The organism is Acinetobacter sp. YH12235, assembly GCF_013417705.1.
GTDB lineage: Bacteria > Pseudomonadota > Gammaproteobacteria > Pseudomonadales > Moraxellaceae > Acinetobacter.
Genome location: NZ_VPDL01000001.1, coordinates 115344 through 173014, shown reverse-complemented (window position 1 = coordinate 173014; position 57671 = coordinate 115344). Strand labels below are relative to the sequence as shown.

54 protein-coding genes (1 of these 54 only partly in view) are annotated in these 57671 nt (G+C 42.4%); 26 read left to right on the top strand and 28 right to left on the bottom strand.

What is annotated here, in order from left to right:
* Window positions 1–194: 194 nt before the first annotated feature.
* The gene (tolB, locus tag FTV13_RS00860) at window positions 195–1478 is read left to right on the top strand and encodes a Tol-Pal system beta propeller repeat protein TolB (RefSeq protein ID WP_175968221.1); all 1284 of its coding nucleotides are present in this window, start codon (window positions 195–197) and stop codon (window positions 1476–1478) included.
* A gap of 55 nt (window positions 1479–1533) precedes the next feature.
* A complete protein-coding gene (pal, locus tag FTV13_RS00855) occupies window positions 1534–2106 on the top strand; it encodes a peptidoglycan-associated lipoprotein Pal (RefSeq protein ID WP_159124033.1) in 573 nt (190 codons plus the stop codon).
* 90 nt (window positions 2107–2196) lie between these two features.
* Here the strand turns inward: pal and FTV13_RS00850 are convergent, their stop codons facing one another.
* Window positions 2197–2382 (bottom strand): NF038105 family protein, encoded by a 186-nt coding sequence (locus FTV13_RS00850; RefSeq protein WP_159124034.1) that lies wholly within the window; start codon window positions 2380–2382, stop codon window positions 2197–2199.
* 183 nt (window positions 2383–2565) lie between these two features.
* Here FTV13_RS00850 and FTV13_RS00845 point away from each other — a divergent pair, with 183 nt between their 5' ends.
* The 5 genes from FTV13_RS00845 to FTV13_RS00825 all read left to right on the top strand — a co-directional run bounded on the left by FTV13_RS00845 (window position 2566) and on the right by FTV13_RS00825 (window position 5859).
* On the top strand, window positions 2566–3540 hold the full coding sequence (locus tag FTV13_RS00845) for a class 1 fructose-bisphosphatase (protein WP_159124035.1): 975 nt from the start codon (window positions 2566–2568) through the stop codon (window positions 3538–3540).
* A gap of 49 nt (window positions 3541–3589) precedes the next feature.
* Window positions 3590–4366 carry an RNA methyltransferase gene (locus FTV13_RS00840; protein WP_159124036.1) on the top strand — a complete coding sequence of 259 codons (777 nt, stop codon included), beginning with the start codon at window positions 3590–3592 and terminating at the stop codon, window positions 4364–4366.
* Window positions 4367–4533: 167 nt separating this feature from the next.
* The gene (locus FTV13_RS00835; protein ID WP_159124054.1) at window positions 4534–5148 is read left to right on the top strand and encodes an RNA polymerase sigma factor; all 615 of its coding nucleotides are present in this window, start codon (window positions 4534–4536) and stop codon (window positions 5146–5148) included.
* The gene (locus FTV13_RS00830) at window positions 5145–5462 is read left to right on the top strand and encodes a hypothetical protein (RefSeq protein ID WP_004784617.1); all 318 of its coding nucleotides are present in this window, start codon (window positions 5145–5147) and stop codon (window positions 5460–5462) included. Before FTV13_RS00835 ends, FTV13_RS00830 begins: the two co-directional genes overlap by 4 nt.
* Entirely contained in the window at window positions 5452–5859 is a 408-nt protein-coding gene (locus FTV13_RS00825; protein WP_159124038.1) for a DUF3106 domain-containing protein, read from the top strand. The genes FTV13_RS00830 and FTV13_RS00825 overlap by 11 nt, the downstream gene beginning before the upstream one ends.
* A 48-nt stretch (window positions 5860–5907) precedes the next feature.
* On the opposite strand, the gene FTV13_RS00820 is transcribed toward FTV13_RS00825, so the two are convergent.
* From FTV13_RS00820 to cxpE, 4 genes are all read right to left on the bottom strand, one after another.
* Window positions 5908–8319 carry a CSLREA domain-containing protein gene (locus FTV13_RS00820; protein WP_180010674.1) on the bottom strand — a complete coding sequence of 804 codons (2412 nt, stop codon included), beginning with the start codon at window positions 8317–8319 and terminating at the stop codon, window positions 5908–5910.
* A gap of 9 nt (window positions 8320–8328) precedes the next feature.
* A complete protein-coding gene (gene rbtA, locus FTV13_RS00815; protein WP_159124041.1) occupies window positions 8329–10128 on the bottom strand; it encodes a rhombotarget A in 1800 nt (599 codons plus the stop codon).
* A 121-nt stretch (window positions 10129–10249) separates the two neighbouring features.
* Window positions 10250–10954: a DnaA regulatory inactivator Hda gene (gene hda / locus FTV13_RS00810; RefSeq protein ID WP_159124042.1), complete on the bottom strand. Its 705-nt coding sequence runs from the start codon at window positions 10952–10954 to the stop codon at window positions 10250–10252.
* A gap of 15 nt (window positions 10955–10969) precedes the next feature.
* Window positions 10970–12190 carry a chloramphenicol efflux transporter CxpE gene (cxpE, locus tag FTV13_RS00805; RefSeq protein WP_180010672.1) on the bottom strand — a complete coding sequence of 407 codons (1221 nt, stop codon included), beginning with the start codon at window positions 12188–12190 and terminating at the stop codon, window positions 10970–10972.
* Window positions 12191–12325: 135 nt separating this feature from the next.
* Between cxpE and purM the strand changes: the two genes are divergently transcribed.
* Both purM and purN read left to right on the top strand, forming a co-directional pair.
* Window positions 12326–13396: a phosphoribosylformylglycinamidine cyclo-ligase gene (purM, locus tag FTV13_RS00800; protein ID WP_159124044.1), complete on the top strand. Its 1071-nt coding sequence runs from the start codon at window positions 12326–12328 to the stop codon at window positions 13394–13396.
* Between the two features lie 5 nt (window positions 13397–13401).
* Window positions 13402–14031, top strand: coding sequence for a phosphoribosylglycinamide formyltransferase (gene purN / locus FTV13_RS00795; protein ID WP_179992669.1), 630 nt, complete (start codon window positions 13402–13404; stop codon window positions 14029–14031).
* Window positions 14032–14094: 63 nt separating this feature from the next.
* Here the strand turns inward: purN and FTV13_RS00790 are convergent, their stop codons facing one another.
* The gene (locus FTV13_RS00790; RefSeq protein ID WP_179992668.1) at window positions 14095–14898 is read right to left on the bottom strand and encodes an alpha/beta fold hydrolase; all 804 of its coding nucleotides are present in this window, start codon (window positions 14896–14898) and stop codon (window positions 14095–14097) included.
* Entirely contained in the window at window positions 14895–15917 is a 1023-nt protein-coding gene (gene sppA / locus FTV13_RS00785; RefSeq protein WP_180010670.1) for a signal peptide peptidase SppA, read from the bottom strand. The genes FTV13_RS00790 and sppA overlap by 4 nt, the downstream gene beginning before the upstream one ends.
* A 127-nt stretch (window positions 15918–16044) precedes the next feature.
* On the opposite strand from sppA, the gene FTV13_RS00780 reads away from it, so the two are divergent.
* Window positions 16045–17019: a lysophospholipid acyltransferase family protein gene (locus FTV13_RS00780; RefSeq protein WP_179992666.1), complete on the top strand. Its 975-nt coding sequence runs from the start codon at window positions 16045–16047 to the stop codon at window positions 17017–17019.
* Here FTV13_RS00780 and FTV13_RS00775 read toward each other — a convergent pair.
* The 3 genes from FTV13_RS00775 to FTV13_RS00765 form a co-directional block, all read right to left on the bottom strand.
* Entirely contained in the window at window positions 17008–19467 is a 2460-nt protein-coding gene (locus FTV13_RS00775) for a DNA internalization-related competence protein ComEC/Rec2 (protein WP_159124048.1), read from the bottom strand. The two genes, FTV13_RS00780 and FTV13_RS00775, sit on opposite strands and share 12 nt — an antisense overlap.
* A gap of 84 nt (window positions 19468–19551) precedes the next feature.
* Window positions 19552–20235, bottom strand: coding sequence for a lipoprotein-releasing ABC transporter ATP-binding protein LolD (lolD, locus tag FTV13_RS00770; RefSeq protein ID WP_159124049.1), 684 nt, complete (start codon window positions 20233–20235; stop codon window positions 19552–19554).
* Window positions 20228–21463: a lipoprotein-releasing ABC transporter permease subunit gene (locus FTV13_RS00765; RefSeq protein WP_179992665.1), complete on the bottom strand. Its 1236-nt coding sequence runs from the start codon at window positions 21461–21463 to the stop codon at window positions 20228–20230. Before FTV13_RS00765 ends, lolD begins: the two co-directional genes overlap by 8 nt.
* 26 nt (window positions 21464–21489) lie before the next feature.
* Here FTV13_RS00765 and FTV13_RS00760 point away from each other — a divergent pair, with 26 nt between their 5' ends.
* Complete coding sequence (locus tag FTV13_RS00760) at window positions 21490–22053, top strand: PilZ domain-containing protein (RefSeq protein ID WP_159124050.1); 564 nt, start codon at window positions 21490–21492, stop codon at window positions 22051–22053.
* Window positions 22054–22073: 20 nt separating this feature from the next.
* Here the strand turns inward: FTV13_RS00760 and FTV13_RS00755 are convergent, their stop codons facing one another.
* Together FTV13_RS00755 and FTV13_RS00750 are read right to left on the bottom strand one after the other, a co-directional pair.
* On the bottom strand, window positions 22074–22967 hold the full coding sequence (locus tag FTV13_RS00755; protein WP_159124051.1) for a DMT family transporter: 894 nt from the start codon (window positions 22965–22967) through the stop codon (window positions 22074–22076).
* 15 nt (window positions 22968–22982) lie between these two features.
* Window positions 22983–23468 (bottom strand): YaiI/YqxD family protein, encoded by a 486-nt coding sequence (locus FTV13_RS00750; protein WP_159124052.1) that lies wholly within the window; start codon window positions 23466–23468, stop codon window positions 22983–22985.
* A 249-nt stretch (window positions 23469–23717) separates the two neighbouring features.
* Between FTV13_RS00750 and FTV13_RS00745 the strand changes: the two genes are divergently transcribed.
* Window positions 23718–24650 (top strand): hypothetical protein, encoded by a 933-nt coding sequence (locus tag FTV13_RS00745; protein WP_159124053.1) that lies wholly within the window; start codon window positions 23718–23720, stop codon window positions 24648–24650.
* 598 nt (window positions 24651–25248) lie between these two features.
* Here the strand turns inward: FTV13_RS00745 and serC are convergent.
* Window positions 25249–26331: a 3-phosphoserine/phosphohydroxythreonine transaminase gene (serC, locus tag FTV13_RS00740; protein WP_166137710.1), complete on the bottom strand. Its 1083-nt coding sequence runs from the start codon at window positions 26329–26331 to the stop codon at window positions 25249–25251.
* Window positions 26332–26767: 436 nt separating this feature from the next.
* Here serC and FTV13_RS00735 point away from each other — a divergent pair, with 436 nt between their 5' ends.
* From FTV13_RS00735 to FTV13_RS00720, 4 genes are read left to right on the top strand one after another with little or no spacing between them, the layout of a single operon-like run.
* Window positions 26768–28249, top strand: a complete 1482-nt coding sequence (locus tag FTV13_RS00735) for a TolC family protein (protein ID WP_180010668.1) — start codon at window positions 26768–26770, stop codon at window positions 28247–28249.
* 11 nt (window positions 28250–28260) lie between these two features.
* On the top strand, window positions 28261–29340 hold the full coding sequence (locus FTV13_RS00730; protein WP_179992663.1) for an HlyD family secretion protein: 1080 nt from the start codon (window positions 28261–28263) through the stop codon (window positions 29338–29340).
* The gene (locus tag FTV13_RS00725) at window positions 29341–30483 is read left to right on the top strand and encodes an ABC transporter permease (protein ID WP_125278445.1); all 1143 of its coding nucleotides are present in this window, start codon (window positions 29341–29343) and stop codon (window positions 30481–30483) included. It abuts the gene before it with no gap.
* On the top strand, window positions 30480–31571 hold the full coding sequence (locus FTV13_RS00720; protein ID WP_180010666.1) for an ABC transporter permease: 1092 nt from the start codon (window positions 30480–30482) through the stop codon (window positions 31569–31571). The genes FTV13_RS00725 and FTV13_RS00720 overlap by 4 nt, the downstream gene beginning before the upstream one ends.
* A gap of 33 nt (window positions 31572–31604) precedes the next feature.
* Here the strand turns inward: FTV13_RS00720 and FTV13_RS00715 are convergent, their stop codons facing one another.
* The 7 genes from FTV13_RS00715 to FTV13_RS00685 all read right to left on the bottom strand — a co-directional run bounded on the left by FTV13_RS00715 (window position 31605) and on the right by FTV13_RS00685 (window position 39643).
* Window positions 31605–32024, bottom strand: a complete 420-nt coding sequence (locus FTV13_RS00715; RefSeq protein ID WP_125278447.1) for a DUF3887 domain-containing protein — start codon at window positions 32022–32024, stop codon at window positions 31605–31607.
* 69 nt (window positions 32025–32093) lie between these two features.
* Window positions 32094–35066, bottom strand: coding sequence for a DNA gyrase subunit A (gene gyrA, locus FTV13_RS00710; protein WP_179992661.1), 2973 nt, complete (start codon window positions 35064–35066; stop codon window positions 32094–32096).
* Between the two features lie 294 nt (window positions 35067–35360).
* Window positions 35361–35978: a hypothetical protein gene (locus FTV13_RS00705; RefSeq protein ID WP_180010664.1), complete on the bottom strand. Its 618-nt coding sequence runs from the start codon at window positions 35976–35978 to the stop codon at window positions 35361–35363.
* 308 nt (window positions 35979–36286) lie between these two features.
* A complete protein-coding gene (locus FTV13_RS00700) occupies window positions 36287–36478 on the bottom strand; it encodes a hypothetical protein (RefSeq protein WP_180010661.1) in 192 nt (63 codons plus the stop codon).
* Between the two features lie 342 nt (window positions 36479–36820).
* A complete protein-coding gene (locus tag FTV13_RS00695) occupies window positions 36821–37753 on the bottom strand; it encodes an electron transfer flavoprotein subunit alpha/FixB family protein (RefSeq protein ID WP_125278450.1) in 933 nt (310 codons plus the stop codon).
* 18 nt (window positions 37754–37771) lie between these two features.
* Window positions 37772–38524, bottom strand: a complete 753-nt coding sequence (locus FTV13_RS00690; RefSeq protein WP_159124425.1) for an electron transfer flavoprotein subunit beta/FixA family protein — start codon at window positions 38522–38524, stop codon at window positions 37772–37774.
* A gap of 513 nt (window positions 38525–39037) precedes the next feature.
* Window positions 39038–39643, bottom strand: a complete 606-nt coding sequence (locus FTV13_RS00685) for a LysE family translocator (protein ID WP_180010659.1) — start codon at window positions 39641–39643, stop codon at window positions 39038–39040.
* Between the two features lie 112 nt (window positions 39644–39755).
* Between FTV13_RS00685 and FTV13_RS00680 the strand changes: the two genes are divergently transcribed.
* Together FTV13_RS00680 and FTV13_RS00675 are read left to right on the top strand one after the other, a co-directional pair.
* Complete coding sequence (locus FTV13_RS00680) at window positions 39756–40250, top strand: Lrp/AsnC family transcriptional regulator (RefSeq protein ID WP_180010657.1); 495 nt, start codon at window positions 39756–39758, stop codon at window positions 40248–40250.
* 54 nt (window positions 40251–40304) lie between these two features.
* Window positions 40305–41527, top strand: a protein-coding gene (locus tag FTV13_RS00675) for an IS3 family transposase (protein ID WP_159124595.1) whose coding sequence is annotated in 2 segments (ribosomal slippage) — window positions 40305–40641 and window positions 40641–41527 — 1224 coding nt in all. Because the reading frame shifts where the segments join, the coding sequence is not laid out codon by codon here.
* An 85-nt stretch (window positions 41528–41612) separates the two neighbouring features.
* On the opposite strand, the gene FTV13_RS00670 is transcribed toward FTV13_RS00675, so the two are convergent.
* The 7 genes from FTV13_RS00670 to FTV13_RS00640 form a co-directional block, all read right to left on the bottom strand.
* Window positions 41613–41987, bottom strand: a complete 375-nt coding sequence (locus tag FTV13_RS00670) for a hypothetical protein (protein WP_180010655.1) — start codon at window positions 41985–41987, stop codon at window positions 41613–41615.
* A 207-nt stretch (window positions 41988–42194) separates the two neighbouring features.
* A complete protein-coding gene (gene xerA, locus FTV13_RS00665) occupies window positions 42195–43085 on the bottom strand; it encodes a site-specific tyrosine recombinase/integron integrase (protein WP_180010732.1) in 891 nt (296 codons plus the stop codon).
* A gap of 38 nt (window positions 43086–43123) precedes the next feature.
* Window positions 43124–43729, bottom strand: coding sequence for an alpha/beta fold hydrolase (locus FTV13_RS00660; RefSeq protein WP_180010653.1), 606 nt, complete (start codon window positions 43727–43729; stop codon window positions 43124–43126).
* Between the two features lie 95 nt (window positions 43730–43824).
* Window positions 43825–44670, bottom strand: a complete 846-nt coding sequence (dapF, locus tag FTV13_RS00655; protein WP_004784684.1) for a diaminopimelate epimerase — start codon at window positions 44668–44670, stop codon at window positions 43825–43827.
* 12 nt (window positions 44671–44682) lie between these two features.
* Entirely contained in the window at window positions 44683–45927 is a 1245-nt protein-coding gene (gene lysA, locus FTV13_RS00650) for a diaminopimelate decarboxylase (protein WP_180010650.1), read from the bottom strand.
* 24 nt (window positions 45928–45951) lie between these two features.
* Window positions 45952–46185, bottom strand: a complete 234-nt coding sequence (locus FTV13_RS00645; RefSeq protein ID WP_005236736.1) for a lipoprotein — start codon at window positions 46183–46185, stop codon at window positions 45952–45954.
* Between the two features lie 131 nt (window positions 46186–46316).
* The gene (locus FTV13_RS00640; RefSeq protein WP_180010648.1) at window positions 46317–47720 is read right to left on the bottom strand and encodes an amino acid permease; all 1404 of its coding nucleotides are present in this window, start codon (window positions 47718–47720) and stop codon (window positions 46317–46319) included.
* 321 nt (window positions 47721–48041) lie between these two features.
* On the opposite strand from FTV13_RS00640, the gene FTV13_RS00635 reads away from it, so the two are divergent.
* Window positions 48042–49388, top strand: coding sequence for a sodium:alanine symporter family protein (locus FTV13_RS00635; protein WP_034170962.1), 1347 nt, complete (start codon window positions 48042–48044; stop codon window positions 49386–49388).
* 72 nt (window positions 49389–49460) lie between these two features.
* Here the strand turns inward: FTV13_RS00635 and FTV13_RS00630 are convergent, their stop codons facing one another.
* The gene (locus FTV13_RS00630) at window positions 49461–49892 is read right to left on the bottom strand and encodes a hypothetical protein (RefSeq protein WP_180010646.1); all 432 of its coding nucleotides are present in this window, start codon (window positions 49890–49892) and stop codon (window positions 49461–49463) included.
* 188 nt (window positions 49893–50080) lie between these two features.
* On the opposite strand from FTV13_RS00630, the gene radA reads away from it, so the two are divergent.
* From radA to FTV13_RS00595, 7 genes are all read left to right on the top strand, one after another.
* Window positions 50081–51469 (top strand): DNA repair protein RadA, encoded by a 1389-nt coding sequence (radA, locus tag FTV13_RS00625; protein ID WP_180010644.1) that lies wholly within the window; start codon window positions 50081–50083, stop codon window positions 51467–51469.
* 117 nt (window positions 51470–51586) lie between these two features.
* On the top strand, window positions 51587–52591 hold the full coding sequence (locus tag FTV13_RS00620) for a Tim44 domain-containing protein (protein ID WP_180010642.1): 1005 nt from the start codon (window positions 51587–51589) through the stop codon (window positions 52589–52591).
* 250 nt (window positions 52592–52841) lie between these two features.
* Window positions 52842–53366: a tetratricopeptide repeat protein gene (locus FTV13_RS00615; RefSeq protein WP_180010640.1), complete on the top strand. Its 525-nt coding sequence runs from the start codon at window positions 52842–52844 to the stop codon at window positions 53364–53366.
* 305 nt (window positions 53367–53671) lie between these two features.
* The gene (gene ahcY, locus FTV13_RS00610; RefSeq protein ID WP_180010638.1) at window positions 53672–55054 is read left to right on the top strand and encodes an adenosylhomocysteinase; all 1383 of its coding nucleotides are present in this window, start codon (window positions 53672–53674) and stop codon (window positions 55052–55054) included.
* 184 nt (window positions 55055–55238) lie between these two features.
* Window positions 55239–56075: a methylenetetrahydrofolate reductase [NAD(P)H] gene (gene metF / locus FTV13_RS00605; protein ID WP_180010636.1), complete on the top strand. Its 837-nt coding sequence runs from the start codon at window positions 55239–55241 to the stop codon at window positions 56073–56075.
* Between the two features lie 31 nt (window positions 56076–56106).
* Window positions 56107–56817, top strand: a complete 711-nt coding sequence (locus tag FTV13_RS00600) for a 16S rRNA (uracil(1498)-N(3))-methyltransferase (protein WP_180010634.1) — start codon at window positions 56107–56109, stop codon at window positions 56815–56817.
* A 177-nt stretch (window positions 56818–56994) separates the two neighbouring features.
* Window positions 56995–57671 carry the beginning of a bifunctional diguanylate cyclase/phosphodiesterase gene (locus FTV13_RS00595; RefSeq protein WP_180010632.1) on the top strand. Its footprint extends 2200 nt past the window's final position, so only the first 677 of its 2877 coding nucleotides appear in the window; it begins with the start codon at window positions 56995–56997; its stop codon lies beyond the right edge, outside the window.

Genomic DNA, 57671 nt, shown 5'->3' with positions numbered 1-57671 from the left:
AGCCATAATAAAGAAAAAGTGTTATGGCTGTTTTTTTGAGTTAAACTTCAATTGAAACAGATTAAATAATAATCACTCCCCATAGTGATATAACAGTTTGATGATAAATTCGTGGTCTATTTCGCATAAATCCATGCGATGATGTAGCCCAATCACTTATAAATAACTCCGTTGATTTGAGTAAATAACGAATGATGGAAAAGACACGCAAACACCTACTCTGCCTTGCAATCATGACCACTTTGGGTGCGGTCACTGCGACCCAGTCTCAGGCCCAACTGCATCTGGAAATTACCAAAGCTCCTGAAGCTGCTCCTAAAATTGCCATTGTGCCTTTTAGCCAGGATCAGAGTATTTATCCGGTGGTGGAAAATGACCTGAATCGTTCTGGTAAATTTGCCAGTGCCTCGAAGAATTTACCTGCTACAGCACAACTAAATTCGCCAAATGCTGAAGCTTGGGCAGCTGCAGGCGTACCTTATGTGGTGACTGGTTCATCCAAGACCAATCCTGATGGTTCTTATAGCATTCAGTATCAATTGTATGATGTCGAAAAACGTCAATACTTACTGAATGAGTTGCTGACTGTTCCTGCTTCACGTACCCGTCAGGCAGCCCATATGATCAGTGATGCCATCTATCAGGCATTAACCGGTATTCCGGGAGACTTCACCGGCCGTATTGCTTATGTGTTACGTAATCCGGCAACGCCTGATCAGCGTTATACCTTACAGATTGCCGATACGGATGGTGAACAGCCAAAGACCATTTTGACTTCGCGTGATCCAATCCTGTCACCTGCCTGGACACCGGACGCGAAAAAAATTGCATATGTATCTTTTGAAACCAAACGTCCGGCCATTTATGTACAGGATCTGGCGACTGGTCAACGTGAAAAGCTGGCCAGCTTCCGTGGATTAAACGGTGCACCAAGCTTCTCTCCAGATGGCAAGAGCATGCTGTTCACTGCGTCTATGCACGGTAACCCGGAAATCTATCAGATGAATCTGGAAACACGTCAGTTAAAACGCATGACCAACGATAGCGCAATTGATACAGAAGCACGTTATGCACCAGATGGAAAATCATTTATCTTTACTTCAGATCGTGGTGGTTCTCCGCAGATTTACCGCTATGATTTCAATAATGAAAGTACTAAACGTCTGACTTTCCGTGGCGCATTTAATGCCCGCGCGACCTTAAGTGCAGATGGTAAGAAACTTGCATTGGTTCATCGTCCAAGTGGCAGTAACTATAAAGTGGCTGTACAAGATATTAGCTCAGGTGTGACCAATATCCTGACGCCAACCAGCCTGGATGAATCACCTAGCTTCTCGCCAAATGGTCAGATGGTGGTCTATGCCACTCGCGAAGGTAACCGTGGATTGTTATCCATTATGTCTCTCGATGGCCGGTTCCGCATGAATTTGCCAAGTGAAACAGGTGAAGTCCGCGAACCTGCTTGGGCACCAAAATAATAGTTCAATATTTATAAATGCTTTACCCCATAATCAACCTTCATGGAGATGAAGAATGAACAAAGTAAAATTATTTGCACTTCCTTTACTTGCAGCTGCAGTCGTAATGACTGGTTGTGCCAGCCGTAAACCAGCAGCTGAAGTCCAAACTGGCAACCTGGATACCAGTGGCACCACCACTGTAAACACTGAAGGTCTAAGTGAAGATGCAGCTTTAAGTGCTCAAAATATGGCCGGTGCATCTGCTAAAGGTGTAACTGCGGAAAATAAGGCTTATTTAGCTAAACGTGTAGTTCACTTTGACTATGACAGCAGTGAACTGAGCAATGACGATATCCGTACTCTGCAAGCACATGCCCAGTTCCTGATGGCAAATGCCAATTCTCGTGTAGCTCTGACAGGCCATACAGATGAACGCGGTACACGTGAATACAACATGGCGCTTGGTGAACGTCGTGCCAAAGCAGTAGAAAGTTTCCTGATCACTTCTGGTGTAAATGCAGGCCAACTTGAAGCAGTGAGCTATGGTAAAGAAATGCCAGTTAATCCTGGCCATGATGAAAGTGCGTGGAAAGAAAACCGCCGTGTAGAAATCAACTACGAAGCTGTTCCACCACTACTAAAATAAGTGATCATTTAAATAATACATCATTCATAAAAAAGCACTCAATCGAGTGCTTTTTTATTAGAGGGATATTTGAAAGATCAAAGAATAAAATTACTCTTTGCCTTCACCTTCTTCTGCAGTTTGCATGGATTCAATCATGTCGTGTTTATTGAATTTTTTATATTCAGGTTTTGCTTCGTAATCCTTCCACGCTTCTTTCATCTTGTCTTCAGAAATTTCATCGAGATTAATCGCTTCGCTCGGCGTTGGAGTCGCATCAAACTTTAATGTTGTCATCTCTGTGCTCCTATGATCATTTTTTCCTTTGATTCAACATAGCACTTTCCACAGGAGTTGCAAGGGCAAAATCACAACAAATAATTCAGTTTAATTGTCCTTTTCGGACGTTCTCCTCTAAAATATAGCCGTATATCGTTTTGATCTTTTTCCCCCGATTATAAGTCTTGGAGTTTTTCCCTTATGTCATACCGCACCTTATCCCAATTCCTACAACAACAAAGCGGGAACCTCACACCTGAACTTGCACAAGTAATTGAAACAATTGGAAATACCTGCAAGCGTATTGACCAACTCCTGCAAAAAGGTGCTCTAGCGGGTGTATTAGGTAGTGCTCAGCATGAAAATGTTCAAGGCGAAGAGCAAAAGAAACTGGACGTGATTTCTAATGATTATCTGATTGATGCATTAAAAGTACATCCACATGTAGGCGGTTTAGCGTCTGAAGAACTGGATGAATTCACTTCAGCTCAGGAAAATGGTCAATATCTAGTATTGTTCGATCCACTTGATGGTTCAAGCAATATTGATATCAACATGTGTGTGGGTACCATCTTTTCAATTCTTCCTGCAAAAAATAGTGTAACTCAGGCAGAAGACTTCATGCAGGCTGGTGTCAATCAGGTTGCTGCTGGTTATGTGCTGTATGGCCCATCAACCATGATGGCACTGACTGTGGGTGCCGGTGTGGTATTCTTCACTTTCGATCCTGAAACTCAAGAGTTTCTGTTGACTTCTGAAGCGATTCAGGTAGCTGCTGATACTAAAGAATATGCAATCAATGCATCAAACCAACGTCACTGGGAAGCACCTGTACAGCGTTATATCGATGAATTGCTGGCAGGTAAAACAGGTCCTCGCGCCAAAGATTTCAATATGCGCTGGGTCGCTTGTATGGTCGGCGATATTCACCGTATTCTGTGCCGTAGCGGGATCTTCATGTACCCATACGACTTAAAAGACCCAACTAAAGCAGGTCGTTTACGTTTAATGTATGAAGCCAATCCAATGAGTATGCTGATGGAACAGGCTGGCGGTGCATCAACGACTGGTCGTGTCCGCATTCTTGAAATCGAACCTACAAATCTGCATCAACGTGTTCCTGTCATCATTGGCTCAAAAAATGAAGTTGAGCTTGTGACCAGCTACCACCACTAATTTTTAAACGGCAGTTGATCTTTGATTGACTGCCGTGGACTTTCTTCTTATGCCAACCATCTTCCTTGAATCCAAAGACAATCCTAAAATTAAACACTTACGCGGTTTAATTGAACAGAATTCTTATCGAAAAAAACAAGGACAGACTGTGCTTGAAGGCACGCACCTGTGTCTTGCATGGTTACATGAAAACAAGAAAATCAATTCGATCTTCACGACTGAACATGCTTTAGCGCATCCTGATTTCGACATTATTTTAAACAAATATACCGGTGTGGTCTTTGTCATTGGTGAATCGCTTTATAAGGACCTGAGTACCTTAGGCACTTCGATTGCATGTATGGCGATTGTCGATATTCCAAGCTCAAGCCAGGCACTTGATTTTACGGCTGACACTCTGATCCTTGAAAATGTGCAGGATCCCGGTAATGTTGGCACCCTGCTACGTTCAGCAGCAGCTGCCGGTATTGATCAGGTCATTTGTACTAAGGGTTCAGCATCTCTTTGGTCACCACGGGTATTACGTGCGGGTATGGGCGCGCATTTTTCTTTGCAAACTTTTGAAAATATCGCACTGGAAGATCTTTTACCGCAATTCAAGATTCCGGTATATGTCACCAGCTCACATCGCTCTAGCAGCCTGTACAGTAAAGACTTGCGTAAAGCCTGCGTCTGGATTCTGGGCAATGAAGGTCAAGGCGTATCTGACTATGCCCTGCAACATGCCGAAGCGGTGACTATTCCACAGCCAGGTGGACAGGAATCCCTGAATGTTGCCATTGCAGGCTCTATCTGTTTCTTTGAGATGGTGCGTCAACGTATTTAATACGGTATTTAGGTTACATTGTTTTAATTACAGTCAGTGTATTTATAAAATAGATTACACTACAAAAATAATAAGTTTTATTGTCAACCAAATCGTTATTCCCAACGTTATATGCACATGAACTTGGGAATAATGGTGGGTATCCAATGACAGGATTTTCCATCTCTATGGATTTAGCACCGAAACCGTTGCAGTCACAAGATGCGAGTATTCTAAAGAGTACCGCTGAGTCTCGCCTGAAAAATTTCATGCAGGACGTGACCGGGCGTGCTTTGGTGATGATGGAAAGTGCGACTCAAGGACAACATGGGATCGCAATGGATCTGGTTCAGGAAGCTTTTATTGCTTTGCATAAATCTTATGCAGAGAAAAGCACTGAAGAGTGGTATCCCCTGTTCTATACGATTCTGAATAACAAATTACAGGATTGGCGTCGTAAAGAAGCACGTCGCAACCAGCCCTTTTCCTTTTTCAAAAAAGTCAGCCTTGATGACGACGAAGTCGAATTTGACAATCTGGTAGATGAATCTACGCCCTCACCTTTAGAATTTCTGGATCAGGCAGTAACTGCTGAAGAAATTCAGGAGGCGATTGCCAAATTACCTGTGCGTCAGCAGCAAGCATTTATGCTCAGAGCCTGGGAAGGCTTTGATACTCAAACTACAGCGCAAATTATGAACTGTACAGAAGGCAGTGTGAAAACCCATTATCACCGTGCTATTCAAGGTCTACGTGCCTCTCTAGCACACTTAAATCCATATCTGGGAGGATCATCCGAATGAAGCAAGATGATTTCTTAAAGCAAGTAACTTCCAAACTTGATGGACTGGCACAGCACCACAAGGATAAACCGGTGGTGATGAATCATGTGCTGGAGCATATTCAGGACGCACAACATTCACGCTTTGCATTTCTAAAAATGTCTGGCTTTGCTCTGGCTGCTGCGATTGCTGGCGTGGTAGTGCTACCGAATATTGTCAGCCATAACGAACCTCAGACTCAGGCAGTATCTACCCCCAAACTCTCCCCACAGATGCTTGAAGATCTGGAAATGTTAATGGTTTTAGGTGAGGACAAAGTTCCACATGGCAGCTAAAAGATTAGCAATTGCATTTTGTGCATTCAGCTTCCTGCAAACCAGCTTTGCGGGATTTGAACGTTTTTGGATTTTTTCCAAAGATGCCAATACGCAGGTCAACGAAACCTGGGATACACTTTCTGATTCCGAGCAACTGGCATTAATTAAACGTTATCAGTCCTTAAAAGAAATGCCTGAACAGCAACGTATTAATTTACAGCAACGCATGGATTGGTTCACCCAGCTTCCTGAAGCTGAAAAGCAGCGTATGCGTGAAACCTGGCAAATGATGAGCAGCCAGGAACGTAAGGAGTTAGGGGCACGGATGCAAAAAGCAACACCAGAAGAACGACTGGCGATCCGTGAAGAATATATCCAGAAATACCAGCAACTCACTCAACCTAAAACTCATTAATTGTAGTTAAAAAAAGCCTCCATCTGGAGGCTTTTTTTCATACTGCAATTATTTTCTAACTCGGCGATATCCTGCCAGACCTAATAATCCGAACAATCCCCAAATTCCAAATGAACCACCACCACTTGATGATGTATTGGTATTTTTAGCCGTATTTTTTAAGTTAATTCTAGCTGTATCTGACATCAACTCATCTGCATCAAAAACATGATACTGCATATCATAATCTGACTGACTAAAAGTATTTTTCACACTAAAGGTTAATTTTCCACCATAGCAGGTTTCACCTGCAAAATTTCCTGGGCATGGTCCTTCTCGCTCTGCGGAAAGGTTTACTCCGGCAGGAAGCTTGACAATGCGAATTGGAATCTCACGACCATCTTTATCACGATAGAAAGCAGCCTTGCCATTCATCCGTGGACCATCACCATCATCGCTGTCATTCTCTAATGGATTCACAGTTACGGTCAGATTGTTCTCTGCGCTAATTCTATATTCATCATTTTTTACAATCGGTTTAATATTTACAAATGCGCCCTGCAAAATACCTGTACTGCTGGCACCTGTCTGCTTGTCTTTAATTGTATAACGGCAATACTCCGTATCCGAGAGACTGGTTACTTTGCCATCAGTACGATACATCATGATACGGTTTAAGTCAGGCTTCCATTCACATTTTAAATTTGGGTCATTCGGCGCACCTTGAACAATTAATGAACTGCCTGATCCAGATAAAGACCCTACACCTAAAGATTGCACTGTAATTTCATAATTTTGTGAATTTAATGCTTTAGCTTGTACTTGAGTATTATTTAAAGTTTCTTGAGGCATGACCAAACTAAATGGATTAACGTATATGGCACGATATTTCTGGTATTGCTTGGTATATTTTAAAAGATCCTCATATTCTTTTAGCTCTTCCTTTAAGCCCTGTATTTCCTCAGGTTTTGTATTCTTATCGGCCAGAATAGAATTAATATCATCAATATTTTCCTGATAATAATCCAGCAACTCTGTTAAAGAACTATTTTTTAGGCCAGAAATATCTGCTGCAGTTAAGCGCCGGATTTCTACCGACCCAATTTCACAGGAATTTTTTGCGTCCGGATTAAATAATAAGGTTGCCTTAGTCAACCGCTCAATTCCACGCTGATCAGTTTCTTCACAACTTTCTGTACCGATATTGACCAGATCCGTATTCGATTGTCGATCAATAGGATAATACATCCCTAAATAACGGTTATTTACAGAAGGTTCGATATAAGCAGTTAACAGATCTGTGATCTGATTACTGGATACATCAATATTCGTTGAAACACTGTTTTCTGCCAGTTCAGGTAATATACAGCGTGAGGAACCACTTGTATGAATCGCATTATAAGCAGTAAATAAATCTACATCCTGTTCTTTACTTGGATTCCCACCATTCAAGGCATATTCACAAGACAATCCCTGATTAAATGCTAATACATTATAAGCCAGACTCGAATTACCAGTATTGTCATAAAAGATGGTTGAGCGAGCAGTATTTTCGACAATCGTGTTATTAATAGCACTAAAAGTGAAGAAAGAACTTAATGGACGGCTGATTTCATTGGCCATTCGGAAAATATGACCTGTGGCACTGGTCGTATTTTTTGCAATTGTAGAGTTACTAATATCAGCTTTGGCATAACCACAAAAGTCCAGAATACTGGCCGTATCAGTAGAACCATTTTTGACAATGCTGCTTGCGCTAATTTCTAGCTTGGTCTCTGTACTGCCCAAATTCCCCACACAATCCATAGCCAAGACACTGCCATATGTAGCTGCTTTATTCTGATGAATTAAGGAATCCTGAATCCTGATAACTTTTTCATTATTCATCGCTACTGCATAAATTGCTCCCCCTTCTGCAGCCGCTCGTGAATTTACAATTTCACTATTCACGAGGCTTAGAGGACCGGCGACATAAAATGTTCCACCATTACCTTTATCCAGACTGGTTTTTGCAGCATAACCATCTTTCAGGATGACACCATTTACCACCATGCTGGCTTGGCTAGCGACCGTATTAAATAAGCGAGTTTTCCCTTGGCCTGAAATGGTGGTTGTTAAAGCCTCACGTGTTGGATATAAAAAGGTAATAGGGCTTCTTTGAGTATAATTGAAGGGTGATTTTCCCAAAATATTGACATGGGATTCAACAATAATTTCACTATTGAGTTTGTATTCCCCAGCTTCGAGTTGGATGACATCTGGAGCGGAACCATCATTACGCAATGTACGGCCAACATTGCATCCTCCATAGGATTTATCCAGCTTGGCTGTCTTAATGGCTTCACGCAAGGAACAGGCATTGGTATTTTCCCCGTCCTCGTCAGCAAATGTAGTGACATATATGGTTTTATCTTCGGCTGCCATTAAACTCATGGCAGATAAAATCATGGCTGCAAGCAGTCCTTTTTTATAATTTTTCATGATTTTTCCTTAATCTTTTAATCTGCGACGTAGGCCGATCAACCCTATCAAGCCCATTAAGCCAGCGATTCCCCATGCCCCACCAGAGGTTTTCACAGACTTGTCTTTCATTTCATTTTTAGGTTCCTGTACAATCTGGGTACTTAAAACCAGATAAGGTTTGGACTTATTAAATCGTGTAGATGAAGTAACTACCTGAATTTCAAAAATGTCAGCACCATGCCATTGTGAATCTGGGGTATAAACAACATTCCCATCAATATCAATGACTGTTTTGCCCTTGGAAACAGTTTTGGTTTGGATAACCTGTAAGCAGCCATCTTGCCAAGGCTCACCCTTTGGATTCTCTCCAATAATGTTATTGCATTGCTCTTTAGGAATTAAATCACTATCTCCTAAAGCAGATTCAATTGAAAACTTTGCAGTCTCTCCTTTTAGAAGATCCTGTCCAACCAGACTGGTAGATGTTGGAACTGTAATTTCAATCGCACCACGGTCACAAAATAAGTTATCCAGTAAACGGTCTACACCGCGTTGGTCTGACGCCTCACAGCTGACTGAAGGATTGCTGCTATTGTAGCTAGTCCCTCTATTTACAATCGGTGAATCACTAACCTGATTATAATTCAACAGGATACGAGGACGTAGATAGCCCAAGAACTGATCTTTAGGAACGCTATAAGGACATAGAATAGCATCGCTATTTTGTTTTAAATTTAGACAGACACCTTCACTTTGATCTGAAGCCTCTGCAAACAAGCGAGTACCTGTCCAGATCTGGTTTGGATACGCAGCATCACCTGTACCACAAGATGCTGTTACCAGGTTATTGTGAATCGTACTTTTATCCGTAGTTTCAATCTGACAATCCTGCGTACCATTTCTTAAAATAATACTGTTCGCCACATAGGCTTTACCATTCGGGGCACTAATACGTAGTGCTGTACCTGTATTATCCACTATAGTCAGGTTGTTGATTCCCACCCCATCAATCACATTGATCAGTGCTCCCTTATTTTTTAACAGGGTACTGCTTAGGACTTCAGCATTAATGGATTGAATATCGGCAGGATTATCGACTTGGCCCGCTGTATAAATATTGGTAGCATTATTATTCAGCGTCTGGTTATTCTTTAAAACGCTTTGATAAACCAGAAAGTATGGAAGCTGGCTATAGAGTATGCCACCCTGTTGCGCCTGATTATTTTCAATCAGGCTGGTTTTTATTTCGGCAAAAGCAATCAGATTCTGGCCAAATTTCCCCACATTATAAATGGCACCACCTTGACTCGCAGCTCCCTTGTATAAGCGGCTGTAATCAATCACCAATTTACCTTTATTATGAATTAGGCCACCTTGTTCGGCACAGCTGCTTTTACCGCAACCTTCAAGGTCGAGTTCTTTTAAATTGACTTGAATCAGCTCTTCATCATTGCTAATACGGAAGAGATTATCTGTCCCTTTCATTTGAATATGAGCGTTATATAACCCCATTACCTTATCGGTACTACTAAATTCACCATCTACTTCTGCGATAGATTTAATCGTTACTGATTTCTTGATCGGGATATGCTTATTCAGTACATAGGTCGTTTTTTCTTTTAAGATAATGGTGCCAATAGCATTTTCGCCACCACAGCCCATATAACCTTCTTTAGCCAGGCCACGATTCACATATTCAACAGCTTCTCGAAGTGAACATTCCTTGTCATCTTTTTCAATATCTTCTGTGGTAGTTACAATAATTTCTGCACTATATGCCTGCCCCGCCATACATAGCAAAGCCATGCCTATGCTCTTCTTGAGCATACCCTTCTCCTTAATTTTTTATTTCTTTCTTTTTCTTCTAAAGTTGCATCTTCCTTGCAACAGCGAATTATTTTGCCTTACTTTCGCATAGACTGAGTAATTACTCAAGATGTTTTATAATTTAACGATATTCATCAATTAATGCATAAATCTGCCGCAGGTTAGCATTGCTGACCTTCAGCTTTTCGCCTTTAAGTAATTGAATAATCTGTTCTAATGTTTGTAGAAGCACGGAAGTTTGATGTGGTCCGTGATTTAGCAAATAATCAAAAATCTGTGGGTCAAGATGAATACCACGTCGGTCCAATACCGAGGACACCAAGGCAAATCGGTCCGCATAAAGACTGCCATTTGGGACACGGACACTAACTGCCTGCGTGAGTCGGGACTGCAAATCGGGCAATTCAAGCTTTAACTCAATGGGTGCAAAACGGGAAGAAAATACCAGCTGACCACCGCCTTCATCATTATAATTAATCAAGTGAAAAACGGCGCGTTGCCAGTGTGGAACCCCACTAATGGCTTCAATATCATCCAGTGCGATCAGGTCAAACCGGTCCAGCGAAGTAATCGCTTCAGTAGGCGCATCCAGAAGCTCCAGCAAAGACACCTGTATAGCAGTCTTACCGATTTCCAGATAAGAATCACAAATGGCAGAGAGTAAGTGACTTTTCCCTGTTCCAGCTCCGCCATACACATAAAAGCGGCTGATTAGGCCTGCATGCAGCTGTCGGACTGCATCAATTACATGCCCCCATCCCGGGCCCGAAAAATCACTAATTCGAGCATCGAGTTGAGGTTCTATATCTAGCTGCAATTGACGCATATGATTCTGATGGCCTTATGAGTCTTTATGAAGAGGTACATCCATCTTACTTGATTTCTCTCCCTCTTGCAGTGGTTTTGCTTCTGACTTTTTCATTTCAATATCAACATCTAAGTCTGAAGTTTCTACGCTTATGGAACCTGTAGCCGGATCATTCATAATGACAGCCTGATTTCCATAAAAGTGTGTATGTTCGTAATATTCACGTGCATGTCGCAATAGAACCACAATGACGGCTGCAACCGGCAATGCAATCAGCATTCCCATGAAACCCGCCAGTTGAGCACCCGCCAGTACCGCAAATACAACTGCTACTGGTGATAAGCCAATTTTATCGCCAAGCAGGAATGGTTGCAGTACATAACCTTCTACCGCCTGACCGACCATAAAGACCACACCAACCAGAACCAGTTGCCACCAGTCAATCCCAAACTGCAGGAAAGTTGCAATCACAGCCGCAATAATACCGACAGCAAAGCCCAGATAAGGAATAATACTGGCCAGGCCTGCCACCATACCGATAATCAAACCGACTTCAAGACCAATCAGTTGTAAGCCCACTGCATAAACAATTCCCAGCAGAATCATCACCAGAAACTGTCCTTTGACAAAGGCGCCCAGCACACTGTGGCATTCACCTACAATTCTTAAGGTGCTTTCTTCATAAGGGCGTGGAATCAGGCGACGCAAGCTTTCCAGCATACGATCCCAATCCAGCAGGAAATAGAATGCAATAATTGGAATCAGGACAATCGTACCGCCAATCTGCAAGAAGTTAATTCCAGATTGTGCAAGGCGTAGCAGGAAGGCCTGAATACTGTCAGCACTATAATTGGTTTGCACATAGTCCATGACCACATCAGAAATCTGTGTGGTATCAATTTCCATTTCAACGACATTGAAGGTATTCGACAACCATGGCAAAAAGGTTGAATTAATCCAGCCAATGACCGCAGGTATATTGTCACGCGCATAAATCAGCTGCTGCCAGATCAACGGCACCAGATACCAGATCGCCAGGATCATAACGATCCCGATTCCAGTAAAAACGATACTAATAGAGAGCCAACGCGGCAGACCGATATCGTGCAGTTTATCTACCAGCGGGCTGAACAGATAAGCCATTAAAAACGCTGCAACAAATGGAATTACAACGGGTTTTAGTAAATATAGAATCCACAACAACAAAGCTATCCCAGCTAGGATAAACACGCGACGCAATGTGCGATCTACCATAAAGTTTCGCCTTCTCTCTATTAATCGTTATAAAAAGTAAAATATTTTAATAAAGATAGCATTTTAGGGCATAAATACCATAAGAGTTTTGCATATTCAGGTTATAATCCCCCGCGCGAATGCGGAGACTTCATTATGAGCAACTCAACTTCTACCCCAAACACTGGTTTAAGCTACAAAGATGCAGGTGTCGATATTGAAGCGGGCGACGCGTTAGTCGACCGAATCAAGTCCGTCGCTAAGCGTACTAAACGTCCTGAAGTAATGGGCGGATTAGGCGGTTTCGGCGCCCTTTGTAAAATCCCTAAAGGTTATGAAGAACCTGTTCTCGTATCAGGCACAGATGGTGTTGGTACAAAATTACGTCTGGCACTGAATTTGAACCGTCATGACACCATTGGTCAAGATCTGGTTGCAATGTGTGTGAACGACCTTCTCGTTTGTGGTGCTGAACCACTCTTCTTCTTGGACTATTATGCGACTGGTCACCTAAATGTGGACGTGGCTGCAAATGTCGTAACAGGAATCGGTGCTGGCTGTGAACTTGCAGGCTGTGCACTGGTTGGTGGTGAAACTGCTGAAATGCCAGGCATGTACGAAGGTGAAGATTACGATCTTGCAGGCTTCTGTGTCGGTGTAGTTGAGCAAAGCAAAATTATTGATGGCTCTAAAGTAAAAGCGGGTGATGTACTTATTGGTGTTGCATCTTCTGGTGCACACTCAAACGGTTATTCGTTGCTTCGTAAAATTCTTGAAGTTAAAAATGTTGACCTGAATCAAATCGTTGATGGTCGTCCACTTGCTGATGTTGCAATGGAACCAACACGCATTTATGTGAAATCTATTCTTGAACTGCTAAAACAGGTTGATGTACATGCGATGGCACACATCACGGGTGGCGGTTTGCCAGGCAACCTGCCTCGCGTATTACCAAACGGTGCTCAAGCAGTCGTAAATGAATCTTCTTGGGAATGGCCTGAGCTGTTCAAACTCCTTCAACGCGAAGGCGGTGTAGAACAGTTTGAAATGTATCGTACCTTTAACTGTGGCGTAGGTATGGTTCTTGTTGTTGATGCAGCCGAAGCAGACAAAACTGTAGAGTTACTCAACGGTTTGGGTGAGAAAGCATGGACCATGGGTCATATTGCAGATAATGCCGAGTCTGTAGAAGGCGCTGACGAAAAAATCCGTGTGATCTTCGCGTAATTCGCATGATTAAAATTGCTGTACTTGTTTCAGGCAGTGGATCGAACCTGCAAGCCCTGATAGATGCCAATCTGTCAGGGGAAATTGTCGGAGTGCTTTCCAACAAGCCTGAAGCATTTGCTTTAGAGCGCGCTCATAAAGCAGGAATTCCGACCGCAGTCATTGAACATAAGCAGTATCCAAGCCGGGAAGCTTTTGATGATGTCATGCATCAGCAGCTTCTGGACTGGGATGTTGATCTAGTGGTACTTGCGGGCTTTATGCGAATTTTAAGTGAAAAATTTGTGAAAGCCTGGGAAGGGAAAATGCTGAATATTCACCCTTCTCTTTTGCCACATTACAAAGGCATGCATACCCATCAGCGTGTCCTGAATACTGGTGATGTTCTGCATGGTTGTACAGTGCATTATGTCACTCCTGAACTGGATGCCGGCCAAGCCTTAGCACAGGGTGTGTTAAAAGTATCGCATCAAGATACGGCTCACACTTTAGCTCAGCGGGTACATGTACTGGAACATCTGATTTACCCACAAGTGGTAGAATGGATCTGTAATGGGACAATTCAACATACTGAACAAGGTGTGTTGTATCGTAATGCAAAAATGCAAGAACCTGTTCAATTCTGCAAATTCTAAAAGTCCAAATATAAAAAACGCATCCTCGGATGCGTTTTTTTATTTCTTTAGATGAGGTGAACTTTAAGCAGACAGTTGCTGAATCAGTTGTTTGACCAGACTCGCTACTTGCTCAGGCTGCTCTAATGGGAACATATGCCCACCATCTACTACTGTAAATGGAATGCCAAATTTCTTTTGCACTTGCTGCGGAAATCTGCGCGCCAAAAATGGACCTTTCTTGGCAACCACCAGATGTACTGGTACTTTTGGTTTTGCCTGAGGTAACCACCATAGCGATGGATTGGTTCTAAAGATATTCACTTCATCCATTTTAGGAATAGTGAGTTCAACTCCACCTCGAACCGGATCATCCTTTAAAGCATAGTCAATATAAGCCTGGAAGCAATCTGCATCAAAATCCTGATAAAAGCCTTTTGGACGTAACAGTTCAGCTGCCTGTTCCCGAGACTCCCAATGATCACGACGGCGTTTCGACAAACCTGCAGGTGACATCTGGTCCAGTGCTTTTAAGCGAAAAGTTTTTGCAATATGCAACGCAAAGGCTTCTTTGCCCATGATCATCGGCGGATCAAGCATAATCATTTGCGAAAAAAGTTCCGGACGCTGTAAGGAGGCCTGAAAACTCAGGACTGAACCTAATGAATGCCCCAAACCAATTACCGGACGTCCATGAGATTGGCGCACAATACTGTCAATCACCTGCTGAGTCAGACTTTTCCAGTGATTATCAATCGGATAACGCTTATCAGGCCCTAATAACGGCACATAGATAATATCGTAATCATCTTGTAGTCCTTCAAACAGCTTTTGATAGACTTTAGATGGCACGCCATTGGCGTGCGCAAAATGAATCAATGGTTTCATTGTAAGGTCGTTTTATTTTCTGACTGAAGTTTCTGTGCCACTGAAGTTGCAATTCCTTCACCAATCGATGAACCCATACGACCCAGTACTGACTCAAATGGACTATATTCAATAGTGTAGTTCAGTGCTTTTTCAGTTTTTAGTTCACGCTTCAAAGTATTTAAACTGCCAATACGGTCTGCAATACCCAATTTCACCGCCTGTTCACCGGTCCAGAATAGACCTGAGAAAATAGCAGGATCAGTCGATTTTAATTTAGCTCCACGTCCCTGCTTTACAGCATTAATAAAGTGACCATGCACATTATCCAGCACACCTTGTACATGCGCTTTTTGCACAGGATCAACCGGCTGTGTCATGGACAGCAAAGCTTTATTTTCACCTGAAGTCATGGTGCGGTCTTCAACTCCAAGTTTTTGCAGCAGGTTATTCACACCATAGTTCGGCATGATCACACCAATTGAACCGACCAGACTCGATGGATTGACAATGATTTCATCTGCAGCGGATGCAATATAGTAAGCACCAGAAGCTCCGGTATCACCAATCACGGCATAGAGTTTTTTCTCAGGATGCTGTTTTTTCAGATACTGGATTTCCTGCCAGATTTCATCTGACTGGACTGGTGAACCACCCGGTGAATTAATATTTAAAACAACAGCCTTACTTTGCTTGTTTTCAAAGGCTTTTTTGAGTGATTTGATGGTATTGCTACTATTTACGCTTTGCTTGTCTGCGGCAATCGTGCCAATAATATCAACCACAGCAATGTGTGCACCTGCGCCTGCACTTGGATCAGAAGCACTCATGCTACAGCCTTTACCCAGCGCAAGAATGACAACCAGCAGATAAGCAAAGGTTAGAAATTTAAAGAAGATCCCCCAGCGACGTGCCCGTCGTTGCTCTTCTACTGAAGCTAAAACTGCTTTTTCCAGCAGTTTCCATTCTGGGCCAGTCGGTTTAACTGGTTGTTGCGTATTTTGTATTTGATTTTCAGGTTTTGGTGGCCAATCGGACATAAATAATCCAATAAATTAATTTATATTGAACCCATTATATACACCGAAAAGGGTAATTCTGTCTAAAGAAACCGTTTTCGCCTATAATAAGTGCTATTCTTTTTTATTTTATCAATATTACAACTCAATGACTGAACGCAGCTCAAAGAATTCAGCTTACGGTTTACTCAAATATATTAGCCGCCAACCGCTTTCAGTTTCCCGATGGATTGCGCGTATTCTTGCCTTAATCGTTAATATTTTTAAAGTTTCTAAAACTTCTGATGTAATTCGCCTGAACCTTGAGATCAGTTTGTCTGAACTGTCGACACAGGAAAGAGAACGGATTACCCGTGCCGCGATTCGCAATGAACTGATGTCTTATTTCGAATTTTTCAGTATTTGGGGTTCGAGTAATCAGAAAAATATTGAGAGAGTGCATAAGGTTATAGGCGAAGATTTACTGCATGATGCCTTGGCACAAAATAAAGGTCTGGTACTAATTGTGCCGCACTTTGGCACTTGGGAAATCATGAATGCCTATGTTGCGCAATTCACTTCAATGACCATCATGTATAAGCCTGTAAAAAATCAGGCAGCGGATCAGTTTGTACGTGCAGCTCGTAGTCGCGAACAGGCCAATCTGGTGCCGACAGATGAGTCTGGTGTACGACAGATTTTCAAAGCCTTGAAGCAAGGTGGCACCACTGTCATTCTGCCGGATCATACACCCAACGTTGGCGGTGAATATATTCCTTACTTTGGTGTTCCTCTAGCTACCAGCAATCTGAGTGCCAAGCTGATCCAGAAAACTAAAGCTCGTGCCCTGTTCCTTTATGCCCTGCGTAATGAGGATGCTGGCTTTGATATTCATATCGAGGCCATAGATGAAAAAATTTATCAGGGAAATGCTAATCAAGGTACAGGCATCATCATCAACACGATTGAAAACCTGATTCAGCGTCATCCTGAACATTATCACTGGAGCTATAAACGCTTTAGAGCTCACGAAGATCTGGGAAATATTTATAAGCTTGATCATAACCAAGCTTTGTCCAAAGTGAACCAGTTAAAAACTTCTAATCTGGCTGCTGTTGAACCATCTCTAGAATCAGTCAGTTAGATTTTGTTTTTGTAACCATTTCCAGCGACTTCTTTCAGTTTCTAGAATGATTTGAGTTCCTTGCTGATGAAAATGCAGGCTGCCATGCTCTGCTGTAGTCAATAGAGGAATATCCAATTCTTTGAGACGCTGTTGAGTCAACTGACTTGGATGCCCGTAACGATTAAATTTTCCAGCAGACGCAATCGCCAGTTTAGGACGATAGTGCTGCAAGAATTGATAAGCTGAACTGTGCTGACTGCCATGATGGCCTAAGACCAAGACATCCACTTTTAAATCGGGGTAGTCTTTGAGTAACTGATATTCAGTCTGCCAACCTGCATCTCCCATCAGCAGAAAATTCTGATAAGGCCAGACATCTTTGAGCTGCAAATACACTACACAAGACAGGTCATTTTTATTGAAATTAGCAGTATTTAATTGTTCTAGTTTTGGTGCAATGACCTTAATCTGCACATCATTCTGCCATTGCCACCGCTGTCCCTGATAACATAATTGAAAGTTTGAAGAGGCTGCAGTTTCGGTCACTTCATTGGCATAGATATTCTTAATCTTGAGCTGGTCTTTAATGCTGTGATAAGCACCACTATGGTCCTGATCCAGATGCGTTAAAATCACCTGCTCCAGTTGAGAAACACCTTGTACCGACAGAAATGGCATGATTACCTGCTTCCCAATACTAAATTTTTCCTCATCATAATAACCGCCCATATCGATCATCATGTTATGAGTTCCATAACGAAAGAATATCGCCTGCCCTTGCCCGACGTCCAGCACCGAAAGCTGAAATGGCGGATGATTAAATTGAGGAACACAAACTGGTACCGCCGCGACAGCTATCCAGGATTTTGGTAATACGCCTCGTGGTAAGAATAAAATCAGCAAAGACAGAATACATAGCCCAATCATCCAGTGATTCATTGCAACTGGAATTAACTGCGGTTTAAACCAGTGATCCAGCAGATTTAAGAAGCCCAACAGGATATTCAGCAACAGATCATTAAGCTGAAATAGCATGCTTGAGACCGGTTCAGCGATAAAAAAGAGAATTGCTGCCAGAATATCGATCGGTACAATCAAAAGACCGATCCAGGGAATTGCGACCAAATTGCTGAACGGTGTGATCCAGGCAATCTGCTTAAAAAACAGCATCATTAAAGGAAATAAAGCGAGAAAGATTTTCCACTGTGATTCCACTAGCACTTTAGCTGCAAAATACAGTTTTTGTATTGCTGTCTGATTTTGCTCGGATGGTCGCTGTTGAATGGTCTGATAAATTCTGAGCAATACAAAACAGGCCCCATAGGATAGCCAGAAAGCCGCGGACAAGATACTAAAGGGATCAATGAATAACAGTAAGGCGGCGCTCAGAATCAGAAGTTTTAAAGCCTGCAGATTTTGTCGAAGCAGCATGAGGATGACACCAATCATACAGATCAGCAGAGTGCGGATTGCCGGGATTTCAAAACCCACAAAGGCACAGTACAGCACCACACAAAACAGAAAAGGTAAAGCCAGAAAATACTGGCGTGGCCATCTTAGATAAAGCTGAGGCATACTTCGTGCGACAAGTAGCCGAAGCATAGTACAGACCATCAGGGCAAAGATCAGCACATGTGGTCCGGAAATCGCCAGTAAGTGACTCATACCCATACGTCGAAATTGCTGTTCAGTTGCAGGATTTAAAAGGCTTTCATCTCCGGTGAGCAAAGCCAGAAGCAAACCTTTATTTTGTACAGGTTGTCGTGCTATGAACTCTCTTAATTGCAGCCGCTTCTTCTCTACCCAAAGTAGAAATTGCTGAGTTAAAGCTCTTTGCTCTCGAATAAACTGACTATACCCCAGTGTAGAAACAGTAGCTGAATCAAGTTGCTCTATCTGTTTGATCCGGAAACCTGCCATCATATTCTGTTGCAGTGCCCATTTTTCAGCATCAAAAGCACCGGGCGTTGCATAACTGTGATTAGGACGTACCTGCCCTTGCAGCCGGTAATAATGCCCCAGTTCAAGTGCATTATTTTCATGATTCGCTGATAGTTGTGAAGTATTCGATGAGGTTTTAGGTAGAAAACCCATCCAGGTTACGGTGCGTCCATCGAGGTTTAATACTTCCAAAGGCTGCTGGATGGATTGTTCACCGAGTTTATTCAAGCGTTTGACATAAACGATAATGTCTTTCTGCAGTACTTCATGCTCGACATTCAATAGCCGTTGGCTGAGCTGTTGATTGGCATAACCATATCCCAAAAATGTCCCGAGTAGAATACAGGTACTTACCAGCAATCCTTTATGTAAGGGCTTTTTCAGAACAGTATTGAGCTTGGAACTACAGAAATAAAAGAGCACAGCAAGAAATATCACTGAGATTGAATTCAACTCAATATTCAGAAAAGATTTTCCCATACTGGCAAGGCCTAAAATCCAGCCCAGACACAACCATTGCAACATGAAGATTTTCTTTTTTATTATTATTTTCAGGCAATAATAAAGCCCACCGAAGTGAGCTTCAATTAAAGAAGATTATTTCTGTAATTAGTCATTCATCCATAGACCATCACGCATATGTAGAATCCGGTCTGCCGAATGTGCCAATTGTTCATCATGGGTCACAATTAACATGGCCATATTGAATTCACTACGTAATTCAGTCAGCAACTCAAAGATTTTATCGGCTGTTTTACGGTCCAAGTTACCTGTTGGCTCATCTGCCATCATTAACTTCGGCTTGGTCACCACGGCACGAGCCAGTGCTACACGCTGACGCTCGCCCCCTGAAAGTTCGCCCGGTTGATGGGTTAAACGATGGGTTAATCCAACACGCTCCAGCAAGTATTCTGCCTGCTGTTTAGCCTCTTTAAACTTGACGTTTTTACGAAGCATTAAAGGCATCGCGACATTTTCTAGTGCAGTAAACTCTGGCAATAAATGGTGGAATTGATATACAAAGCCCAAATTTTCATTACGGACATAGCCGCGTTCTGCTTCAGATAAATTGTCAAAACGGCGGCCATTGACCATCACTTGTCCGGCAGAAGGACGATCCAATCCTCCCAGAATATGCAACAAGGTACTTTTACCGGAACCACTTGAACCGACAATAGAAACAAATTCCCCGGCCTTTACCTGCAATGAAATCCCTTTGATCACATCAACCGTAGATTTTCCATCTGTAAAAGATTTCTCGATATTTTGGGCATCCAGAACCAGATTACTCATAACGCAATGCCTCCGCCGGTTGAATTTTAGCAGCACGGAATGCTGGATAAATAGTGGCTAGGAAACTTAAGGCAAGTGACAGAACTACAATCACGACCACATCCTGCCAGCGCAGATAAGAAGGTAAATAGTTGATGAAGTAAGCATCAAACATATTCAGGCCAAGTGAATTGTTTAACCAGCCAATAAAACTACTAATACTGGTGGCGGCAATAATCCCGAGAATGGCACCCGCACAAGTTCCGATTACGCCGATCACAGTACCTTGAACCATAAAGATTCGGGTAATCGTGGCAGGTGAAGCACCCAAAGTACGTAAAATTGCGATGTCGGATTTTTTATCTGTGACCACCATTACCAGTGAAGACACGATATTAAATGCTGCGACCAGGACAATCAGGAATAATAATAAGCTGACCATTGCTTTTTCCATCTGAATTGCGCTGAACAGATTACCGTGGGTATAAGTCCAGTCAGAGGCATAGAAGTTACCCGGTAAATCACGCACAATTTCCTGAGAAACCTGAGGCGCTGCGAAAATGTCATCCAGCTTCATACGTACGCCTTGTGCACCATCTGGCAGACGTAACAAGGTTGAAGCATCGTTCAAGGCAATATAACCCATCATCGAATCAACTTCTGCACCAATGCTGAAGATCCCAACCACTTTAAAGCGTTTAAAACGTGGCACAACACCCGCTGGTGAAGGCGTCGCTTCAGGTAGAACCAAGGTAATATTATCGTTCAAGCCTACGCCCATGGCATCTGCCATCTGTTTGCCTAAAACAATCCCAAATTCACCTTTTTTCAGGTTATCAATACTACCCTCGACCATATGGTTCTGGATGATCGAAACTTTCTTCTCATACTTTGGTTCAATTCCGCTGACCATAATTCCGGCAACTTGCCCTTGAGCCGTGAGCATCCCCTGTAACTGGGTAAAAGGAGCCACACCTTGAACGTGTTCATGCCGCTCAATCTGCTTTGCAAGTTCAGGCCAATTTGTTAGAATTTGCGTCGAAGAAACAGTGGCTTGAGGAACCATCCCCAAGACGCGATTTTTCAACTCTCGGTCAAAACCATTCATGACAGACAAAACTGTAATGAGGACTGCTACACCGAGCGTGAGACCGATCATTGAGACCAATGCGATAAAAGAAATGAAGTGGTTACTACGCCGTGCGCGAGTATATTTCAACCCTATATACAGCGAGATTGGTTTGAACATAACCATCTAGTCCGAGGTAATAAATTATGGAAAATGTACAGCATCCAAACGGATTCACTGAAAGACGAGTCCTGTCTCGAATCGATGCTGCTTTACGAATCAATTATCAGATTATTTCCGATGATGTTGCCTTGAATGATCCTTACGATGCTAATTTCGTATTGCCCCGCTATTTTCTACTACTTGCAGAGCTAGATCAATTTGATCATGCTGTTAACTACGAATTAGAACAATTATCTGAAAAAGATCAACAAATTGCTCGAATCTTATCCTTATTCAACCAAAAATTAAACCTTATTACCGGTTCTTTGTATGACGCAATTGTACAAAGCATGTTACCTGTACCGGAACATGTGAACTTTTCAGAGACTGGTTTTAGCTTCTTTAGTGATCAGCCGATTAGTGAAGGAACCTATCTGCATGTGACTTTAAGTCACCCGGAAAACTTCTTCCACATCGCGGCAACCGCTCAGGTGGCCTACAGTCGTGCAGAAGAAAACGGGAAATATCGTACGGGTGCTTATTTCATTACCCTGCATCCTCAGGATCGCGTCAAACTGGGCGAATGTGTGAAAGCCAGCTTTGCTTAAGACTGGTATCTATCTTTTTATTAAAGGCGGGCTTTATAGCTCGCCTTAATTTCTTTAGCGAAATAAACCACTAAGCCAAACAATAAGATTACTACACCCACCAAAGCAATGAGCGGCAATTTTTCATTATTCAATAATACACCTACCAGCAAGGCCAGCATCGGTGTCAGAACGGTGGTTAAAGATAGAGTCGTCGGCTTAATCTTCTGTACCAGTTTGAAATAACAGAACATCGCAATCAGTGATGCCATAATTACCGCATATACCAGACCAAATAAGGACTTGGCATGTGGCATAGCAGTGGGTGCGTATTGCCAGATAAATGGCAACATACCCAGAGAAAAAACGACTGACAAACCAATCGAACCGGCCGCCTGTGCCATAGGATCAATTGGTGCATTGATTTTCTTCACCCAGAACATAGATACGCAATAAACTAATACACCAACCAGAGCGATCACGATTCCAATTGGCTGTATATGCTGATCTGCATCACCTAGACAGATCACCGAAAGTCCGATTAAAGCGATTCCCATTCCCAGCCATTGATTTAGCGAAAGTTGCATCTGAAAGACAAAACGCCCAATCAGACCTGAAATTAGGGGTGCCAAGCCGAACATTAAGGCAATGATGCCGGAACTTAAATAATCCGTAGACCAGTAAGTAAAAATTTGCGAGCCGATAAAACTGCATGCACCCGCCAAGTAACTATGCAGGGAAACACGATCAAGCGGTAATCTGGTTTTAAATAACCACAATAATCCTAAGGCCAGAGGCAAAGCCAAAAAGAAGCGGATCGCCAATGCCCACATCGGATGCAAATCTTCCACACTCCAGACAATCGCCAGTGGTGTGGTGGACCAGATGAAAACCAGCAAGGCATAGGTCAACATCAGGTTACTTTTTGGGGGCATACTTGATCTCGTTTTTTATTTAATCGCAGTTTTACGTTTCTGTTTTTGAATGGTTTGATCTAGAGAGCTGGAAAATTCACGTTTATCACGTTCAGAAATCGGCGGTGGGCCACCGGTTTGTACACCAGCCCCCCGCAAGGTATCCATAAAATCACGTAAATGTAGACGTGCTTTGACGTTAGCCACTGTATAGATTTCGCCACGCGGGTGAATCGCGATACCGCCCTTCTCGATGACTTGAGCAGCCAAAGGAATATCCTGCGTCACCACAATGTCATGCTCTTTCATACGATCAACAATTTCCTGATCTGCTGCATCTGCCCCGCTCATCACCTGAATAGAATTGATACGAATCGACGGTGTAATCCCTACCGGCTGATTAGCCACAAAAGTGACTTCAAGCTGATAACGATCGGAGGCACGGATAATCACATCTTTCAGAATACGAGGTAATGCATCTGCATCGACCCAAAGTTTGAATGGCAACACACAGCTTTCCATAAGGGAGAAATTTGGACTAGTGTAGCAAATCAGAGGATGCAGGTTGATGCCTAAAACTGCTCTTTCTCTGAATATCCTGGTATTTAAATACTCAACTCAACCGTATTAAATGAGTCAGCCACTCACAACTAGAAAAATATTTGACTTCACATGATTTGCATTTTAATTTTTAAATTCATTCGAGTGACTTGAAAAATCGTAATGACCCTCGATTAACTATAAATAAGTCATCCAAGATCAATTGTGCATATGAAAAAACAGAATAGCCCAGAGATCATCACTATTGATGATCAAAATTTCGGTAGTCATGTCGAACATTGGACCTTGCTTACTGAAAACCCAGGCACAGATGTTCCCCAGTGGTTAGGCAAAGCCCTTGACGCACCTGTAATGCCGATGGGCTTGTGTACACAAGAATGCGATATGGATGAAACCACCTGGCTGATTCAGGGACCGAGCAAAGCTGCGGTACAATTAAGCCAAGTGATTGCCGTAGAAAATAACAAGCCACAGGCTGTGAAAACCGCATTTCCGGGTTTTGACAGTCCCTACCAGGTGAAAGCCACGATTGACCGGATTATTTCTTGTAAATCCGACACCCAAGCTGTGTTGCGTCTCAATCTGGGTGCCAACAATATCATCTATGCCTTTGATACGCTGTACAGCGTCAACCGGTCGCATTATGAAAAAGACCAGTCTTATATCGTCAACTTAAATGCTTGGGCTTATGAACTGGAAGTGGTGACTGACCATGAACATTTAGTCGTGGATGATCCTGCCTCTATCAAACATCACCGTGCCCTGAATGCAATTCTTGCGGAAAATAATGGTGTTGCACCGGATAATTTACAGGAACAGATCGATGCTTGGGAGCCGAAATCTGAAGAAGACAAAGAACCGGTAACGGTTGATTTCTCCAAAATGGTCGCTTATCTCTATGGTGAGACCATGGGTCAGGAAGATGAAGCCTGGTTCCAGGGCAATATTGTCGGTAAAACTTCAATGCAATTTATGGATCAGGACTACATGCTCTATGATGTTACCCTGATTCATGATGAAGGCCAGCCGGCTACCTTGATCCGTGTAGCCACCCGCAATGACAAGCATAAAGATTTCCAGATTGGTCAATATATTCGGGGCAATCTGTGGATTCAGGCCAATATCTATCGAAAAGCAGCTTAAGCTGAATATCCAGATCGGAGGCTCATATTTTTATATGAGTCTCCTGTTTTTTATTTATTTTAGTGCGATATTCTCTCAATTCTGATTATTTTTTATCCACAATTGAAATCAGAATTAATGGATTTTGAATTTATTAAAAATAGATTTATCCACAGATTTAAATTCAAATAAATTCATTTTCAATGTTATCTTAAACTGAATAATCATATTAAAACATTATAAAAATAATGACTTAATATAATAGTTCTATTTTTATGAATATATTGAGGCCAGTTATTTAAATAAAATTAATACTTTATGAAGTTTAGTTAAGAATGTACTTTATTTAATCAATTTTTTATGGTAAAAATACGATCAACAAATAATCATTTACGATAAATAGATCGGATAATAAATATCTATGAAAATCGTTCAAGAAGAAAATTTACAGCAGGTTGAGCATCATCTTGGCTCGCGTTATCAGCTTGATATGATGTCATGCCTATTTTTCGTATTGGGTATGCTCATTTGCGGCTATATCTTACATAACTTTGTTTTTTAACCCGAATTAAATGATAAAAAAACCCGGCCAATTGCCGGGTTTTTTAATTCTCAGGAATTAAGCATTGCGTTTAGCAAAGTCATCCATGAAGTTTACCAATGCCTGTACACCTTCTAACGGTACGGCATTGTAAATGCTGGCACGCATACCGCCTACTGAACGGTGGCCGGCAAGGTTAAGCAAATGGTTTTCTTTTGCTTCTTGCAGGAACTGTTTTTCAAGTTCAGGATTTGCCAAGGTAAATGGAACGTTCATGATTGAACGGTTTTCTTTGGCAATCGGATTTGCATAGAAGTCGCTAGAATCGATATAGCCATAAAGCAATTCAGCTTTTTGCAGGTTCACTTTATGAATCGCGTCTACACCGCCCTGTTCCAGTAACCATTCAAATACCAGACCAGATAGATACCATGCATAAGTTGATGGTGTGTTGACCATCGAACCATTTTTCGCTTGATCTGCATATTTCAGGATGCTTGGAATTTCAGGTTTAGCCTGATCAAGCAGATCTTCACGGATAATAACCAGTGTTAAACCTGCAGGGCCAATATTCTTTTGCGCACCGGCATAGATCAGACCGAATTTAGAAACATCAATCGGTGCAGACAGAATGCTTGAAGAGAAATCACATACGAGTGGCTTATCAGTTTCTGGCACATGGGCAAATTGCAGACCGCCAATAGTTTCGTTATCTGCATAATGCACATAAGCGGCATCATCAGAAAGATTCCATGTGCTTTGATCAGCAATCGCTAATTTACCATCTTCAGTTTTAATGCCTGCTTCAACCACATTGATATCGCCATAGCGTTTAGCTTCTTTCAATGCTTTTTCAGACCAGATACCGGTACGGATATAGTCAGCTTTGTTGTTTTTACCCAGCAAGTTCAATGGAATTGCCGAGAATTGCAAAGATGCACCACCCTGCAAGAACAGTACTTTATAGTTCTCAGGAATATTCATGAGTTTGCGAAGGTCTGCTTCTGCCTTTTCCGCAACTGCAACATAGTCTGCACTACGGTGGCTCATTTCCATGATCGAAAGACCTTTGCCCTGCCAGTCAAGCATTTCAGCTTGAGCCTTTTCAAGTACGGCAGTAGGTAATGCAGCAGGACCAGCACAGAAGTTGTACGCGCGCATGATTTTTCCTTTCAGAGTGAAACACAATAAAATGATGGCATTTAACCATATCTGGACGCCGCTTGCACAAAATTATTTCTATCCAAGAATGAAGATAGAGTCAAAAAACCAATCTAGATTCGAGGGATAATTTGAATATCTTTGATTTTTTTGTTCTAACTCGGTGATTTCATTTATGAGAAATTGTACAGCTAAAAATATTCAATCTCATCCAATGCTTAGAAGATGTTGAATCGGCCGCTAATATAAAATAATTGAAAAATGAATTTAAACTCGGCTCAAGTTTTAGAGTGACATAGAACTATCAGCTTGAAACTTGAGAAGTGAATTGTTTCAAATTACAACAATACTACAACTTAACCCATTCCTGCACTGCAAGCACTTGATTTATAATGCAGCTTAGACTGAATTAATGTGACTTTTACATTACCACTTTATGAATATGAAGAAAAATAAACAATGTGTCTGCTGGGGTCTGACTGTGCTTGCATCTATGATGTATGGCAGTTTTGCTTATGCACAAAGCATCAGCTTTAAGGATGCAGAACAACAATTGTTGCAACGTTCCTATAGTAGCCAGGCTTTTCAAAGTCTGGAGCAAGCGTCAAAACTTGAAGCAGAAGCTGTCAAAGGTATTGGCCTACCTCGTGTTGACCTGAATGTTCGTGCCTATGCCTTTCATAGTGAAGTCGATATTCCATTAAAGCAGTTTAAAAATAATCTGGAAAATTCACTCTCTCAAGGCGTGAATGGCCGGCTTAATGAGTGGGAAGCCAGTAATGGTGTGGATCTACCTGCAGGTATTACTGATCCACTGCGTGAAGGACTTAACAATACTATTCATAGCGGAGTTGGTCTGATTCCGGATACGTCTAATGTCGTCCTTGAAGATCAGGTGATTCGTCCCACTGTTTCCGTGATGATGCCACTATATACCGGAGGCCTCACCCGTAGCGCCAAAGAAATTGCCAATATTCAGTCAGGACGTAGCGAACTTAGCAATCAGCAGCAACAGGACACGCAGCGTTTTGAACTGATTCAGTCTTACTTTAATGTTCAACTACAAAAACAGTTACTGGATGCAGCACTTTTTAATTCAAATGCCATGCAACAACATTATCGTAATGCTCTGAAGCTGGAACAGCAGGGTTTTATCAGTAAAGGTCAACGCATGCAGTTCGAAGTGGCACGCAACAATGCTGAACGCGCACAACAAAATGCCCAAGCCAATCTGAATGCTGCCCTATTTCAGCTAAATAATCTGTTGCTGGATAGCAATATCACCGAGCTAAGCACACCTTTATTTGTGAATCGTGCTGAACCCCAAAATGTGAATATTCTGCTCAGCAGTTTTAGTCAGAACTCTCCTCTGATCAAAAAAATGCAGATGGATACCGAGCTGGCCAAAGCCAATGTCAAAGCCCAGCAGGCCGCTAAAAAGCCAAATGTTTTTGCGTTTGGTGAATATAGCCTGGATCAACATCAAAACTGGATTGTGGGTGTAGCTGCACGCTATAACCTGTTCTCAGGCATTGATAAAAATAAAAATATTCAGGCTGCTGAGCTGAAACGCTATGCCGCTGAACTCATGACGGCGCGTACCCAACAGGAGATTGAAAACCTGATTTATAAATCATTTAGTGAAGCAGTCAGCGCCCAGCAAAGTGATGCTCTACTTCAGCAGAATCTGAAAGCAGCTCAGGAAAATCTGCGTATTCAGGAGTTATCCTTTAAGGAAGATGTCGGGACAGCCACTCAGGTCATCGATGCCCAAAACATGCTCAGCAGTTTAAAGGCAGAAATGGCATTAAACGCTTATAAATATGTAATATCTCTCGCGACCTTATTACAGAGTCATGGCTCAATTGTTGAATTTCCAAATTACATGCAACATGCCAATACCCACTATATTCGTTAATGGAGCCAGACATGACAGATGAGCAAAAGCCAGAACATCCTGTTGATGAAACGGCTTCAGAAATCAATTACAGTGAATCAGAGCCAGATAATCCTGAAAGCACAGAAAAAAAATCGCGCAAAAAATATCTGCTTTTAGCTTTAATTCCAGTGATTCTTGCTTTGATTGGGTTTGGCCTATGGAAAACCTATCAACCCAAAGAAATCGAGCTACAAGGCCGGGTTGAGGCAGAAACCGTTCAAGTGGCCACCAAAGTTCCAAGCCGGATTGAAAAGATTTATGTACAGGAAGGCGATAACGTCAAGAAAGGCCAGGCGCTGGTAAAATTGCATAGTCCTGAAATTGAGGCGAAAAAGCAGCAGGCCTTAGCTACTTTACAGTCTGCATTAGCACTTCAGTCCACCGCAGAACGTGGTTCTCAGGAAGAAAATATCGCTTCTCTGTATGCCAACTGGCAGTCACTAAAAGCACAGGAGCAACTCGCTAAAACTTCCTATCAACGTGGAGCTAACCTGTTTAAGGAGGGTGTCATTTCCCGCCAGCGCCGAGATGAACTGTTTGCAGCTTCACAATCTGCATCCCAAATGACCGAAGCTGCTTATCAGCAATATGCCCGGGCTAAACGCGGCAGTACACCAGAACAGAAAAGTTCTGCAGATGCTCAGGTCGATATAGCCCGTGCAGCAGTCGCCGAAGCCAATGCACTAGAAGCAGAAACTGAATTATTGGCACCGATTGATGGTACCGTCTCCAAAACCTATGGAAATGCCACTGAGCTGGTGGCAACCGCAGTGCCAGTGGTCAGCCTGATCTCGGCAGAACGCTGGATTAGCCTGAATATTCGTGAAGACCAATATGCCGCTTTAGGTAAACAGCAACAGCTTGAAGGGTTTATTCCGGCACTGAATCAATCAGCTACTTTTAAAGTAAAAAATATTAGTGCTGAAGGTGAATTTGCCACCATTAAAACCACGCGCCAAACCGGTGGTTATGATGTCCGCAGTTTTAAAGTTCATCTTGTGCCAGTCACTGAAATGCCTGAGTTAAAAGTCGGCATGAGCGTGCTGTTTAAATTGAAAGAGCCAAAATAAATGGCTTCTGGATTCTGGGCGGGTATTCAGCGTGAAATACGCTATTTATGCAGAGAGAAATGTGATCTGACTCTGGTTCTGCTCGCCCCAGCCTGTATTCTGATTTTACTTGGCAGCATGTTTGCCAAAGGCAAACCGGATCATCTACCAGTCGCCATTATTGATCAGGATCAAAGTAGCCTGAGCAGCAAGATTTATGATCATTTATCTTTGAATCATACCCTACAAGTGCATACCATTTCTGATCAAACGGTCGAAATCGAAAAGCTATTAAACGAAAATAAAATCTGGGGCTATATTCATATTCCTGCCGGAGCCGAGCAACGACTGGTCAAAGCTCAGGATGCTGAAATTAGTATTGCTTTTAATCAGAGTTATTTTAGTATCGGGAATACCATTTCTTCGGCTATGCTACTTAGCACCTTGCAGGCTCTGGCTGAATTTACCGGCAAGCAGTATCTGGGCAACACGCTCCCCTATCTGGAAGCACCTACACCGAATATTAAAATTTCCCCACTGTATAATCCGCAGCTGAATTATGAATTTTATCTGGAACCTTACATGGTGCCGGCAATTTTGCACTTGCTGTTATGTTGCTGTGTGGCTTTTGCTGTGGGTCAGGAAATTAAACGACATACTGTTAGTCATTGGATTGCCCAACAAAACTTGTGGTCGGCACTGCTGTCTAAAAATCTGGTTTATGTAGCAATATTTTGTTGCTGGACCTGGGCTTGGATGTTTTGGCTGGTCGAAATTCGCGGCTGGTTTATTGCCGGGTCATTATGGCCAATTCTTCTGGCGCAAATACTGTTCTATAGTGCCTATGCCTTTATCAGTAGTGCGGTGGTTCTGGCCACTCAAGACCTGACCAAATCTTTTGGTCTACTAGCAGTTTATGGTGGTTCATCGCTCAGTTTTGCTGGGGTGACTTTGCCCCTTAATAATGCCCCACTATTCACCCAGTTCTGGGCCAATATTATTCCCTATACACCCTATGCCAAATTACAGACGGAGCAATGGGTGATTGGCAGTCCGCTCTCTCTTTCACTGCAACCGATGTTCGTGCTCGTCATTTATGTCGTGCTTTATGCTGTGCTGGCCTATGTCTTTCTCAAAAAAACAGCCAAAGGAGTGTCACCATGAAATCACTCTGGAAAGCTTATTGCCAAACTTTTAAAGACATTATTAGCAATACCAGTATTTTTACCACGCTGATTTTATCGGTTCTGTTTTACAGTTTTTTTTATCCGACCGCATATAAGGCAGAACAGGCAGAAGCCTTGCCGATTATTATTGTCGATGAAGAGCAAAGTGCTTTAACCAATACTATTATCAGTCATGTCAGCCAAAGCCCGAATATAGAGATTAAGGCGGTGACTGGAAATTTTGCTGAAGCTAAATATTGGGTGGAAACTCAAAAAGCTGACGGGATTTTATTATTACCAGATAATCTTTCTCAATCTATCCTGCATGGTGAAAATGGCGGGATTGGACTGTACTTAAGTGCTGCTAACTTTTTAATTACCAAACAGATTGGTTTAGGCTTGGTCTCTTCAGTAGAAAATACCTTAAGTGAATATGCTGAACGCTTTAGCGAGATTTCACACTTCTCTCCTGCCCTATCCATTCACCAGATTCCATTATTTAATACGCTTTCTGGCTATGGCAGCTATGTGTTTCCGGCTGTTGCGCCATTGATTATTCATCAGACTATTTTTCTAGGCCTGAGTATGTTAATTGCGTTGTATCGAGAAAGTAGACAGGTGATTAATCTGACCACCTTAAGTGGCATCAGTTTGGCGATTCTGACCATTGGCTGTCTGGGCTGTTATTACCTGTTTGGTTTTACTTTCTGGTATTTTGATTATCCCCGTGGTGGAAATTTCTGGGGCATGCTGCTTGCTGTACCTGTCTTTGTATTCTGCATGATCGGTATCACAGTGCTGTTCGCCAGTTTTCTGGACATGCCACAACGCGCCGGCCATATCATTGTTTTTACTTCGATTCCGCTCTTTATGCTTTCAGGAGTCGCCTGGCCGCATGCTGCCATGCCAGTCTGGGTCCAACTTATTGGGCAAGCCTTACCTTCGACCCAAATCGTGCAGATGTTTATTCAACTCAATCAGATGGGTGTGCCCACTTATATGATTCTAGGAAAGCTTGCTTATCTATTGGTGATCGGCATCATCTGTATGGTCTTAGGCTATTATCGGCTACGCCCACGTTCTTAAATCTGGATTTACTCAGGCTATTCGCATTGAAAATTATTCACCAAATACCTGAATATTAAAGTTGCGGATTTTAGTACTGCCATTCGGCTGGTCAAAACTCACATCATACTGAACCAGATTTTTTGGATAGACAATTTCATAGCTGACCTTGTATTCACTCGGTTTACCGTTATTTTCCTCGAAGTTCTTTCTCATGATAGTCTTGGACTTATATTCACCTTGCGGAATTGAACGTGAAAAACGCTTCATGATTTTTTCATTATTTTGAAACTCTGCCTGTAACTTCGGTTCAAGCTGAGCTAAAAACTCGTCATATTTTCCATCACGCAGATCTTCATAAGCTACTTGCGCAGCCTTTTCCTGTTCAGGGCTTGGATCAGGCATACTATCCATTGCATTATTACAGCCACTAAGTGCAATAGCTGCGGTCAAAAGCATCAATCTGGTTTTCATTATCTATCTCTCATTTAGCCGATGTGTAAAAAAGGACGCCGAAGCGCCCTTTTTCATCAGTAGCAGAACTTATTCCTCTACTGTATTGTCATCATCTTTTTCAGCTTCTTGTGTATCAGTTACATCATCAGCTGCAGATTCAGTATTTTCAATATCTTCCAATATTTCCAACTCATCTTCAACTGCTTCAATCGCTTCTACACCCACCAGTTTTTCGTCTTCAGCCAGACGGATCAGACGAACACCTTGTGCATTACGACCAGTCTGTGCCACTTCAGAAGCACGGGTACGAACCAGTGTACCGCCATCAGAAATCAGCATCAGTTCTTTAGATGCGTCAATCGCAACTGCACCGACCAGCTCACCGTTACGTTCTGAGGTCTTGATTGCAATCACACCCTTACCGCCACGTTTCTTGGTTGGGAAGTCATCTACCGGGGTACGTTTACCATAACCATTTGCAGAAGCACACAGCACTTCACCGGTTTCAGGTACAACCACTAGAGATACGATACGACTAATGAAGTTAGCTTCAGTTGTATCTTCATCATCAGATTCAACATCTGCATCTTCTGCATCTTCAACCTGAGAAGCACCGATGGTCACGCGCATACCGCGTACACCTTTGGCTGAACGACCCATTGAACGTACGTCAGTCTCTGCGAAACGAATTGCTTTACCTTCGTTCGAGAACAACATAATTTGTTGTTCACCGTCAGTAATCGCAACACCAATTAAGGTGTCATCGCCATTCAGTTCAATCGCACGTAAACCGTTTGAACGAACATTTGAGAACTGTTCCAGTTCTACACGTTTAATCGTACCGTACTCAGTCGCCATAAACACATAGAAGTTCTTACGAACAGCTTCGGCTTGCTGTGCAAAGTCATTGATGATGTCAGCATCAAGATCAGTGGTTGAAAGTGCTAAACCAAGCTCTTTCAATTGAACACGCAGTGCATCAGAAATATCATCTGCACCATCTTCAGATTCAGCAAGAGCAGCTTCTAGTGCCGCAAAGTGACTATTGATCACTTCATTGGTTTGCAGCTGGGCAGCATTGGTCTTCACAAATGCCTTGAAGTCAGCCAGACGTTCTTTGAATTTCTTCGGTGCATCAATCACTGGCAAGATAGCAGTAATGGTTTCGTTGTCATCCAGCGGCAACAAGTTCACCATTGGGCGACCTTTGGCACCACGCGAAGCTTGTGGCACCTCATAAACTTTCAGGCGATAAACCTTACCGACATTGGTGAAGCAAAGTACCGTAGCATGGTTCGATGTTACAACCATGTGCTGGATGTAATCGTCTTCTTTCATGCTGGTTGCAGACTTACCACGACCGCCACGACGTTGCGCAGCATAGTCAGATAATGGTTGAGTTTTCGCATAACCAGTTTTTGAAACCGTAAGAACCATTTGTTCTTCAGGAATCAGGTCTTCACGAGAGAAGTCGATACGAGACTCAACGATATCTGTTTTACGCGCATCGCCATATTGCTGAAGAATCAATGCCAGCTCTTCTTTAATCACGTTCATCAATAAGTTGAAGTCATTTAAGATGGCTGTGTATTCAGCAATTTGACCTAAGATTTCAGAATATTCAGCTTGAAGTTTATCCTGCTCAAGACCAGTTAAGCGATGGAGACGTAGTTCCATGATCGCGTTAACTTGAGTCGGAGATAAACGATACACATCGCCATCAATACCAAACGGGCGGTTTGGATCTTCGCCTTCAATTTCATCAGGACGTACAGAAACAGCACCCGCTTTTTCGAGCAAGGCTGCTACACCGCCTGCTGCCCACTCACCTGCTTGCAAACGCTCACGCGCTTCAGCCGGGTTGGCAGAAGTTTTGATGGTTTCGATGATGGCATCAATATTTGCCAGAGCAACGGTTAAACCTTCTAAAATATGACCACGTTCACGTGCTTTGCGCAGTTCGTACATAGTACGACGTGTCACGACTTCTTGACGGTGACGAATAAACGCAGCGATGATGTCTTTCAGATTCATCAATTTCGGCTGGCCATTGTCCAAGCAAACCATGTTAATGCTGAAAGAATTTTCTAACTGTGTATTCTGGAACAGGTTATTGACGATGACTTCAGCATTTTCACCACGCTTCAGGTCAATCGCAATACGCATCCCTTCCTTGTCCGATTCATCACGAAGTTCAGAAATACCTTCAAGTTTTTTCTCTTTGACCAGCTCGGCGATACGTTCAATCGTTTTCGCTTTGTTGACCTGATAAGGAATTTCAGTGAAGACAATCGTAGTACGGCCAGATTTAGCATCTTCTTCAAAGTGATATTTACCACGAATATGCAAACGGCCTTTACCGGTACGATAGGCATCCACGATGCCTGATTTACCGTAAATAATGCCACCTGTCGGGAAATCTGGACCGGAAATATATTCCATCAGACCTTCGATGCTGATATTTGGATTATCTGCATAAGCCAGACACGCATTCACCACTTCAGTCATGTTGTGTGGCGCCATATTGGTCGCCATACCGACTGCAATACCAGCCGCACCATTCACCAACAGGTTCGGAATACGAGTTGGCATGACTTGCGGAATACGCTCAGAACCGTCGTAGTTATCTTCCCAGTCAACTGTATCTTTTTCCAGATCAGCCAGTAATTCATGGGTCAGCTTACGCATACGAACTTCGGTATAACGCATTGCCGCAGCGCTATCGCCATCGATCGAACCAAAGTTCCCTTGACCATCAACCAGTTGGTAGCGCAGACTAAAGTCCTGAGCCATACGGACAATGGTTTCATAAACAGCAAAATCACCATGTGGGTGATATTTACCGATGACATCACCTACAACACGGGCAGACTTCTTGTAAGCTTTGTTGTAGTCATTGCCCAATTCGTGCATTGCGAATAGCACACGACGATGAACAGGTTTTAGACCATCTCGTACATCCGGCAAGGCACGTGAAACAATCACGCTCATTGCATAGTCTAAATACGAGTGCTTGAGTTCATCCTCAATGGCAATCGGTCTAATTTCCGATACGCTCATGCATACTCCTTATTCTACAAGCCAGATTTGGCTTGCATTTATATGTCGTAAAACTTGCAAAATAATTAACTCAAACGACAGAGTTAAAAACTAAAATACAGCCCTAAATTATAGCATAAACACTTGTATTTTTGTGTCGAAATATTGAGCTTAACCTTGTTAATTATCTTCATTTTAGTGATCATTTTCCTGTTATTTTTAACGACGAAAAAATTATAAAATCAACAGGCGTAAAAAAAGATGCTGCAAAAATTTGAGCATCTTTTTTGGGCTTAGAATTGGCTAAAAGTGATCTTAATTAGATACTTTTCTGTAATTCAATACTGCCACAATCAGCAAGATCGGCAGCAGCATCTCTACCCCTTCTTCAATAGTCATAATCATGACTTGTGTTTGGGGCAGCAGTTTTATACTAAACTCTTCACTAAGTGTTGATGTTGTACGGTCTAGTACTTTACTAATCCCACCACAGGCAATCGTCAAAAAGACAAAAAAGTATGCTGTGTTCCAGGTGTTTTTAGCCGTACGTACAGTAGTGATTAACTTTTTCAACAGTACAATGAAAACAAAAGCGATGCCTGACAACAAGATAAATCCAAGCACTTTATCCATCATGGGAATTTCAGCACTGCGATAGAAATTGGTTTTAATGAAACTGACTTCAAACACACGCTTATGAAAATCCATTTCCCGCATCCCCAGCAGAATTGCAGCTACTGCCATAAAAATTCGGGTATTTAGCTTGATTTCAATATTGAGCAGACACAAAAGCGCAAGCAGATACCACAACCACGGACTAAGCACCTCAAAAGCGCCTGATTCACTAAATAAGTACCGCGTCACTTCAAGTGGTGCATTCCAGGCAGTGTGAATACAGATACTTAGATAGAGAGCAATAAGCAGAAAGCTCATTGACAGAGACGGCTAGTTTTGGAAAAGAACATGATTCAAAGCAGGAGGAAAAGCAAAGTCGAATTTTATCACTTTTCACCCAAATGAAATAGTCATGATCTGACTGCAAAGTATTTTCCAGCCAGAAAACTGATTTTGTATTTTTTCTAAGCAGCATTAAAAATACTTATTCAATAACTCAACCCGTCATCAGCGATTCAGTGAATGGATGCTTACTTATCTTTGTTGATGAATCAATCCTAAGGTATATCTATATATGATCATAAAAAAACTCAGGTTTTCATAGATAAATTTTAACCCCAACTGCTCTAATACTTATGATACGGCAGCACCAATCTAATTAAAAACGTTAAAATCAGCGCAATGACGCCAATGACTAATCCAATAGTAATTATAAATAAGATATATATCACCAGCCCAATGGGATCAGCTGAAGGTCCCTCAAATAGCCAACCTGCCCTGCGATTGAGTATTTCAGTATCAGCGAATGCTGCCAACATAAATAGCATCCCGACATAAGCAAAACAGCCACATATTAAAAAGAAAACGACTAAACCAAAAGATAGACTTGACTGGATGCAATAGACCAAGCCCCCCCAAACTTAGGAGAAAGATGATCAAACCAATAATCAGAATAAAAATACGCTGAAATAAAGGATCATTAAAAATCATATTTTTTTCAGGTTGCTGCTGTAAGGCTGATATTTATTCTTATTTAATTTTTTATCATTTTAATTTGTCCCATATACCTATGAAAATAAATTATATTTTAGAAAAAATAGACAATAAAAAACGCCTCTTAGTACAAAGACAAGAGGCGTTTTTCGAACCTGATTCAGAAATTAGATTTTAGAAACCAATTCAGGAATTACAGTGTTCAGGTCACCTACTAACCAGTAGTCTGCTACTGCATTAATTGGAGCTTCTTCATCTTTGTTGATCGCAACGATCACTTTAGATTCTTTCATACCTGCCAAGTGCTGGATCGCACCAGAGATACCTACAGCGATGTACAGGTCAGGTGCAACGATCTTACCAGTTTGACCAACCTGCATATCGTTAGGAACGAAACCAGCATCAACTGCAGCACGTGAAGCACCTTGAGCAGCGCCAAGTTTATCAGCTAGTGGATCAAGGATTTTGTGGTAGTTCTCACCAGAACCAACACCACGACCACCAGAAACGACGATACGAGCAGCTGTCAATTCAGGACGTTCAGATTTAACGATTTCTTCGTTAATGAACTTAGAAATACCAGCATCACCAGTAGAAGCAGCAGCTTCAACCGCAGCAGAACCACCTTCAGCAGCAACTGCATCAAATGCAGTACCACGAACAGTTGCAACGATTACTGATTCAGAAGATTCAACAGTTGCAATCGCGTTACCTGCATAGATCGGACGCTTGAATGTATTTGCAGAATCAACAGCGATGATGTCTGTGATCATGCTGACATCAAGAAGTGCAGCAGCGCGTGGCAGAATGTTTTTGCCAGTTGTAGTAGAAGCAGCAAGGATATGACTATAGCCTTTACCTAATTCTGCAACCAGTTTTGCTACGTTTTCAGCCAGTTGGTTTGCATAAGCAGCGTCATCAGCAAGTAAAACTTTGCTTACACCCGCAACTTTAGCTGCCTGATCAGCAACTGCTTGAGCGCCAGAACCAGCAACCAATACAGTGATATCACCACCGATTTTTTGCGCCGCAGCAACAACGTTTAAAGTAGCAGCGTTAAGTGCTTTGTTGTCGTGCTCAGCGATTACTAAAATACTCATGATTTTTATCCTTCTGTATTAGATCACTTTCGCTTCGTTTTTCAATTTTTCTACAAGTTCGTCTACAGACTTCACTTGTACGCCAGCTTTACGCTCTGCAGGAGATTCAACTTTGACTGTTTTCAGTTTAGTTGTAGTAGTTACACCGAAATCTGCAGGTGACTTGGTATCAAGCGGTTTTTTACGCGCTTTCATAATGTTTGGAAGAGCTGCATAACGTGGCTCGTTCAAACGCAAGTCAGTAGTTACGATCGCTGGAAGTGATAATTCAACAGTTTGTAGACCACCGTCGATTTCACGAGTCACTTGTACTTTGTCGCCTTCAACTTTAACTTCTGAAGCGAATGTACCTTGACCTGCACCTAGAAGTGCACCAAGCATCTGACCAACCTGGTTAGAGTCGTCATCAATTGCTTGTTTACCAAGAAGGATCAATTGTGGTTGTTCAGCTTCAACAACGCCTTTTAGAATTTTAGCAACTTCTAGCGCACCTAGTTGGCTGTCATCAGCTTCAACCAGAATACCGCGGTCAGCACCAAGCGCCATTGCAGAACGGATTTGTTCTTGAGCTTCTTTAGGACCAATAGAAACAACAACGATTTCTGAAACAGTTCCTTTTTCTTTTAAACGAACCGCTTCTTCCACCGCGATTTCACAGAATGGGTTAATTGACATTTTAACGTTTGTTAAGTCAACACCACTGTTGTCCGGCTTAACGCGAACCTTAACGTTGGCATCAACCACACGTTTTACAGCAACAAGAGCCTTCATGTAATCCTCGGCTGTTTTAGCAAATGTAAATGTTGAGAAAAGTTATAATAACTCTTCACTTAAATTTTTTTAGGTGCCCTATCTTGCAATGTGCACGGCATTTCGGTCAAGTCACAATTCAGCAAAGAGCTGTAAAAATGCGTAATTTTCCTTGAACGATGCGTTCACAATTAATCCGTATCGATTTATTACAATGAATTTTATCAATATTTAATAAAATTTAACCTTTGATTTTTATTATTTTTTTATTTGATGAAACACATCAGAACTTTTGATTTTTGCTTATTAAATGCACAAATCCGTCCTTAGATTTGTGGAAAATGACTTATATTTAAAAATGACCGCTTTGGTCAGTTTGGACATAATAGAGAATTGTTCATCATTTATTCTGCATATCTGCTCAATTTACTCCGCTTTATTTTGTTGGCAGGTCTAAAAATCGGGTTGTCATCAATCTATAAATATAAAAAAAGCATACTGGGAGCAGTATGCTTTTTTAAAATACGCAATTGCTTAATTAATAATTAACCAGCTTGCAGCAAGGGCAAGTAAACCGCCTGAGGTGCCATCAACCCATTTCTGTTTACGCTCATCAATTTGTGTATTGCGGGTAATTCTGCTGAACAGAATGCTGAGAGCACAATAAACAATGAAAATCATACCGATAAAAATAAAAGAGAGAATTAAGCCTTGGCTTACAGTATTTCCGCTTTTATCGATAAACTGCGGCAAGATCGCAAAATAGATCAGCATGCCTTTAGGATTGAGTAAGGCCGTAAAGAAGCCTTTTTTCACTGGATTAGCAGTGGTCTTTTTCTCAATTTTTATTGAGTTTTTACTAAATACTGATTTCAACAGGCTACAAGCCAGATAGAGCAAATAAGCAATACCCAACCAGCGAATCGCCTCAAACAATACCGGAAAAGACACGATAATCGCTGCGATTCCTATTGCTACCAAAATGGAATGTACCAGATAACCTGAACAAATCCCGATAGTTGCCATCATGCCTGCTTTTGCATCTTTACCCATCACTTGAGACAGGATAAACAGCATATCTGGTCCAGGTGTAAAAATCAGGGGAAGCACGGTTAGTGCAAAAAGTGCAAATACAGACATTTCCTTTTCCTTTAAATCTTCGGAAAGTGAAATTAGTATCTGCGAATTTTTACAAAATAGGCTTTCAATTTATTTTATAATAAGTATTATTTTTCGAATTATATTCTAATTTATGAAAACATCTTCCAAGTCTGTGCGAGTAAAACTTGATCGAATTGATAAAAATATCATTCATCACTTGCAAGCCAATGGTCGTATTCAGAACAACGATCTGGCACGTGAAATTGGACTATCCCCTTCTTCCTGTCTGCGTCGGGTGAAATTGCTTGAAGATGCGGGCGTGATCCAAAATTACACCACCATCGTGGATTCACAGAAAATCGGTTTTCAACTGATTCTGTTTTCACGGATCTGGCTGGTCGGTCAGGATGCAGAAACCATTGATACTTTTATTGAGGCGATGAAAGAGCTGCCTCAGGTGATGGAGTGCTATATCATTCTGGGTGAATGTGATGCGATGTTAAAAGTTGTGGTGCCTGATCTGGAAAGTTACCGTAAATTCCAGTCCACCCATCTAACCAAGAAAAATGGCATTACCAGTGTCAAAACTGATTTACCCAGCCAGATCATCAAGCAAAGTTTTCAGTTACCGCTGGATGACTTATAAAATATTTCAACTGTCCCGTCCTGAAATAAGTTTACACCTTAAGAGACTTATTTTATGGAACATGCACAAGAACAACGAGTTAAACGCACACAACGTGATTATAGCTTCGCCTTTAAAATGATGGTTGTACATGAAGTAGAAAAAGGGCAAATTACTTATAAACAAGCTCAGGCAAAATATGGTATTCAAGGAAGATCAACTGTGCTGGTATGGTTACGCAAGCACGGACAACAGGACTGGACTTCGAATATGCCGACTTCTTCTAAACGCCAATTAACCCCCCAACAACGAATCCGCCAATTAGAAAAGCAGTTAGCCGCAGAAAAGCTTAAAACTGAATTTATTCAGGATGTGATTTATCACATTGATAAAGAATGTGGGACTGATCTTGGAAAAAAGTATACCGAGCACGTTTCAAAGATTGGCAAAGCCAAAGAAGACTAAGCGTTTCAAGTTATTGTCAGTGGTTGGGAATCACCCGACAAGCTTATTATCAAGCAGAAAAACGTGCTCAAATGACTGCACAAGCAACTGAACAAATACTTGAGTTGGTTATGGAATATCGTTGTCTCATGCCAAGTATCGGAACACGTAAGCTGTATTGGCTTATTAAAGGCAAATTGTTGCAGCGTGGTTTAAAGTGTGGACGGGATCAGTTATTTAAAATATTGAAAGAGCATAATTTATTGATTCGCCCCAAGCGTCGCTATACAAAAACTACGGATAGCAAGCATTGGATGAAGAAGCATCCAAATTTATTAAAGGATTATTCAGCAGTGCAAGCCAACGAAGTCTTTGTTAGTGATATTACTTATGTTGAGAGTGCTGAAGGCGTACATTATTTATCCTTAGTGACAGATGCTTATACCCGTCAGATTAAAGGTTATAAGTTATCGAATGATATGCGTGCGGAGAATGTTGTGCAGGCTCTACATATGGCGATGCAGCATGTGACGGATCGAGCGACAAGGATGATTCATCATTCAGACAGAGGCTCTCAGTATTGCTCTGAACTATATCAATCGGCATTACGCCATTATGGGGTATGTCCTTCTATGACAGATGGAGGAGACTGTTACCAGAATGCATTAGCAGAGCGGATTAATGGAATATTAAAGCAGGAGTTTTTAATTACACGATGTCAAACCATGAAGGAGTTAGATCACTTAATTGCGGAATCTATTATGATTTATAATTGCTATAGACCACATTTAAGTTTAAATATGAACACCCCGAATCAGACGTATGAGCAAACTAAAACCGAGCTAATTGCTTAACTCGGTTTGAAGTGGAATACTGTCAATCTATTTCAGGACAAGACAAACAATAAAAAAGGATGACCTTAGTCATCCTTCATGTTCATTAAACTTGCAGAAAGTCACGATGCACATGACTCAGTTCAATCAATTCATAAGACTTTAGATCAAAAATATTCCAGATTTCGAGCGCATCTTCTTTCAGGTCAACAGCTTGACTGGCTCGTTGCGTGGTCTGCCATTGCAGATCAGAAATCCATAGATAATACTGGTCTGTATCAGGATTATAAGCCTGTATTTTCCCTTCCGCATTAATCCCTTGCACAATTGCCCCTTCAGGGAGAACGGCTTCAATAGTGGGCAAGCTAATCTCAACAAAATGTTTGATCTGGCGTAAACCATAACCCGCGAACATGTCTTTTTGAGCTGGGCTTAACTGCGCATACTTTTGTTGTATATCCGGGATAATTGCTGTGTCCATAAAAATTCCAGTATCGAGATCGCTGATTTTCTTTTAAAAATTGATTACTATTTATACTTATATCCGAAAACAGCCATTTGAAAAATAAGACAATAGTGAAATATCTTTCCAACAGTCTGTTCAGGTCATATTTTGAGCATGATACATGAAAGTTTTATGCCATGAATCCTAATCATCCGACAAGCGGAAGAAAACTTTATATTTTCCCTATTCTTTATGCTGTGCCCGCGGATGCGCCTGATCATAAATCTGCGCAAGTCGATCAAAATCAATATGAGTATAAATTTGTGTAGTACTCAAATTGCTATGCCCCAACATTTCCTGAACGGCACGAAGATCACCGCTATTCGACAGCATATGACTGGCAAAACAATGCCGCAATAAATGCGGATGCAGGTCAACATTAACCCCTGCACGCTGCGCCTGAAACTTGACCCGGTTTTCAATTTGCCGTGCACCAAGCGGATTGCCTTTTTGGGTGATAAATACATTCGCGTCAGGTACAAAATCACCATTCCAGAGCGGATAAATTTTTAGCCATTCCATCAGGCTGTCTTTGGCTTTTGAGCCAAAAGGCACTACCCGGGTTTTATTTCCTTTACCGGTAATCCGCAGGAGCTGACGATTAAAATCAACATCCTTGATTCTTAAGCTCTGAATTTCTGCCAAACGTAAACCACTGGAATAAAGTAATTCTAGAATCGCCTTGTCTCTCAACCACATTTGCTGCTGCGCTTCGGTTTCTGGAGCCGGCTGGTCCAGAATCTGGTTCACAGTTTCAATATCGACCATACCCGGCAAAGGACGTGACTGACGTTTCAACTGAAAATCATCAGCCGGATTAAATGCCAGATACTGCGCTTGCTCTGCCCATTTCATAAACTGGCGAATCGAAGAGAGCATCCGCTGCAAGCTACTCGAACTTAATCCGTGCTGCTCGACTTTTTCAGCCAGAAATTGGCGTAAATCCGTGGCTTCCACATCATTGAGCGTAAGTTGTTGTACTGCGCAGAATTCCAGAAAATCAGCCACATCACGTTCATAGGCCTGCAAGGTATGTTTAGACTGGTTTTGGATCTCACGTTCTTTGAGCCAGATTCCGAGCAAGTCTTTTGCACAAAGCTTTACTTGCTCCATTAAATTGACTCCAGCCAGGCTTCAATCAGTTCTGCGACCTGTACTGGATGAGTCGCCGCAAAGAAATGATCCCCGCCTTGAATTACATGCAGGTTTGCATGTTTCAAATTTTGCTTTAAGCATTGCCCCACCTGAACGGTACTTAAAGCGTCTTGGTCACCCCAGATCAGTAGAACAGGAATCTCAAGATTGCTTAACTGTTTCAGGCTAAATACGGTTTGATCTTGTAAAAACCAATCAGGAACATCTTTAAACTGCTCGCGATAATCTATCCGCCAATCAGCACAACCGAACTGTGATAGATCCACACCACCAGAAGTTGCCAATAAAACCAGTCCTTTGACTTTCTGTGGATGATGCAGTGCAATTCCAACTGCAAGAACTCCCCCCATGGACTGGGCAACCAGAATCGAATCATCCTCAATCTGCTCTGTGATGAGTTCCTGCAGATCATGAAGATTTTGAATAGTTGAATTTGGTTCTACCCCATCGAAGCCCGGATATGTCAATATTTTTGTAGATTGATCTGTTTTTAAATGAGCCAACAACGGCTGCCAAAAGCCTTGGCTGCCTGATGCACCCGGTAAAAACACAAGCTGATTCATAGAGCTGTTGTGATATCAATTAAATATGGAATTCATCCTATCATAAAAAAAGCACCGTACTATGTGCGGTGCTTTTTAGAGAAATAAATGTGGGATTAACCCTGGAAGTAGCGCAAGTCCAGTCGACCTTCATAAACATTGGCAGTTGGACCTGTCATCCAGACTACATCACCTTCTTTCCATTCAATCTGCAATTTACCACCCGCAAGTTCAATTTCGACCTTGCTAGATAACAAACCACGGCGCATACCAGACACTGCTGCAGCACAGGCACCTGTACCACAAGCCAGTGTTTCGCCTACACCACGCTCATAAACACGTAAACGAGCATGCTTTTCATCAATGATCTGCATAAATCCAGCATTAACGCGTGCCGGGAAACGCACATGAGATTCCACCTGTGGACCAATTTTAGCCACATCAGCAGTCAACACATCCGGAACAATCGTCACTGCATGTGGATTACCCATATTCACCACATCAATCGTCAGTTTCTCACCACCCGCCAGATCGATGTCATACAGATTTTCCGGTTCTTCAGCCACGAATGGAATTTCCTGAGGTAGGAATTTTGGATAACCCATATTCACTCGTACCCAGCCATTGGCACCAAGTTCAGGTTCCACGATTCCAGCTTTGGTCTGTACCTTGATTTTGGTTTTAGTCGTTAATTGACGTTCATGCACGAAACGGGCAAAACAGCGCACACCATTACCGCACTGCTCAACTTCAGAACCATCCGCATTAAAAATACGGTATTTAAAATCTGCACTTGGAATATCAGGCGGTTCAACAATCAAGAGCTGGTCAAAACCCACACCAAAGTTACGATTTGCCAAGCGCTGAATAGTGAGAGTATCCAGATAAGCACGCTGGCTAATCAGGTCTACCACCATAAAATCATTGCCCAGGCCATGCATCTTGGTAAATTCAAGCAACATTATTCAGTCTCCTTAAGGCAATAAACGCTCACGTTCCCAAAGTGATTCAACCGTTTCACGCTCACGAATCAGATGCGCCTGATCACCATCCACCATCACTTCAGCAGCACGGCCACGACTGTTATAGTTTGAACTCATTACGAAACCATATGCACCAGCCCCAAGAACTGCTAGTACATCATTTTCTTTAATGGCAAGCTCGCGTTCTTTGCCCAGGAAATCGCCTGTTTCACAGATCGCGCCCACCACATCCCATTCTTTTGTTTCCACATCTGTACGCGGTGTCACAGACTGAATATCCATCCATGCTTCATATAAAGCTGGACGAATCAGGTCATTCATCGCGGCATCAATGATGGCAAAGTTACGGTGATTGGTTGGTTTCAGCAGATCCACTTTGGTCAGTAAAACACCTGCATTGGCAGAGATACTACGGCCAGGCTCCATATAAACTTTCAAACCCAGTTTTTCTAAAGCCGGACGCATGGCACTGGCATATTCTTCAACCGATGGTGGTATTTCATCTTTATATGTCACACCCAGACCACCACCAATATCGATGTGTTTCAGGTTGATGCCCATGTCTTTCAGCTTGTCGATCATCACAATGACACGATCCAGCGCATCAACAAACGGCTGAGTTTCAGTCAACTGCGAACCGATATGACAGTCAATCCCGACCACTTCAAGATTTGGCAATGATGCTGCATAAGCATAGGTATCAAATACGCTATCTGATGGAATACCAAATTTGTTTTCTTTTAAACCAGTGGAAATATATGGATGAGTCTTGGCATCAACATCCGGATTAACACGTAGAGAAATCGGCGCTTTAACCTTAAGTTCAGCCGCTACTTTCTGAATACGGTCCAGTTCGGCATAAGATTCCACATTAAAACAGGCGATGCCTACTTCTAATGCCTTTTTAATATCTGCTTCAGATTTACCCAAGCCTGAGAATACGATTTTTGAAGGCTCACCACCGGCTTTCAAGACACGAGCCAGTTCACCACCAGTCACGATATCGAAACCAGCACCCTGCTTGGCCAATACATTCAATACCGCAAGATTAGAGTTTGACTTTACCGCAAAACAGATTTGATGATCGATAAAGCTAAAAGCACGGTCCATATCCAGATAATGCTTTTCAAAAGTTGCTTTTGAATAAACATAAAGTGGTGTGCCAAATTGCTCTGCGAGCTGTTGCAGTGAACATTGCTCAGCATGCAATACCCCATTAATGCGGGTGAAACTCATGAATGTATCCTTTCTCTGAAAGTCTTAAGGAGATGGTGTTGAATCGGATTCAGCGGGCGCTTCAAATTGCTGCTTGACCGGCGCATCCTGTTGTTCATCTGATACTTGCGGTGCAGATTCAGTATTTTTATAGAGTAAATACTTGGCACGTTTATCGTAGTTTGGATCATTTGGAAGATGTAAAGCTCCCGACTGCCCACAACCGACCAAGGCAAAACCGACTGTAATTAAACTGATGTAGCAAATGACCTGACGCATCTGACCACCTATATGAGTATTTTCGATGAAGTATAACGCGATCATCCGCATGACCAAAGCGCTAAACGCTAGAGAGTATATTCAGACATAAAAAAACGCCAGCAGATCGCTGACGTTTTTATTGATATGGATTATTTATGTTTCTGTTTATATAAGCCTAAATATCCAATAATCAGCAAAATGAACCAGACCGGACTGACCATCAAGGCACGACGGGTATCATCTTCCAGCGATAACACACCAATCATACCAACAAAGAAAATAATGACGATCCAGCAAGTCACCAATCCACCAGGCAGCTTGAATATGGATTTAGCATGCAATTCCGGACGGGTACGGTAATAGATCATGTAGCTCCAGATAATGATCAGCCATACACAGATAAACAGAATAGTCGACAAAGTCGTTGCTAAGGTAAATGCTTCAACCGTATTCGGCACGAAGTATTGTAATGCTGCACCGAGCAATAAACAGATCGCTGAGAAATACAAAGCATTCGCTGGAACGGCGCGCGAATTCAAACGACCAAATGCTTTCGGTGCCTGTTCTTCACGAGACAAACCAAACAGCATACGGCTGGTCGAGAACACCCCACTGTTCATTGATGACATTACTGATGACAGCACCACCAGGTTCATGATGATTGCTGCCGCCGCAATACCTGCCTGACTGAACAGATTCACGAACGGAGAAACATTTGGATTGATCTGATCCCATGGTGTCACTGACATCACAATGATCAGAGCCAGCACATAGAAAATAATGATACGGATCGGAATCGAGTTCACCGCTTTCGGCAGGTTACGCTCTGGATCTTTGGTTTCAGCAGCCGTAGTACCAACCAGCTCTACACCTACAAAGGCGAAAATCGCAATCTGAAAACCAGCCAGGAAACCCATAGTCCCAGTCGGAAATAAACCGCCATGATCCCAGATATGGGCAAATGAAGCGACCGTACCTGCATCATTAGTAAAGCCAGTAAAGACCATCCACAGACCCACACCAATCAAAACAATAATGGCGATAATCTTGATCAGGGCAAACCAGAATTCCATTTCACCAAACAGTTTCACGGTTGCCAGGTTCAAGCCCATGATGAAGACAATAGAGGCTATACTGATCAACACGCCTTCACCCGGAGTAAATGGCAGACCGTTATTAAAGAATTGCAAGTAATAGATAATGGCTGACAAATCCGCGATACCAATCGTGATCCAGCATAACCAGTAGGTCCAGCCGACAAAATAACCTGCCCATGGCCCGATCAGATCTGTGGCAAAATCAATAAAAGATTTATATTGCAGATTGGATAACAATAATTCACCCAATGCACGCATGACCAGAAACACCATAAAACCGATGATCATATAAATCACCAGAATGGATGGTCCTGCCAGGCTAATGGTTTTCCCTGAACCCATAAACAGGCCGGTGCCAATCGCACCCCCAATGGCAATTAACTGCAGGTGCCGGTTGGATAAACTACGCTGTAGCTCACCATCTTCCGATGATGAGTGACTATATTTTTCTGACATTATTTCATTTCAACTTTGAGTTTTAATCGCGACAAATTAACGTAAAAAACATGGAATACAAAAAGAAAATTCGCATCATTTGTATTTTCCAACTAATCTTGCAAGTTAATTTATTTTTCTTATATCAATATTCATTTATCTTTAGTCTTAGTTTTAAGGCGCAATGAATACAGGATTTTTCTTGTCAAAGCGCTGAAACTATGTAAAAAATAGAATACAAATCCGCCAATATTCGCGTTTAGGATGAGCGCGCATGGCATAGCAATTGCTTTTCAATCAACATCTCAAATAAAGCTGACACGGATAAATAAGAAGAAATTTATGCAAAATTTACAAAGCATCATGGAAACCGTCAGTGGCTGGGTCTGGGGCCCATATATGCTGGTCCTCATTGTCGGTACCGGTATATTCCTGACCTTCCGCCTGCTGTTCTGGCAGTTCCGCATGTTGCCACTGGCCTTTAAACAGGTTTTTGGCAAACACCCTTCGCATGAAGGCGATATTTCCCAGTTTGGCTCACTCATGACCGCACTGTCAGCTACAATCGGTACCGGTAATATTGCCGGTGTGGCAACTGCCTGTGTACTGGGTGGTCCTGGGGCCGTATTCTGGATGTGGATGACTGCCCTGTTCGGAATGGCAACCAAATATGGCGAAGGTGTACTGGCCGTCAAATACCGGGTTAAAAATGAACGCGGTGAAATGTCTGGCGGTCCAATGTATTACATTGAGCGTGGCCTGAAATGGAAATGGCTGGCGCTGATCTTTGCGTTCTTTGGTGCTGTCGCATCTTTCGGAATTGGTAGTTCAGTTCAGTCCAACACTGTTGCACTTGCAGTAGAAAATGGTTTCGGTCTGGAAACCTGGGTTACAGGTATCGTGATCACTGCGTTTTCTGCACTGGTAATTCTAGGCGGGATTAAGTGGATTTCTAGAGCTGCTTCCTTCATCGTTCCAATTATGGCGATTGGTTATGTGGCGGGCGGTCTGATCATTATTTTCACTCATCTCGATTTAGTGGGCCCTGCACTGAAAATGATTTTCACCTATGCCTTTACTGGTGAAGCTGCCGTAGGTGGTGCGATTGGTGCGGCGATTCGTTATGGTGTCGCGCGTGGTGTCTTCTCGAATGAAGCTGGTATGGGTTCGGCACCGATTGCCGCTGCTGCTGCAAAAACCGATCACCCGGCACGTCAAGGTCTGGTTTCCATGACCGGAACCTTTATTGACACGATTATTGTCTGTTCGATTACCGGTATTGTCCTGGTGATGGGCTTCATCATGGCCGGCAGTGATTTTGGTGGACAAACCGGTGCTGTTCTGACCGTTTCTACATTTAATAAACTGCTGCCAGGTATCGGTGGCTGGATCGTGACCTTCGGTATTATCTTCTTCGCCTATTCCACCATTTTAGGCTGGAGCTACTACGGGGAAAAATGTGCGACCTATCTGCTCGGTGAGAAATTTGTATTCCCTTATCGCATCATATATATCCTGTCAGTATTTATTGGCTGTGTAGCAACACTGGATCTGGTGTGGCTGTTTGCAGATACCTTCAACGGTTTGATGGCGATTCCAAACTTGATCGGCCTGTTACTGCTGTCTGGTGTGATCGTGAAAGAATCCAAAGATTTTATTGCTCGCCGTAAATCAGGTGAACTGTATTAATCAAATTTAAAACCCTTAATAAAAAAGCCACTTTCTTAGTGGCTTTTTTATTATTTAAGTTTGCTAAAAATATCAGTTCACACGGCCAGAAAATCCACCGTCATCATCATGAGCTTGATTTAGATTCAAGAACTCTTCACGATCGGCTTCAATTTCCAGCGCAGTTTCTAGGGATAATACAAAGAACAGCACACCTGGAATCTTCATCTCCCCGTCAGCATCTTCAAGATGTTCACTGACCATTTGGTAAATAGGATTAGCTTCATCAAATGGCACATCGATATAAAGATCGCCTGAATAACTTTCAATCACACCAGGCTGTTCTATCCCCATGCAAGGTGCAAAGTTAATTTGGCGTTGCTTCAGCCATTCCATCAGGTTCTGACGTAAATGATAAGACTCAGCATCGGCATTTTCATGTTCGTAATTTTCAAAATGTACAAATAATACATCACGGTCTTTTTCACGTGCGATCGCATCGATATGTTTTAAAAGTTGTGGCATGTCAGGTTTCCTGTACCCGTGATGAATTTCTCCATTATAGAAGGTATTTGACTTGCATGTAGAAAGGTTAATCCATATGCGTCATATGCTGACGTAAATCAGTGACTTTTTCAGCCAAAGGTCTTGGTTTTCAGTCTCATTCACCGCTATGCTGTAGCCCCCATTCCCAATATTTATTTTCGGAAATTATGGCTAAAGCAAAAAGTGTGTATCGTTGTGAACAATGTGGAGCAGACCATCCTAAATGGGCGGGTCAGTGTTCTGAATGTGGGGAATGGAACAGTCTGGTAGAAGTCAGTATTGCGCCAGCAACGACACATCGTGCTCAGCCAAAAATTGGGGGCTATGCCGGTCAGGCAGCAGCGATTACCACCTTAAACAAAGTCTCCGTTTCACATGAAACCCGGTTGCAAACAGGGATTGGTGAGTTTGACCGAGTCTTAGGCGGTGGTCTCGTTACAGGTTCTGTGGTTCTGATTGGTGGTGATCCGGGGATTGGTAAATCAACTATTCTGCTGCAAACCGCAACCCATATGGCAGCAGGTAATAGCTCTGCCCTATATGTGACAGGTGAAGAGTCTTTATCTCAGGTGGCATTACGCGCCCAGCGTCTGGACTTACCAACTGACCAACTGAAAGTCATGGCAGAAACCTGTGTCGAACGTATTTGTGAAGTGCTGGCTCAGGAACGTCCTGCTGTTGCTATTTTGGACTCGATTCAGACTTTATATACCGAAACCTTGCAGTCTGCACCAGGTGGTGTGTCACAGATTCGTGAATCTGCAGCCCTACTGACCCGTTTCGCCAAAAATAGCGGCACTGCCCTGTTTATTGTTGGTCACGTGACCAAAGAAGGTGCCTTAGCAGGTCCGCGTGTATTGGAACATATGGTGGACTGTGTGCTGTATTTTGAAGGCCAGTCGGATTCTCGTTACCGTATGATCCGCGCAGTCAAAAACCGTTTTGGTGCAGTCAATGAACTTGGCGTCTTTGGCATGACCGATAAAGGTCTGCGGGAAGTCGCCAATCCATCTGCTATTTTCCTCAGTCGTTATGATGAAGCGATTCCAGGTTCCATCGTCATGATTAGCCGTGAAGGGACTCGCCCACTTTTGGTTGAAGTTCAAGCTTTAGTCGATGATGCTCATGGCCAGCCACGCCGTGTAGCCTTGGGGTTAGAGCAAAACCGTCTGAATATGCTCCTTGCCGTAATGCATCGTCATGGTGGCGTACAAACATCAGGACAGGATGTCTATGTCAATATCGTCGGTGGTTTAAAGATTACCGAAACCGGTTCTGACCTGGCTGTACTTTTAGCGTGTGCATCCAGTATCCGGACCAAAGCATTGCCTCAGCAACTGGCTGTTTTTGGTGAAGTTGGTCTTTCTGGCGAAATTCGTCCGGTACCGAATGGTCAGGAACGTCTGAAGGAAGCCGTTAAACACGGTTTTAAATATATTATTTTACCGCGTGCCAATGCACCGCAAAAAACGATTCCCGGTGTGCAAGTCATTGCTGTAGCTCGATTGCATGAAGCCCTGAGTGAAGCCATGAGCCTAAGTGATGAACTCAGTTAGTTTTAATCGATAAATCTTGCGAAAAGCCTAAAAAAATACACATTTTTGATTGAAATCCCCTATAAAGCCTATATAAATAGAGTATTCAAATAAGTTTTTTTCACATAGGAAAATTGAATGGAAGTTCGACAGCGTGGTTTGATTGCAGGTCTTTTAACAGCAGCATTACTGGTTGCTCCTTTAACTGCTGAAGCAAAACGTGCCGGTGGCGGTAAAAGCCATGGTATGCAACGTTCTGCTGCGCCTACCCAATCTTATCAACAACCTCGTCAAGCTGCGCCAGCACAACAGGCTCCAGCTGCTGGTGCTGCAACTCAGCAAAGATCTGGCCCAGGTGTAGGTAGTATGGTTGCTGCCGGTGTAGCAGGTGCTGCAGTGGGTGCAGTTGCTGCCAATGCGCTGGCTGATGACAAAGAAGTACAAGCGGCTTCTGAAGCTCAAGCAGCTCAACAGCAACAAGAGGAAAAAAGTGGTATTCCAGGGTGGATCTGGATTTTACTTGCTGCCGCTGTTGCCTTCTTCATTTTCCGTAAGATGGGCGCAAAAAAAAAAGTAGCTTCTAATCCATACGCTCCAAATAGTGGTGCTGGTCATTCAGCACCATTTGGTCAGACACCTCCTCGCGGTGGTGACAATACCAATATTTTTGGTCAGAACGTGGGTGGTAGCACACCAAGCACGAATACACCGTTTGGTTCAGCTCCGGTAAATAACGCGCCATTTGGTGCAGCCTATACCAATAGCGGCAACCAGCTTCCAGATGGAACAGAACCTGCGACTTTCTTACGTGTTGCACGTCAGCGCTTCAACCACATTCAGTCAATGAATACGGCGAGCAACATTTCAGAAATTAAACGTTACCTGACCCCTGATCTTTACCAGTCGATGTATAACGACATTATGGCAAATCAGGATCAGGACGTAGCTGAGTTTTCTAACCTGAATGCAATGGTGGTAGATTCATCGAATGAGAATGGTCAATACGTAGTAAGCGTACGCTTCACTGGTACTGTAAGTGAAGACCTGAATAGCCAACCTCAACCATTTGCTGAAATCTGGCACTTTGTCAAACCTGCCGGTTCTCAACAAGATTGGGTGGTTGCAGGAATCCAGCAAGACTAAGTTTTTATCTCATTAATCGTATATCAACAGCGGCTTTCGGGCCGCTGTTTTGTTTTCTGAATCATTGAAAACTATTTAATTTTATTCTTGTTCTCTTTCTATTTGTTTTTATTGTTATTCCTCTAAACAAATAGCTTCGTTTGCGTGTTTTAAGCGCTTTCAGTCGACTTTTATACAAAAGCCAATTTTCGGATTGGCTTTTTTATTTTGAACCTTTTAATCTAGATACAAAGATATTTGAGATACTGACATGACTGAGCGTGTTTCTCCCCCTGCCACGCTGGCAAACCGCGCACTGGCAGGCAATGCCGAAGCCCAATTTGAGCTTGCCGAACTCTATATGCAAAGCGAGCATGACGAAGACATCATGCTAGCCGAAGAGTGGGCATTGAAAGCAGCCAATGGTGGCTGGGTTGAAGCCATGTACTGGCTCGGTGAGGGTTATACGGTTTATGCCAAAGAAATCGCTGAGGAAGATCCTGACGATTCCAAAGCTCACTTTGAGTTAGCCTATTACTGGTTGAGTAAAGCCAATTTCGAAAAACACCCTGCAGCGACTTTAGAACTGGCTGGTTTTTACCGTCGTGGTGATGTGGTCGAAAAAGATGTTGAAAAATCTATCGCTCTTGTAAAGCAAGCAGCTGAATGGGGTGAAGTTCAAGCCATGCGTGATCTTGCCTTTATTTATGCCAATGGTCTTGGTGTCGTCGCTGATGATATACAGGCAGATTACTGGACTAAGAAAGCAGATGAAATTGAGCAGGACATAGAATAAATAAAAAGCCCATCAGATGATGGGCTTTTTTACGAGAATAAAACTTTATTTCAGCTTTTAAATATCAGGATATTTCTCAAAATATTTTCAAAATTTTCTTATTAGTCAGATATTAAACAATTTCGGATTGGAACCAAATTAATTTCCAAGTACAATACCCCGCTAGTCGAGGGATGCTGCGACGTTTTACAGGTACGAAATGTAAAAGCGCCAGGCTCGACGATCGGTCCAACTTTTTCTAGACAGACCAACAACGGCATCCGCGAACTGAATGATCAATTATTGTTTTTTATAAGGAGATCGTGATGAACGCGGTTAATGCTTCATTTACAGATTATAAAGTTGCTGATATTTCCCTAGCTGACTACGGCCGTAAAGAAATCAAACTTGCAGAAGCTGAAATGCCAGCCCTAATGGGTCTGCGTAAACGCTACTCAGCTGCTAAACCGCTTGCTGGTGCCAAAATTCTTGGCTGTATCCACATGACTATTCAAACTGCGGTTTTAATTGAAACTCTGGTTGAATTAGGCGCTGAAGTTCGTTGGACTTCTTGCAACATCTTCTCTACTCAAGACCATGCTGCTGCTGCAATCGCTGCACGTGGTATTCCTGTATTTGCATGGAAAGGCGAAACAGAAGAAGAATACATGTGGTGTCTTGAGCAACAGATCAATGTGAACGGCAAACCTTGGGATGCCAACATGATTCTGGATGATGGTGGTGACTTGACAGCTGTTGTTCACGAAAAATATCCTGAACTGATTGCAAAAATCCACGGTATTACTGAAGAAACCACTACAGGTGTAGCGCGTCTTCTGGAAATGTGGAAAGATGGCTCTCTGAAAGTTCCAGCGATTAACGTCAACGATTCAGTAACCAAGTCTAAAAACGATAACAAATACGGTTGCCGTCACTCTCTAAATGATGCGATCAAACGTGCAACTGACATGCTGCTTTCTGGCCGTCGTGCGTTAGTGATCGGCTATGGTGACGTAGGTAAAGGTTCTGCTCAGTCTCTTCGTCAAGAAGGTATGATCGTACGTGTATCTGAAATCGATCCAATCTGTGCGATGCAAGCATGCATGGACGGTTATGAAGTGGTTTCTCCATACAAAAATGGCGTTCAAACTGGCAAAAAAGAAGATGTGAACGTTGATCTTCTTCAAAATACCGACCTGATCGTGACTACCACTGGTAACTACCACGTATGTGACGCTGCAATGTTGGATACCCTGAAAGCTGGCGCAGTGGTTTGTAACATCGGTCACTTCGACACTGAAATCGATACTAACTACCTACGTGGTTACAAATGGGTTGAAGTGAAACCTCAAGTACACCAAGTATATCGTTCAGAAAACGAAAATGATTACCTGATCCTTCTTTCTGAAGGTCGTCTGGTGAACCTTGGTAATGCAACAGGTCACCCTTCACGTGTGATGGATGGTTCATTTGCTAACCAAGTCTTGGGTCAAATGCATTTATTCGCTGAGAAATTTGCTGATCTACCTGAAGATCAAAAACAAGCAGCGATTCGCGTTGAACTGCTTCCTAAGAAATTAGATGAAGAAGTTGCGGCAGCCATGGTTGCAGGCTTTGGTGGTGTGTTAACGCAGTTAACGCAAGAACAAGCAGATTACCTTGGCGTAGCTGTTGAAGGTCCGTTTAAGTCTGATGCTTATAAATATTAATTTTTGATTTCCACCTCACCCCGGCCCTCTCCTATAAGGAGAGGGAGATTTCCATTGTGAAAATTGTTATAGGGTAAGTCTTTAAAGACTTTAACTATCACAATGGTAGTCCCTTCTCCCTCTGGGAGAAGGTTAGGATGAGGGTAATCTATAAAATACAAGTATTTATAAAAAGGATTTGAACATGTCTAAACAGATTCCAATTTCTTTTGAGTTTTTCCCGACTAAAACTGATGCGGGTGCGGAAAAACTCAAAGTGGTTCACCAAGAACTGCAACAGTTGAATCCAGAATTCTTCTCTGTGACTTATGGGGCTGGCGGTTCAACACGTGAACGTACTTTATCTACGATTAATGATTTTAACGGTAAAGGCACACCCGTTGCTCCTCACCTGTCTTGTATCGGCGATGACAAAGCGCGTATCGCTGAACTGCTTGATTTGTATAAAGCACAAGGGATTGATCGTATTGTCGCACTGCGTGGTGACTTGCCATCTGGTCAGGTGGGCCTAGGTGAATTGCCTTATGCACAGGATCTGGTTCGCTTTATCCGTGAACATTCAGGTGATCATTTCCATATCGAAGTTGCTGCTTATCCTGAAATGCACCCACAAGCAGACAGCTTTGATAAAGATATTCAGCACTTTGTGGATAAGGTAAATGCCGGTGCCAATGCGGCATTGACCCAGTTTTTCTTTAATCCAGATGCATACTTCTACTTTGTAGACCGTATCCAGAAAGCTGGAATCGATATTCCGGTTGCGCCGGGTATTATGCCGATTACCAATGCCAGCAACCTGATTCGCTTCGCAGATGGTACAGGCGCAGAAATTCCACGCTGGATTCGCAAGCAACTGGCAAATTATGGGGATGACACTGCAAGCATTAAAGCCTTTGGTCATGAAGTCGTCGTGAAATTCTGTGAACGCCTGATTGCTGGCGGTGCACCAAGCCTGCATTTCTACACCATGAATACCACTGATCCAACCCGTCAACTTGTTAAAGACCTCGGTCTTGCATAAGTAAAATACCTGATTTGAGAGTAAAACTTTAATGCCACGTTTTTTTATTGAAGCTGATTTAGCAGTAGATACCACTGTAGAACTGACTGAAACAGTGTTTCATCATTGGGTTAAAGTTTTACGTGCTCAAGTCGGCGAAAAAGCCACCCTGTTTAATGGACAAGGTGGTGAATATGAAGTTGAACTGGTTGAAGTTTCCAAAAAGTCGGCTGCTGTACAGGTCAATAGTTACAACCCTACGGATCGCACACCCAAATTTAAGGCTTTGCTTGGCCAGGTCATGAGTAAAGGTGACCGCATGGATTATGCGATCCAGAAAGCGGTCGAACTGGGTGTATCTGAAATTCAGCTTTTAACCTCTGAACGCTGTGAGATGCGCCTGAAATACGACCGCGACCAGAAAAAACTGGATCATTGGCAAGGTGTGGCGATTGCCGCTTGCGAACAGTGTGGAATGAACATTGTTCCTAAAATTTTAGCGCCAATGTCACTTGAAAAATGGCTGGAAACCGATCTTCCTACTACCAAACTGGTGCTAGCGCCAAATAAAGAAGAAATTGATGTTCTGGTGAATGCCACGCCGGATATTGCCTTGCTGATTGGCCCTGAAGGTGGCTTGAGTGAAGCAGAAATCCTAGCGGCGAATGCGCAAGGCTTTGTCAATTGGTGTATTGGTGAACGTGTCCTGCGTACCGAAACTGCTCCTGTCGTTGCCCTCTCAATTTTGAATTACACTATTTAAGCGGTCAAAATTGTAAAATTTAGTTATTAATTTTATTGATTTTTATTTATAAACACTCTACTCTTGAGTCAATAATAATGAAACACATATTGATTGATTTAAGAATCATTCAAGCTTGAATAAAAATTAAAATCTAGGATAAAAACCGTTCAGGACGAATACAAGGCACTTAATTATATGATTGATAATCAAGAGGCTTATATCAAAGAGCACTTGCATCGTGCTCAGATTGCGAACACGCTTCGACATAGCCGATATTTTCTGTTAAGTATCATGATTATTTGCCTCTATATTTTCTGTGTTTATCACATTCAATATAGCTTATCGAATAGTTACTTTAATCTCTGGTTTATCCTGACTGAAATTACCGTCAGCATGTGCTGGCTCATCAATACCCTGTATTTTAAGCCTGAACAATATCAACTAAAAAATGCGCATTACTGGTTACAAATTCAGAGCCTTGCGGTAGGTTGCTGTATCGCTTCCGGTATTTCCCTGATTTATTATTACTTGCCACAGGCCAATATTAATTTTGATGAAATAGAAGCACTGACTCTATCAGCCTTGCTATTAATAGTGACTCAAGCTTTCGGTCTGACTTATTTAACCCAGAAGCTCAGTTATTTTTCACTGGTATTTTTGCCTTCATTGGTACCCTTTTTACTCTTTCAATTTTTTCATATCTCAGGTGCCAATCCAGTCTTTGGTCTAGCCTTAAATTTTGCAGTCATTGTGATCTTGCTCTGTGCCAATAGTACCTATCGTATTCATACCCGTACTTCCCGCCTTTATGCAGAAAATGAATTGCTGGTGAATAATGCCGAACAACAGGTCGCCTGGACGGATGAACTGTG

Excerpts from the sequence above, each read along its gene's own strand:
- tolB (WP_175968221.1), top strand. The coding sequence starts at position 195 with ATGGAAAAGACACGCAAACACCTACTCTGCCTTGCAATCATGACCACT.
- pal (WP_159124033.1), top strand. The coding sequence starts at position 1,534 with ATGAACAAAGTAAAATTATTTGCACTTCCTTTACTTGCAGCTGCAGTC.
- FTV13_RS00850 (WP_159124034.1), bottom strand. The coding sequence starts at position 2,382 with ATGACAACATTAAAGTTTGATGCGACTCCAACGCCGAGCGAAGCGATT.
- FTV13_RS00845 (WP_159124035.1), top strand. The coding sequence starts at position 2,566 with ATGTCATACCGCACCTTATCCCAATTCCTACAACAACAAAGCGGGAAC.
- FTV13_RS00840 (WP_159124036.1), top strand. The coding sequence starts at position 3,590 with ATGCCAACCATCTTCCTTGAATCCAAAGACAATCCTAAAATTAAACAC.
- FTV13_RS00835 (WP_159124054.1), top strand. The coding sequence starts at position 4,534 with ATGGATTTAGCACCGAAACCGTTGCAGTCACAAGATGCGAGTATTCTA.
- FTV13_RS00830 (WP_004784617.1), top strand. The coding sequence starts at position 5,145 with ATGAAGCAAGATGATTTCTTAAAGCAAGTAACTTCCAAACTTGATGGA.
- FTV13_RS00825 (WP_159124038.1), top strand. The coding sequence starts at position 5,452 with ATGGCAGCTAAAAGATTAGCAATTGCATTTTGTGCATTCAGCTTCCTG.
- FTV13_RS00820 (WP_180010674.1), bottom strand. The coding sequence starts at position 8,319 with ATGAAAAATTATAAAAAAGGACTGCTTGCAGCCATGATTTTATCTGCC.
- rbtA (WP_159124041.1), bottom strand. The coding sequence starts at position 10,128 with ATGCTCAAGAAGAGCATAGGCATGGCTTTGCTATGTATGGCGGGGCAG.
- hda (WP_159124042.1), bottom strand. The coding sequence starts at position 10,954 with ATGCGTCAATTGCAGCTAGATATAGAACCTCAACTCGATGCTCGAATT.
- cxpE (WP_180010672.1), bottom strand. The coding sequence starts at position 12,190 with ATGGTAGATCGCACATTGCGTCGCGTGTTTATCCTAGCTGGGATAGCT.
- purM (WP_159124044.1), top strand. The coding sequence starts at position 12,326 with ATGAGCAACTCAACTTCTACCCCAAACACTGGTTTAAGCTACAAAGAT.
- purN (WP_179992669.1), top strand. The coding sequence starts at position 13,402 with ATGATTAAAATTGCTGTACTTGTTTCAGGCAGTGGATCGAACCTGCAA.
- FTV13_RS00790 (WP_179992668.1), bottom strand. The coding sequence starts at position 14,898 with ATGAAACCATTGATTCATTTTGCGCACGCCAATGGCGTGCCATCTAAA.
- sppA (WP_180010670.1), bottom strand. The coding sequence starts at position 15,917 with ATGTCCGATTGGCCACCAAAACCTGAAAATCAAATACAAAATACGCAA.
- FTV13_RS00780 (WP_179992666.1), top strand. The coding sequence starts at position 16,045 with ATGACTGAACGCAGCTCAAAGAATTCAGCTTACGGTTTACTCAAATAT.
- FTV13_RS00775 (WP_159124048.1), bottom strand. The coding sequence starts at position 19,467 with ATGTTGCAATGGTTGTGTCTGGGCTGGATTTTAGGCCTTGCCAGTATG.
- lolD (WP_159124049.1), bottom strand. The coding sequence starts at position 20,235 with ATGAGTAATCTGGTTCTGGATGCCCAAAATATCGAGAAATCTTTTACA.
- FTV13_RS00765 (WP_179992665.1), bottom strand. The coding sequence starts at position 21,463 with ATGTTCAAACCAATCTCGCTGTATATAGGGTTGAAATATACTCGCGCA.
- FTV13_RS00760 (WP_159124050.1), top strand. The coding sequence starts at position 21,490 with ATGGAAAATGTACAGCATCCAAACGGATTCACTGAAAGACGAGTCCTG.
- FTV13_RS00755 (WP_159124051.1), bottom strand. The coding sequence starts at position 22,967 with ATGCCCCCAAAAAGTAACCTGATGTTGACCTATGCCTTGCTGGTTTTC.
- FTV13_RS00750 (WP_159124052.1), bottom strand. The coding sequence starts at position 23,468 with ATGGAAAGCTGTGTGTTGCCATTCAAACTTTGGGTCGATGCAGATGCA.
- FTV13_RS00745 (WP_159124053.1), top strand. The coding sequence starts at position 23,718 with ATGAAAAAACAGAATAGCCCAGAGATCATCACTATTGATGATCAAAAT.
- serC (WP_166137710.1), bottom strand. The coding sequence starts at position 26,331 with ATGCGCGCGTACAACTTCTGTGCTGGTCCTGCTGCATTACCTACTGCC.
- FTV13_RS00735 (WP_180010668.1), top strand. The coding sequence starts at position 26,768 with ATGAATATGAAGAAAAATAAACAATGTGTCTGCTGGGGTCTGACTGTG.
- FTV13_RS00730 (WP_179992663.1), top strand. The coding sequence starts at position 28,261 with ATGACAGATGAGCAAAAGCCAGAACATCCTGTTGATGAAACGGCTTCA.
- FTV13_RS00725 (WP_125278445.1), top strand. The coding sequence starts at position 29,341 with ATGGCTTCTGGATTCTGGGCGGGTATTCAGCGTGAAATACGCTATTTA.
- FTV13_RS00720 (WP_180010666.1), top strand. The coding sequence starts at position 30,480 with ATGAAATCACTCTGGAAAGCTTATTGCCAAACTTTTAAAGACATTATT.
- FTV13_RS00715 (WP_125278447.1), bottom strand. The coding sequence starts at position 32,024 with ATGAAAACCAGATTGATGCTTTTGACCGCAGCTATTGCACTTAGTGGC.
- gyrA (WP_179992661.1), bottom strand. The coding sequence starts at position 35,066 with ATGAGCGTATCGGAAATTAGACCGATTGCCATTGAGGATGAACTCAAG.
- FTV13_RS00705 (WP_180010664.1), bottom strand. The coding sequence starts at position 35,978 with ATGAGCTTTCTGCTTATTGCTCTCTATCTAAGTATCTGTATTCACACT.
- FTV13_RS00700 (WP_180010661.1), bottom strand. The coding sequence starts at position 36,478 with ATGTTGGCAGCATTCGCTGATACTGAAATACTCAATCGCAGGGCAGGT.
- FTV13_RS00695 (WP_125278450.1), bottom strand. The coding sequence starts at position 37,753 with ATGAGTATTTTAGTAATCGCTGAGCACGACAACAAAGCACTTAACGCT.
- FTV13_RS00690 (WP_159124425.1), bottom strand. The coding sequence starts at position 38,524 with ATGAAGGCTCTTGTTGCTGTAAAACGTGTGGTTGATGCCAACGTTAAG.
- FTV13_RS00685 (WP_180010659.1), bottom strand. The coding sequence starts at position 39,643 with ATGTCTGTATTTGCACTTTTTGCACTAACCGTGCTTCCCCTGATTTTT.
- FTV13_RS00680 (WP_180010657.1), top strand. The coding sequence starts at position 39,756 with ATGAAAACATCTTCCAAGTCTGTGCGAGTAAAACTTGATCGAATTGAT.
- FTV13_RS00670 (WP_180010655.1), bottom strand. The coding sequence starts at position 41,987 with ATGGACACAGCAATTATCCCGGATATACAACAAAAGTATGCGCAGTTA.
- FTV13_RS00660 (WP_180010653.1), bottom strand. The coding sequence starts at position 43,729 with ATGAATCAGCTTGTGTTTTTACCGGGTGCATCAGGCAGCCAAGGCTTT.
- dapF (WP_004784684.1), bottom strand. The coding sequence starts at position 44,670 with ATGTTGCTTGAATTTACCAAGATGCATGGCCTGGGCAATGATTTTATG.
- lysA (WP_180010650.1), bottom strand. The coding sequence starts at position 45,927 with ATGAGTTTCACCCGCATTAATGGGGTATTGCATGCTGAGCAATGTTCA.
- FTV13_RS00645 (WP_005236736.1), bottom strand. The coding sequence starts at position 46,185 with ATGCGTCAGGTCATTTGCTACATCAGTTTAATTACAGTCGGTTTTGCC.
- FTV13_RS00640 (WP_180010648.1), bottom strand. The coding sequence starts at position 47,720 with ATGTCAGAAAAATATAGTCACTCATCATCGGAAGATGGTGAGCTACAG.
- FTV13_RS00635 (WP_034170962.1), top strand. The coding sequence starts at position 48,042 with ATGCAAAATTTACAAAGCATCATGGAAACCGTCAGTGGCTGGGTCTGG.
- FTV13_RS00630 (WP_180010646.1), bottom strand. The coding sequence starts at position 49,892 with ATGCCACAACTTTTAAAACATATCGATGCGATCGCACGTGAAAAAGAC.
- radA (WP_180010644.1), top strand. The coding sequence starts at position 50,081 with ATGGCTAAAGCAAAAAGTGTGTATCGTTGTGAACAATGTGGAGCAGAC.
- FTV13_RS00620 (WP_180010642.1), top strand. The coding sequence starts at position 51,587 with ATGGAAGTTCGACAGCGTGGTTTGATTGCAGGTCTTTTAACAGCAGCA.
- FTV13_RS00615 (WP_180010640.1), top strand. The coding sequence starts at position 52,842 with ATGACTGAGCGTGTTTCTCCCCCTGCCACGCTGGCAAACCGCGCACTG.
- ahcY (WP_180010638.1), top strand. The coding sequence starts at position 53,672 with ATGAACGCGGTTAATGCTTCATTTACAGATTATAAAGTTGCTGATATT.
- metF (WP_180010636.1), top strand. The coding sequence starts at position 55,239 with ATGTCTAAACAGATTCCAATTTCTTTTGAGTTTTTCCCGACTAAAACT.
- FTV13_RS00600 (WP_180010634.1), top strand. The coding sequence starts at position 56,107 with ATGCCACGTTTTTTTATTGAAGCTGATTTAGCAGTAGATACCACTGTA.